This is a genomic window from Streptomyces sp. DSM 40868, from assembly GCF_011820545.1.
Lineage (GTDB): Bacteria > Actinomycetota > Actinomycetes > Streptomycetales > Streptomycetaceae > Streptomyces > Streptomyces eurythermus.
Genome location: NZ_CP050504.1, coordinates 7,212,209 through 7,269,342 on the forward strand (window position 1 = coordinate 7,212,209; position 57,134 = coordinate 7,269,342).

Here is a 57,134-nt window from a genome sequence, read left to right on the forward strand (position 1 = left end):
CGAGAAGATCACGGCCCGGCAGGCCCTGGAATGGGGCATGGTCAACCGGGTCGTACCGCGCGACCAGCTCGACGCGGCGGTCGCGGAGATGGCGGCGAACCTCGCCGACAAGTTCCCGGAGGCCCTGCGCTACGCGAAGGTCCAGATGAACTCCGCCAAGGAGATGATCTGGGCGCTCACCGCCCCGCACGCCGGCGAATGGCTCGGCATCCACAGCGGCTCGCCCGAGGCGTACGAGGGCATGCGCTCCTTCCTCGAGAAGCGCGAGCCCGACCGGTTGGCCCTGCGTGCCGCCGCGGTGGACGACCGTTCGCCCGAGTTCGCCGACGGCCCCCCCGTAGTGACCTGTGGCAGCTGCGACGCCACCGGCCTGCCGACCGGCCATCGGTTCTGCGGCCACTGCGGAGCGGCCCTGGAACAGCAGGCCGGTCAGCCGGACCTCCCACAACAGTGACGGACACGAAGGGCCGCTCCCATGAATGTGACGGAGACCCCGGACCAGACCCGGTTCCGGCACGAGCTTCGAACCTGGCTCGACGCACACGTACGCCCGCAATGGCGCGAGCCCGGCTTCGAGGAGCAGGCCTCGGTGGCACTGCGCTTCGCCGTCCGCCGCAAGTGGCACCGCACCCTGGCCACCGGGGGCTGGATCGGCGTCGAATGGCCCGTCGAGTACGGTGGCCGCGGACTCACCCCGGTGCACGGCCTGATCCTGAGCGAGGAACTGGCCCGCGCCCGCGCCCTGCCGATCGCCGACTGGGTCGGCGTCGAACTGGTCGCACCCACCCTGCTGCGGTGCGGCAGCCACGAGCAGCGGGCGCGCTACCTGCCGGGCATCATGGACGGCTCTGAGGTGTGGTGCCAGGGGTTCTCCGAGCCGGCAGCCGGATCCGACCTGGCCGCCGTGACCACCGTCGCCACCCGGACCGCCGACGGCTACCGCATCAGCGGCCACAAGCGCTGGACCAGCTGGGCCCAGTTCGCCGACTTCGCGCTGGTCCTGGCCCGCACCGGAGACCCCGCCGCACGCCATCGCACGCTGAGCTGCTTCATCGTGCCGCTCGGCTCCCCGGGGGTCACCATCGAGCCGATCCCCATGCTCTACGGCGACGCCGAGGAGTGCGACCTCCACCTCGACGACGTCGAGGTCCCCGCCGACGCCCTGGTCGGCGAGGAGAACAAGGGCTGGCGCACCGTCATGACCAGTCTCACGCTGGCCCGCGGCAGCGCGACGCTCATCCGCATCGCGGCCCTCAAGCGGACCTTCGACGGGCTTACCCGGGACATGTTCGCTCCGGGCGTGCCGGCCGCGGGGCTGCCGGACGACAGCGTGCTCAGATCCTTCGCCTTGCTCCACGCCCGCCTCGAGGCGCTCGGCCACCTCGCCCGGCGCAAAATGGGGGAGATGGAGGACGACGGCCTGCCGGGCCAGATCGCCTCCACCGAGAAGCTCCTGTGGGCCCGCCTCTCCAGCGACATCGCCCGCTTCGGGATGGAGACCCAGGACCTGGACGGCATCGTCGAACCCGACCCCAGCGGGGTCTCCACCGGTTGGCGACGCGAGATGTACCGCGCCATGGCGAACGAGATCGAGGGCGGCACCAACGCCATCCAGCGCACCACCATCGCCCGGCACGTCCTCAAACTCCCTTGCTGACGCCAGGAGTCCGCCATGCACTTCACCCTGGGGTCCGACCTCGTGGCCCTGCGCGAGCACGCTCTCAAGACCTTCCGCGATGCCGCCCCCTCGGCCGAGCACTCGCTCTACGACGACCTGTGGGCCGCGCCGCCCGTCCCCGACGACGACAGCCTGCTGCGTGCCGCCCTGATCGCCGAGGCGGCCGGAGCCTCCTCCGGCCCGTTCCACCCCGGCGAACGCATCGCCCTCGCCTGGATCGCGGCTCGCCACCCCGGGCTCCGTCCCGTCCTGGAGTCCGCTCCCCACGTACTGGCAGCGGTCTGCCAGGGCACTGACGGCGCCCTGGAGATCCGGCGCGGCGCCGCCACGTTCGCCGTCGACGGCACCTTCCGCGTGCTCGCCCCGGACACCGCCACCGCCGGCAACGCCCTCGTCCTCGCGGCCCACCGCCGGCGGCGCTTCCTGGTGTCGGTGCCGCTGGCCGGTCGCGGCGTGCAGGTCACGGCGTCCCGTACCGTCCAACCGGACCGCCAGCTGCTCACCGTCACCCTCGACCAGGTGGGGATCCCGGAACAGCAGGCGTTGTCCTGGGACGCGGAACGCGCCCTGGTGTCACTGGGCCAGGTCCTCGCCGCGGCGGAACTCCTCGGCATCATGCAGTGGACCCTGGACGCCTGCGTCGACCGGGCCCGCAGCCGTGAACAGTTCGGCCGTCCCATCGGCGCCTTCCAGTCCGTTGCCCACACGTGCGCCGACATGCTCTGCGCGGTGGAGCTCAGCCGTTCCATGGTGTATGCCGCGGCCGCCCGGCACGACGGTTCCGGCGCCCCGGAGGCACACACCGCCGCGGTCACCCGGATCCTCCTGCGCCACGAGTCGCTCCCCGTCCTCACCGAGGCGGTCCAGCTGTTCGGCGCGGACGGCCTGCGCTGGTCCGGCGACCTGCATCGTCAGCTGCGCAGGTGTCAGGTCCTGCGCAGTCTCTGGGGCACGCCCGCATCCACCACCGACGACGTCATCGAGTACCTCAGAGGCCAGGCGGCCGCCGCCGCGGCGCAGTAGGAGAACGAGCACGATCCACGGAATGGAGAGGTACACCCCATGCTGGATGTCAATGAGCCGGACCGGGCCGCGCTGCGCACCAGGCGCGTCGCCGTTCTCGGATACGGCTCGCAGGGCAGGGCGCAGGCACTGAACCTTCGGGACTCGGGCATCGACGTCGTCATCGGGTTACGCCCGGGGTCGGCCGGAGCGTCCCGCGCCGCCGAGGACGGACTGCGGGTACGCACGGTGGCGGAGGCCGTCGCGGGCGCGGACCTCGTCGCCGTGCTCGTCCCCGACACCGCGCAACCCGCCCTGTACGAGGAGCAGATACGGCCTGCCCTCGCGCCGGGTGCCTTGCTGCTCTTCGCGCACGGCTTCAACGTGCACTACCGGCGCATCACCGCTCCCGAAGGGGTGGACGTGGCCATGGTCGCACCCAAGGCTCCCGGGCACGCCGTGCGATCCACCTACACGGAGGGCCACGGTGTTCCCTGCCTCGTCGCGGTGGAACAGGACGCCACCGGTGACGCGTGGTCGCTCGCCCGCGCCTACGGCGACGCGATCGGCGGGGGCAAGGCCGGTCTGCTGCCCACCACCTTCGCGGAGGAGACCGAGACGGACCTCTTCGGCGAGCAGGCCGTGCTCGTGGGCGGGGTCACCGGTCTGGTCAAGACCGCTTACGAAACCCTGGTCGACGCCGGCTACCAGCCCGAGTCCGCCTACTTCGAATGCGTCCAGGAACTCAAACTGGTCGTGGACCTGATCCACGACCACGGGATCGCGGGCATGCGTACGTTCATCTCCGACACCGCCGAGTACGGGGACTACTGGACGGCCGACCGGCCCGTCTGGGCGGCCGTCCGCAAGCACATGAACGAGTTGCTGGCCGACATCCGGAGCGGCGCCTTCGCCGCACAGTGGGTGTCCGAGGACGAGCGGGGCCGCCCGGCGTTCGCCGCGGCCCGGGCCGAGGCGGCGGCTCACCCCGCCGAGGCTGTGGGGAGTCGGCTGCGGAAGCTCGCGGGCTGAGAGCGGACCGTCCCTACCGCACCAGGGAGTCGGTCGGCACCGCCCTGTGGTGCCGCGGGCCGTGCACCTTGTCGTAGCGCTTCTGGACCACGGCGACCTCGAGTCGCCCGGACAACTGTCCTTGGGGGCGGCCGTCGTCCAGAAGCCGCGTCACGTCGGACCGGATCTCGCAGGATCCGCTGATCCGGATGACGGTGTTGCACCGCCCGGCCACCGTGTGCACGGTCAGGCTGTCGCCGTGCCCCAGGCTCTGGACAGCCTCGGTGAACTCGGCGGACCGCACCGCGGTCACGGCGAGGAACGTCCCGGTCCCACCGGCGCGGGCACCCGGGTCCACATCGGAGATCGCGGAGGAGACCACGGCCCGACAGCCGCGAAGGGCACCGATCCGCTCCAGCCGGGCGATGCTCGTGTCGACTTGACGAGGTGTCATATTGAGCGCGCGGCTGAGGGATTCGGAGCTGAGCCTGGGATTGCGGAGAAGCAGGGAGACGATCGAACGGTCCTGCGCGTCCACGCGATCACGCGAGGGGGCGCACCGCGCCGCGGGCCCTGATGCGTGCCGGCCGGCCGGCACGGTCCCGCCCTGCGGCGGTGCCGGTAAGTTGATCGTTTCTGACAGGGGACGTACCATGGTGAACTCCTTACATATGCTTGCAGACGCCTGGTGAGGCCTCGCTGCTGTGGTCGCTGCCGTCCCGGCCGCGGAAGACCGCGACGAAAGCGGAATGCCCGGAGATGTTCCTGGCGTGAGCTGATGCCCGTAGTCTGGGCAGGATCTGACGGCCAAGTGGGCCTTTGCCAGGCACCAAGACAGCCCTTAGGGTGGATCAGCAGAATGCCTCGCTCCGACAAGGTCGAAACAGCTGGAACCGCGAAGATCGCAAGCGTCAGGACCCGTGCGTCGCGCGTGGTCGTCGTGGAGATCGAACGAGCTTTGGCCAGCGGGGAACTGAAGGTGAACGATCGCCTTCCGTCGGAGCGGGAACTCTCCAAACGGCTCGGCGTCAGCCGTGCGACCGTACGAGAGGCGATACAGGAACTCGTCGGCGACGGGCTGCTCGTCTCGCACCCCAACGACCCCACCGGCGGTTGGCGCATCCAGGAGCCCAGTGAGGCTCCGTTCCGTCGTGCCCTGCTCTCGACCTCCCGGTTTCACAACGCGGTCGACGACCTGGTGCAGTTCAGGGTGTTCCTGGAGAGCACGGCGGCCTCGCTCGCGGCGGCCCACCGCACGGAGGAGCATCTGGCCGAGATGCGCAAACGGCAGGATGCCCTCAGGGAGTTGATCGACGGAGACCCCGTCGCCTTTGGCGAGGCCGACGCCGCCTTCCATCACGCGGTCGCGGAGGCGTCCGGGAACCGCCTGATCGCGATGTGCTCCAGTGGCTGCAGGTCGGCGGTGAAGCAGCTGATCGGAGACCTCCTGACGAAGTCCGAGGACCGCGGCACCGTGATGCGGGACTACGTCAGCCGCCACCAGAAGATTCTCGATGCGATCGCGGAGGGGGACTCCCGTCGGGCCGGCGACCGCGCGGCGGGCGACATACTCGAGTGCTATCCACTCGGCCAGGGTCGCAAGCATCCGCCCCTCCCCCTGTTCACTGCGGACCTGCTGTCCTGATGCTGGTCTGACCAGCATCACGTGTCAAGTGGGTGCCAGGGGGCGGCCGGTCATCCTCTCGCCCCGCTCGTGCAACGAAAACGCAAAGCCCACCGCTTCCGGTCGCTCCCGCGCCCGGCCGCGTCGGCTACCCGGCCGGGCCGGCTCCGCCGGTGACCTCCCGTCGATTCTCCAGATGCCTAAAAATTAGCACTTCAACTGGACAGGTGTTCAGTAGGAGTGTAGTAATGTGAGCGATTGGCTACCACGGGGGTCCATGCCGCGCATAGGGCCGCGTCCGCTCCGAGCATGGAGAGAGAATGGCCGTTCAGAGCACCGAGAGAACCGGCACGGGCCCGCAACGGAGCCCGGCAGACCGCGCCGTCATCCGGAAAGTGACGGTCCGACTCGTCCCGATCCTCATCCTGCTGAACTTCGTCAACTACGTGGACCGCGTGAACGTGGGATTCGCGGCCACGCCGCTGAGCAACGACCTGGCACTGACCTCGGCCGCCTACGGTCTGGGTGCCGGCATCTTCTTCATCGGCTACTTCCTGTTCGAAGTACCGAGCAATGTGATGATGCATCGCTTGGGTGCCCGTGTATGGCTGACCCGCATCATCCTCAGCTGGGGCCTGGTGGTCATCGGCACGGCCTTTGTGCAGGGCGAGCGGAGCTTCATAGCCGTCCGGTTCCTGCTCGGCGTGGCCGAAGCGGGTTTCTTCCCCGGCATCCTGCTCTACCTCACCTACTGGTTCCCGGCCCGTGAACGCGCCCGGGTCTTCTCTCTCTTCTTCCTCTCCGTTCCGCTGGCGACCGTCCTGGGTGCGCCGCTCTCCGCGCTGATACTCCAGTACGTGCGGATCGGCGATATCGAACCGTGGCGTGTGATGTTCTTCGTCGAAGGGCTCCCCGCGGTCACCCTCGCGTTCGTCGTGATCAAGTATCTTCCCAGCCGGCCCGCCGGTGCGCACTGGCTCACCCCGGACGAGGCGGACCGGCTGGCCCTCATCATCGAGAAGGACAGGGCCGCCACGCGCGCGAGCAAGGCTCACGTACGAGGTCGCGATGTCCTCAAGAACCCGCGTGTCCTGGGCCTCATCGCGGTCTTCTTCGGCATCATCTACGGCTTCTACGCCATCAGCTTCTTCCTCACGAAAGTCATCGAAGGTCTCCAGCAGCGCTTCGGCACGCACTATTCGCCGTTCGAGGTCGGACTGATCACGGCGATTCCCTGCGCCTTCGCCACCATCGCCATGCTGCTGTGGAGCCGGCACTCCGACCGCACCGGCGAGCGTGCCTGGCACGTGGCCCTGCCCTGCCTGGTCGGCGCGCTCGGTGTCGGCGTCGCCCTTCACCTCGGCTCGGTCTTCCTGATCGTGGGTGCCCTCAGTGTGGCCGCTGTCGGCATCTACTCCGCCATTCCACCGTTCTGGCAGATCCCGACTCTCTGGCTGACGGAGGCGGCGGCCGCCGTGGGCCTCGCACTGGTGAACAGCATCGGCAATCTCGCCGGATTCGCGGCTCCGTACCTGACGGGCTGGATCCATGACGCGACAGGCGGATTCGAGACAGCCATGTTCGTCATCTCGGGCGCCCTCGTCGGCGCAGCGGTCCTGGTCGTGGCCATAGCCCCCCGCCGGAGAGCCGAGCCGACGCCACCCGAAGTTCTGGCCCTGTCCGTCCCTTCGTCGTAAAGAGACCGCGCTCTCATGCCTCTCGCACTCATCGCATTAGCCATCGCCGCGTTCGCCGTGGGCGTCTCCGAGTTCGCCATCATGGGCCTGCTCCCGGACGTGGCCACCGGTGTCGACGTGTCGATCCCGACCGCCGGCAACCTGATCACCGGCTACGCCATCGGCGTCATCGTCGGGGCGCCTCTGATGACCGCGCTGTCCACCCGCTGGGCCCGCAAGGTCACCTTGCTCACCATCATCGGCCTGCTCATCGCCGGCAACGTGGCCTCGGCCGTGGCCCCCGACTACACGACACTCATGATCGCCCGACTGGTCTCCGGCGTCCCTCAGGGTGTCTTCTTCGGCGTCGGCACCGTCGTCGCCGCCGACCTGGTACCCGCGGAGAAGCGGGCCAAAGCCATGTCCATCATGTTCGGAGGGTTCACCCTCGCGAATGTCATCGGTGTGCCGCTCGGCACCCTCCTCGGGCAGCAGGCCGGCTGGCGGGTCACTTTCTGGGCGATCGCCGGCATCGGCCTCGTCGCGCTGGCGGGCGTGTTCCTCCTCGTCCGCTACGAGGGCCGACCGGACGAGGTGGGCCTGCGTCAGGAACTGGCCTCGTTCAAGAGCCCGCAGGTCTGGATCGCGATGGGCATGACCATGCTCGGATTCGGCGGAGTCTTCGCCTCGTTCACCTACATCACTCCCATGATGACCAAGGTCGCCGGCTTCGACGAGGGCTCCATGACCCCCATCATGGTCGTCTTCGGCCTCGGCATGACGGCGGGCAACCTGCTCAGCGGCCGCTTCGCCGGCCGTCACCTCATGCGCAGCATCTACGTCTTCCTCAGCTCGATGGCCGTGGTGCTGGTCCTGTTCGTCTTCACCGCCCACGACAAGGTCCTCGCCCTTGTCACCCTGTTCCTCCTCGGCATGTTCGGCTTCGCGAACGTCCCGGCTCTCCAGATGCGCATCCTGGACAAGGCTTCCGGGGCTCCCACCCTCGCCGCCGCCGCGAACCTCTCCGCCTTCAACGTGGCCAATGCCCTCGGCGCCTTCCTCGGCGGCCTCGCCATCGACCAGGGCTACGGCTACGCGTCACCCAACGGGGTCGGAGCCGCCCTCGCGACCGGTGGTCTCGTGCTCGCCCTCATCTCGGGCGCCGCCGACCGCAAGCAGGCCGCTCCCGGCCCGCAGCCCCGGCAAGCCACGAGCACCGCTCCGTAAGCCGCGGCCGACGCGGACCGCCCGGGCGGGCACCGAGGGTTCGATGCCTGCCTGCCGGCCTCCAACCCGCCCGGGCCCTTGCGGGCCGCCGTCTTGCCGACCTGGCCCGCCCGGGTACCGCCGTGTCCTGAGGCCCGGGCCCCGGCCCCCGCCTCCCGGTCAAGGTGTCTCGCTCAGGGGGCCGGAGGCCGCGCCCCGTGATCATGACCTCGCACTTAATGCATATGATGTGCAAGTGCGTATGTATAGCGTGAGGCCCGCGACCGCCGACGACCTCGACAGCGCGAGGTCCGTCATGCTCGACACCGTCTACCACGACTTCGGCACCGGATACGTGCCCCGGTGGCACGCCGACATCGTGGACCCGGCCGCCTACTACCTCGCGCCCGCCCGGCACACCCTGCTCGTCGCCGTGGACGGGGACGGGCAGGTCGTCGGCACCGGCGCCCTGGACTCGCGCGGCCCGCAGTCGCCGCCGAACCCGCCCCGGCTGGCCGAGCGGTACCCCTCCGGTACGACCGCGCAACTGCGCCGCGTGTACGTGCGCCCCGGTCACCGGCGCCGGGGCATCGCGCGCGAACTCGTGGCCCGGCTGCTGGAGTTCGCCGCCGCGGACGGCGGCTACCGGTCCGTGTACCTGCACACCGACCCCGCCGTGCCCGGCGCCGAACCCTTCTGGCGCTCGCTCGGCACGGTCGTGCACGACGAACGCGAGGATGCCGGGGGAGGCCAGAGCGTCGTGCACTTCGAGATCCCCCTGAAGCGGACCGGAGGCGCGGTGGGCGCCCCCGGGCACGCGGCGGCTTGATGGAAATGATTTCCATGTAACCTGTCGTCCGTCCGGAACCAGCCGTACGCCACCCCCCACCCCAGCACGAACCGAGGACCATGCCTGCCCCGCGCCCTTCCCGCCTGCTCGCCGCCCTGCTCGCCACGCCCCTCCTGGCCGGCTGCTTCGCCTCCTCCGGTGAGGCCGACGGCAAGCCCGCCGACGGCTCGCGGCTCCGTGTCGCCCTCGCCTTCCCGCCCGCCGAACGGCTCTCCCCGTACGGCGCCGACGCCACCATCCTGAGCCGGCTCGGCATCACCGAGAGCCTCACCGCGCTCGACGGCAACGGCGCCGCCGCCCCCGCCCTCGCCTCCTCCTGGCGCCGGCAGGACGCCCGCACGTGGCAGTTCACCCTGCGCGAGGCCACCTTCCACGACGGCTCCGAGGTCACCGCCGACGCCGTGGCCGCCTCCCTCGACCGGGCCGCCCATGCCCGGCCCGCCCCGGCCGCCCTGTCCGGAGTGACCCTCACCGCCCAGGCCCTGGACCGGCACCGGATACGCGTCAGCACCGGCCGGCCCGACCCCATCCTGCCGCTGAGGCTGTCCAGTCCCGGCCTCGCCGTGCTCTCCGCCAAGGCCTACCGGGACAAGGACCACGTCGACCCGGCCGGCGCCGGCACCGGCCCCTTCGTCCTGAAGAAGGTCACCGGCGCCACCTCCGCGACCCTCGACCGCTACGACGGCTACTGGGGCGGCCGCGCCCAGGCCGCCGGCATCGACGTCCGCTTCGTCCCCGACGGCACCGCCCGCACCAACGCCCTGCGCAGCGGGGACACGGACATCGCCGAAGCCGTCCCCGTCGCCCAGGCCGCCACGCTCCAGCCGGACACCCGCCGGGAGACCGCCACCACCCGCACCACCAGCCTGCTGCTCAACCACCGCTCGGGACCGTTCGAGGACGCGCGGCTGCGTGCCGCCGCCCGCGCCGCCGTCGACACCTCCGCCCTCGCCGAGGACGTCTACGAGGGCCACGCCGACCGCGGCACCGGCATCTACGGCCCCGCCGTCGGCTGGGCCGAGGGCCGCCACCCCGTGCCGGTCGGCAGGGCCGTGCCGAAGCGGCCCGACGGCACCCGGATCACCCTGGCCACCTACGACAACCGGCCCGAACTCCCCGAGGTCGCCCAGGTGCTGAAGCAGCAGCTGGAGAAGGCCGGCTTCCGCGTCGAACTCGTCGTCCGCGAGTACGCGCGACTGGAGAGCGACGCCCTCGCCGGGAAGTTCGACGCCTTCGTCCTCGCCCGCAACAGCCTCGTCGACACCGGCGACCCGGTCGCCATCCTCGCCGGCGACTACACCTGCGCCGGCAACTACAACCTGGCCCTGCTGTGCGACAAGGACGTCGACCGGGCCGTGGCCGAGGCCGAGCGCACCGCCGACACCGTCAAGCGGCAGGACGCGGCACTGCGCGCCGAGGCCCGTATCCTCGGCACCGACTCCGTCGTACCGCTGGTCCACCAGCGCGTCATCACCGGCGTCGGCCGCTCCGTCAAGGGCGTGCTGCTCGACCCCTACGAGCGCACCCTCATCGGCACCGGCACCCGGCGCTGACCCGTGCGGACCGTGCTGTGGCGGGCCTCGCTCGCCTCCGCCCTGGTGTGCGGGATCGGCCTGCTGCCCTGGCTCAGCCGCACCGACCCCGCGCTCACCGTCCTCAAGGCCCGCGCCCAGGACCGCGACCCGGACCCCGCCGTACTCGCCGCCATCCGCGACCAGCTCGGCCTCGACGCCGGGCCGTTGACGCTGCTCGGGCGGTGGCTCGGCGGGCTGCCGCGCGGCGACGCGGGCCGGTCCTGGATCTCCGGGGCCGAGGCCGGACCCGTCGTCGCACAGGCGCTCGGCGCCTCCCTGCTGCTGATGGCGGTCGCCCTCCTGGTGGCCGCCTGCACCGCCGCCGCGGTCTGCGCCCGCACCCTGTACCGGGGCGGCCGGACCCGGCCCGGCGGCACCGGCTCCGCGATGCTCGCCACCCTGCCGGAGTTCCTCACCGCCTCCGTCCTCGCCACCGTCGTCGGCGTCCAGCTCGGCTGGCTGCCCGCCCTCGGCTGGTACGGGCCCCGGTACACCGTGCTGCCCGCGCTCGCCCTCGGCCTGCCCGCCGGAGCCGTCCTCGGCCGGCTCCTCGACGACCAGCTGCCCGGCGCCTTCGCCGAACCCTGGGCGCGCGCCGCCGCCGCGCGCGGACTGCCCCGGGCGCGCATCGCCCGCCAGGCGGTACGCCGCTGCCTGCCCGGACTGCTGCCCAACACCGCCCTGTTCGTCGTCGGCATGACCGGCGGCGCCGTCGCCGTCGAACAGCTCTACGACATCCCCGGCCTCGGCCGCACCACCCTCCAGGCCGCCCTCGCCCAGGACCTGCCCGTCCTCCAGGCCGGCACCCTCGCCCTGCTGCTGCTCGCCGCGCTCGCCACCGGCGCGGCCCGGCTCGCCGTCCGGCTGCTCACCGGCCCCGCCCTGCGCGACGGCGCCCTGCCCGCCCCGCCCCGGCTCACCCCGGCCGTCCGCCGCACCCCGCCGCTGCTGCTCGGCGGGGCGCTGCTCGCGGTCCTCGCGGCCGGCCTGCCCCGCGACCCGCTCGCCCTGACCACCACCGCCCGCCTCCGGCCCCCGTCCTGGGAGCACCCGTTCGGCACCGACGCGCTCGGCCGCGACCTGCTCGCCCGGGTCGCCCACGGCGCCCTGGACACCCTGCTGCTCGCACTCGCGATCAGCGCCGGCACCCTGCTCGCCGGACTGCTGCTCGGCCTGCTGCCCCGGCTGTCCGGACCGCTCGCCGACACCGTCAACGCCGTGCCGCCCGTGCTCGCCGCGCTGCTGGTCACCGCCGTCACCGGGGGCGGCCCGGCCACCCCCGCGCTCGCCGTCGCCGCCGTCGCCTGGGCACCGCTGGCCACCCACACCTCCGCCCTGCTCCGCCAGGAACGCGCCACCCTCCACCTCACCGCCACCCGGGCCCTCGGCGCCGGCCGCTGGTACCTGCTGCGCCACGAACTCCTGCCCGCCGTCGTCCCGTCCGTCACCCGGCACGCCCTGCTGCGGCTGCCCGGCACCGCGCTCGCCCTCGCCGCGCTCGGCTTCCTCGGCCTCGGCGCCCAGCCGCCGTCCCCCGAATGGGGCCGCCTGCTCGCCGAGAACCAGCCCTACGCCGAACGCGCCCCCTGGGCCGTCCTCGCCCCCGCCGCCGTCCTCGCCGTCCTCGGCGCGCTGGCGGTGACCTCCGCGGGCGCCCTGCGCCGCCACCGTGCCCAACCAGCCCCGACCGCACGGGAGTCGACCGCATGATGAGCGCCCCGCGCACCGACCGGGCCCCGCTGTCACCGCTGCTGCGGCTGCTGATCCTCACCCAACTCGCCTTCAACGTCGGCTTCTTCGCCGTGCTGCCGTTCCTCGCCGAACACCTCGGCACGGCGATCGGCATGGCCGGCTGGCTGGTCGGGGTCGTCCTCGGGCTGCGCACCTTCAGCCAGCAGGGGCTGTTCGTGGTGGGCGGCGCCCTCGCCGACCGGTACGGCGTCCGGCCCGTCGTCCTCACCGGCTGCGCGCTGCGCATCGCCGGGTTCGCCTGGCTCGGCTACGCCGAACGGACCTGGTCGGTGATCGGCTCCGTCCTGCTGATCGGCTGCGCCGCCGCACTGTTCTCCCCGGCGGTGGAGTCGGAGGTCGCCCGGCAGGCCGTCCTGCGGGAGGAGGCCGGCGGCGGGCCGCGCGCCCGGGTGCTGGCCCTGTTCACCGTCGCCGGGCAGGCGGGCGCCTTCACCGGCCCGCTGCTGGGCGCCCTGCTGCTGACGGCCGACTTCCGCACCGTCTGCCTGGCCGGCGCGGCCGTCTTCACCGCCGTACTCGCCGGGCACGCCGTCCTGCTGCCCCGGCACATCCCCGGCCGCGAACCCGTCGCCGTGCGCGGCGGACTCGGGCCGCTGCTGCGCAACCGCCGCTTCCTCGCCCTGTGTTGCGGCTACGGCGCCCAACTGCTCGCCTACAACCAGCTCTACCTCGCCCTGCCCGCCGAAGTACGGCGCGCCTACGGCTCCCAGGCGCCGGTCGCCTGGCTGTTCGCGCTGTCCTCCCTGCTGGTGGTGGGCGCCCAACTGCCCGTCACCCGCTGGGCGGGCCGCCGGCTCACCCCGCGCCGCTCGCTGGCGGCCGGGCTGCTGCTGACCGGCGCCGGATTCGCCGCCGTCGCCGCGGCCCGCCCGGCCGGCCTCACCGGCATGGCCGGTCTGGCCCCGCTCGCCGTCCTGGTCGTCCTGCTCACCGCCGGGCAGATGCTGGTCGCGCCGGTCGCCCGTGCCTGGCTGCCCGACCTCGCCGAACCCGGCCGCATCGGCCTCTACACCGGTGCCCTGTCCTCCGTCTCCGGCCTGCTGGTCCTGCTCGGCAGCACGGCCTCCGGCGCGCTCCTCGACCTCGGGCTGCCCCCGGCACTGCCCTGGGCGGCCCTGGCGGCGGTGCCCCTGGCGGCGATCCTGGTCCTGCCCGGCCAACGCCCCACCCACGACACGGCACCCGAACCGGCCTGAGTCGGGCCGCGGTCGGCCGCGGGCTCAAGCCCCGCACGGGAACCGGGACCAGGCTGGTCCGGGGCCGTATCCGAACCGGTCCGAGTCCGGCTCCGGGTTCGTATCCCAACAGTTTCGAGTCCGGCTCGACACTGGCACTCGGACCGGCCTGACCCCCGCTCAGCGCCCCGCCGGCTCCGGCAGGCGCGCCCCGTCGGCCCCTACCCCGCTCGCCGCCCGCGCGGTGCACCACAGCCACCGCACATCCCGTCCGAACGACCACACCAGCGCACCCAGTGCGAGCAGCACGATCGCGAGGTCCGCCGGATACGGCAGCAGTCCGGCGCCCGCCACCAGCAGGCACACGCCCTGCGCGGCGGCGACGGTCTTGCGGGCGAAGGACGGCGGCAGCGGCGCGCTCAGCCACGGCGCGCACCGGGCCGCCGCGACGAACGCGTAGCGCATCGCGCCGATCAGCAGCACCCACGGCCCCAGCCGCGCCGACACGTACACGCTGAGCACCAGGATCAGGACCGCGTCCACCTCCATGTCGAAGCGCGCGCCCAGCGCCGAGGAGGTGCCGGTGCGCCGGGCCACCCGGCCGTCCACGCCGTCCAGCAGCAGCGCCACCGCGGTCAGGGCGACCAGCACCGTCACCGGCGGCGCGCTCGCGAAGGAGTCCGCGACCAGCGCCGTCACCCCGCCGACCAGACCGGCCCGGCCCAGCGTGACCCGGTTCGCCGGCCCGAGGCACCGCAGCCGGGAGCGGTGCCCGGCACGGCGGAGCACCGCCCAGGTGGCGAACGCGAAGGCGAGTCCGGTCAGCCAGCCGGCCGGACCCATACCGGTCACCGGGCCGAGCGACGCCAGCAGCAGCACCTGCGCACCCGCCCCCACGGCCGTCTCCTGCCGCAGCCTCGCGTCGTACATGTCGTTCAGGGCCACCGCACACCCTCCGGCCGAGTGACAGAGTCGATCAGCGCCGCGTACTGTGCGCGGCCTGTGCACCACCCGGTACGTGAACAGCTTCCCGATCGTTCAGGAGGACGCCGATGCACCGCGCCGCCCGCGCGTTCTGGCTCCGCTCGCCCGGCCACGGGGAACTCCGCGACGTCACCCTCCCCGAACCCGCCCCCGACGAGGTCGTGGTGCGTGCCCTGTACTCCGGGGTGAGCCGGGGCACCGAGACGCTCGTCTTCCGCGGCGGGGTGCCCCGGAGCCAGCACACCGTGATGCGCGCGCCGTTCCAGGAGGGCGACTTCCCGGGCCCGGTGAAGTACGGCTACCTCAGTGTCGGCGTGGTGGAACACGGCCCGGCCGCGCTGACCGGCCGTACGGTGTTCTGCCTGTACCCGCACCAGAGCCGCTACGTCGTCCCGGCGAGCGCCGTCACCGTGGTGCCCGAACGGGTGCCCGCAGAACGGGCCGTCCTCGCCGGGACCGTGGAGACCGCCGTCAACGCCCTGTGGGACGCGGCACCGCTGATCGGCGACCGGATCACGGTGGTCGGCGGCGGCATGGTCGGCTGCGCGGTCGCCGCACTGCTCGCCCGGTTCCCCGGCGTCCGGCTCCAGCTGGTCGACGCCGACCCGGCCCGCGAGGCGACCGCGCGGGCACTCGGCGTGGACTTCGCCCGCCCCGCCGACGCCCTCGGCGACCGTGACCTCGTCGTGCACGCCAGCGCCACCGAGGCCGGCCTCACCCGCTCCCTGGCCCTGCTCGCCCCCGAGGGCACGGTCGTGGAACTGAGCTGGTACGGCGACCGGACCGTGGCCCTGCCGCTCGGCGAGGCCTTCCACTCCCGCCGGCTCACCCTGCGCGGCAGCCAGGTCGGCACCGTCTCCCCGGCCGCCCGGCCCGGCCGCACCTACGCCGACCGGATGGCACTCGCCCTGGACCTGCTCGCCGACCCCGCGCTGGACGCCCTCGTCACCGGCGAGAGCCCCTTCGAGGAACTCCCGTCCGTCCTGCCGAAGCTGGCGTCCGGCGAGCTGCCCGCCCTGTGCCACCGCATCCGCTACACCGGGACCGGCCCGACCTGAGAACGGAGTGAGAGAGGGCTGAACACGGGGAAGCGACAAGCCGTACTACACGGCATCCCCCGCCGGGCAAGCGCGGGGGACCAGACGCGCCGCACCGGGAGGGTCGTCCGTTGTTCAGCATCACCGTCCGCGATCACCTCATGATCGCCCACAGCTTCCGCGGCGAGGTCTTCGGACCCGCGCAGCGCCTGCACGGCGCCACGTTCCTCGTGGACGCCACGTTCCGCCGCGCACAGCTGGACGAGGACGGCATCGTGGTCGACATCGGCCTGGCCACCCGCGAACTGCACGCGGTCGTCGACGAGTTGAACTATCGCAACCTCGACGACGAACCCGACTTCCAGGGCGTCAACACCTCCACCGAGTACCTCGCCAAGGTCATCGCCGACCGGCTCGCCGAACGGATCGCCAAGGGCGGGCTGGGGGAGGGCGCCAAGGACCTCGCGGGGATCACCGTCACCCTGCACGAGTCGCACATCGCCTGGGCGAGTTACGAGCGCGCCCTGTGACCGGCCTGACCGCGCGCCGCGGCCGCCGCCCCCGCCCGGCCGCCGCCCCGGACACCACCCGGACCGTTCCCATGTCCCTGCGCACCGCGCACTTCGTGATGCCGGGCGGCGTCGACGACCCGGCCGCGCCCAGCGGCGGCAACGCCTACGACCGCCGGATCCGCCTGGACCTGCCCGGCTTCGGCTGGCTGGTCACCCCGCACGCCGTCCCGGGCGGCTGGCCCCGCCCGGACGGCCCCGCCCGCGACCGCCTCGCCCGCACGCTGCGGGACCTGCCGGACGACGCCGTCGTCCTGCTGGACGGCCTCGTCGCGTGCGGTGTCCCCGAGATCGTCGTGCCCGAGGCCGGGCGGCTGCGCCTCGCCGTCCTCGTCCATCTGCCGCTCGGCGACGAGACCGGCCTCGACCCGGCCGTCGCCGCCGCCCTCGACACCCGTGAGCGGGCGGTGCTGCGGGCGGCGGGCGCGGTGATCGCCACCAGCGACTGGGCGGGCCGCCGGCTCGTCTCCCACCACGGGCTCGCGCCCGACCGGGTGCACGTGGCCGCGCCCGGCGCCGACATCGCGCCCCTCGCGCCCGGCACCGACGGCGTCTCCCGGCTGCTGTGCGTGGCCGCCGTGACCCCGCGCAAGGGACAGCACCGGCTGGTGGAGGCGCTCGCGGAGGTCCGGGACCTGCCGTGGACCTGCGAGTGCGTCGGCGGCCTCGGCCAGGACCCCGGATACGCGGACCGGGTACGGCAGTCGACCGCCCGCCACAGCCTCACCGACCGCCTGCGGCTGACCGGCCCCCGCACCGGCGCCGACCTGGACGCGTCCTACGCCGCCGCCGACCTGGTGGTCCTGCCCTCCCGCGCCGAGACCTACGGCATGGCGGTCACCGAGGCCCTCGCCCGGGGCGTCCCGGTCCTCGTCACCGATGTCGGCGGCCTGCCCGAGGCGGTCGGCCGCGCCCCCGACGGCCGGGTGCCCGGCATCCTCGTCCCGCCGGAGGACCCCACCGCGCTCGCCGCCGCGCTGCGCCGCTGGTTCGCCGACCCCGACGTACGGCACCGCCTCAAGGCCGCGGCCCGCGGCCGCCGCACCACGCTCGCCGGCTGGCCCACCACGGCCCGCACCCTGGCCACCGTCCTCCACCACCTCCCGCACCCACCGAGGAGGCCGGCATGAACACCCCCGCAACCCCGCCCGGCAGCACACCCACGCCCCGATCAGCCCCGAAGCCACCGACGGCGCCGGCCGACGGGTCGGGGAGCGCGGAGGTGCGAGAGGCGGGCGCGGGCGGAGAGAGACGGGACTGTGCGCCGGGAGGCGGGGCGGGCCGGGTTGCGAGCGCGCGTGACGCGGGGGCGGAAGAGCGAGCCGGCGCCTCGAGGAGCGGCGCGGGAGGCGTGCGGGGGTGTGGCCGGGGTGTGACCGCCGGGCAGCACGGCGGTGTGCCGGGCGGTGGTGCCGGGCCCGTGGGGCAGTCCGGGGAGCAGGGCACGGTACGGCTGCGGGGCGCGGTCGCGGGGGAGAGGGGCGGCGTGCCGGATGGTGGTGCCGGCAGCGAGACTCCGCCGGTCCCTGGGGATGGTTCCGCCCAAGTCGTCGCCGGCGTCGGGCCCTTGGGGCAGTTCGGCGAGCGGGACACCGTACGGCTGCGGGGCGCGGCCGTGGGGGAGGAGGACGGTGGTGCCGGGAGGGGGATGGCCGTCGATGGGGTCGTCGCCGGTGCCGGGCCCGTGGGGCGGTCGGCGGACCGGGGCGTCGTAGGGCCGCGGGGTGCGGGTGGTGAGGAGCCGCCGCGGTACGCGCCCGAGTGGCTGCGGCTGCGGGAGGGCGCCGACGCGGCGGCCCGCGCGCGGGAGTTGCTCGGCCCGCTGCGGATCCGGCCGGCCGACCGGACCGGTGGCCCCCTGGTCGTGCACGACCTGGGCTGCGGTACCGGCTCGATGGGCCGCTGGCTCGCGCCCCGCCTGCCCGGCGCCCAGCACTGGATCCTGCACGACCGTGACCCCGGCCTGCTGCGCTTCGCCGCCATGGCCGCCCCGCGCGCCGCCGCCGACGGCGGCCCCGTCACCGTGGAGACCCGGCGCGGTGACGTCGCCCGGCTCACCCCGGAGGTGCTCACCGGCGCCTCACTGGTGACCGCGTCCGCGCTGCTGGACGTCCTCACCCGGGCCGAGGTCGAGACCCTCGCGGACGCCTGCGCGGGCGCCGGCTGCCCGGCCCTGCTCACCCTCTCCGTCGCCGGGCGCGTCGAACTCACCCCGGCCGACCCGCTGGACACCGTGATCACCGAGGCGTTCAACGCCCACCAGCGGCGCGCCGGGCTGCTCGGCCCGGACGCGGTCACCGTGGCCCGCGAGGCGTTCGCCGAGCGTGGCGCGACCGTCCGCCCGCACCCGAGCCCGTGGCGGCTCGGCCCCGAGGAGGCCGCGCTGACCGGGCAGTGGCTGCGCGGCTGGGTCGGCGCGGCGGTCGAGCAGCGGCCGGAACTGCGCGGCCCCGCCGAGCGCTACCTGACCACCCGGCTCGCGGCCTGTGCCGCCGGCACCCTGCGCGTCACCGTCCACCACACCGACCTGCTGGCCCTGCCCCGACCGAAGGGCGGCGGCCCCGCATGACCACGAGACCGACGGCACCCCACCCCATGGACACCGGCGAGCAATCGGCCACCGTGGCCCGCCCGCACGGTCGCGTCGGCCTGCGCAGGCGTCTCGGTGGGCTCGTCGGTGCCGGTCTTCTCGGTGTTCTGCTGTGGCGGCTCGGTACCGGTCCGCTGCTCGACGGGCTGGGGCGGATCGACGGCCGGACGGTGCTGCTCGCGGTGGGGATCGGCGTGGTCACCACCGTGTGCAGCGCGTGGCGCTGGCAGTCGGTGGCGGCCGGGCTGGGGCTGCGGCTGCCGCTCGGTCCCGCGGTCGCCGACTACTACCGCGCGCTGTTCCTGAACGCGGTCCTGCCGGGCGGCGTCCTGGGCGATGCGCACCGGGCGGTACGGCACGGGCGCAGTGCCGGCGACGTCCGGCGCGCGGTGACGGCGGTCGTACTGGAGCGGGTCGCCGGCCAGCTGGCGCTGGCCGTGACCGGCGCGCTGCTGCTGGCGACCCTGCCGTCCCCGGTGCGCGCCGGGGTCCGGGCCGGTGCGCCGGCGGCCGGGCTCGCCGCCGCCGGGGTGCTCGCCGTCGTACTCGCCGTCCGGCTGAACCGCCCGCCGGCCCGCCGGGACGGTGCACCGTCCCGGCGCCTCGGCGAGGTCCGCCGGGGGCTGGCGTCGCGGCGGGGCGGACCCGGCATCGCGCTGTCCTCCGTGGTCGTCCTGGCCGGGCACCTGGCCCTGTTCGCCGTGGCGGCCCGGGTCGCCGGGGTGACCGCCCCGGTGACGGTGCTGCTGCCGCTCGCCGTGCTCGCCCTGCTGGCCATGGGACTGCCGCTGAACGTCGGCGGTTTCGGCCCCCGCGAGGGCGTCACCGCGTGGGCGTTCGGCGCGGCGGGGCTCGGCGCGGACCGCGGGATGGCGGTCGCCGTCGTCTACGGCGTCCTCGGCCTCGTGGCGAGCCTGCCCGGTGCCGCCGTCCTCCTTCCCCTCCCACGACGACTCCCCCTCCCGCTGCGGCGCCGGACCGCGACCGTACGCACCAGGACCACGGTCCCCGACGACTCCCCGACGGCCGGGGCCGCCCCCATGGGTCCCGGCCGCCGGGGCCCCGCCGGCTATTCCGCGGCGGTAAGCAGTCCGAAATACGGGCCGAAGGATTCCGCCAGGCTCGCCAGCAGTTTCTTTCCCTTGTCCGCCGAACCCAGGGAAGGACGGCCGATGACACCCGATTCGGTATAGGCGGACATTCCCAGGGTGAGCAGATGACGGCGGTCGTCGGCGGTGAAATCGGCGGACTCGTGGCCAGGACGGACGAATTCGGGGTGAGCGTGCAGCAGAATGGACGTCTCGATTTCCCCCGCGTGCATGTCGGTGAGCAGCGAGGTGACCACCCCGGCCCGCTCCCGCGCCGTCTCCCAGTCCTCCGCGGCCGGGAACAGCGCCATCCGCTCGCCCCGCGCGGAGGCCTCCTGGACGACGTTGCCCAGTACGTAGTTGCCGCCGTGCCCGTTGACGACGACCAGCGCGGCCACGCCCGAACGGCGCAGCGACGCCGCGATGTCCGAGACCACCGCGTGCAGCGTCACCGCGGAGATGCTGACGGTCCCCGGCCAGGAAGCGTGCTCGTGCGAGCAGGAGACCGTCACCGGAGGGAGGAGGCGCACCGGGTACGCGGCGGCGATCTCCCGCGCCACGGCGCAGGCGACCAGCGTGTCCGTGGCCAGCGGAAGATACGGACCGTGCTGCTCGAAGCTTCCCACGGGCAGGACGGCGACGCGGGCGCCCCGTGCCCGCACGTCCTCGGTGGTGTCGGCCGGCAGCACGCCGGTCTCCGCCGCCGGGCCCCGGCCGTTCCCCCGCGCACCCGAACCACTCATCTTTTCACGGCCTTTCGTCTCTGCTGAGGAATCAGATCATGACAGAAAACACCGGCGTCGGCATCGGCGTGCTCGGCAAGAACTCCCCCCTGTTTTCCGGGCGTTCCGGCGTCGAACGGGTGGCGAACGCGCCGCTGCCCACCGGGTACGGGAAATTCCAGGCCATCGGTTACCTGGACCACGACCGCGGCGACGAACAAGTGGCCCTGGTGTACGGCGAGATCGGCACCGACGACGTACTGACCCGGCTGCACTCGGAGTGCCTGACCGGGGACGCGTTCGGCTCCCGGCACTGCGAGTGCGGCGACCAGCTCGCGGCGGCGCTGCGCGCGGTCGTCGCCGAAGGCAGCGGTGTCGTCGTCTACCTGCGCGGCCACGAGGGCCGCGGCATCGGGCTGCTCGCCAAGCTGCGCGCGATGGCCCTCCAGGCCGAGGGACTGGACACGGTGGAGGCGAACCTCGCGCTGGGCCTGCCGGTCGACGCCCGCGACTACGGCGTGGCCGCCGGTATCCTGCGCGACCTCGGGGTGCGCTCGGTACGGCTGCTGTCCAACAACCCGCGCAAGCGGGAGGCGCTGGTGCGGCACGGCGTCCGGGTGGCCGAGCAGGTGCCGTTGCTGATCGAGCCGTGCGAGAGCAACATCAGGTATCTGCGCACCAAGCGGGAGCGGATGGACCACCACCTGCCCCATCTGGACGCCGCCGCCCACGGTTCCTGACCAGGTGACGGGGAGGAGGGTGACAGCGATGAAGCTCCGGGCCCGGGTGGTCGTCGTCGGCGGCGGGGTGATCGGCACGAGCGTCGCCTGGCATCTCGCCCGCGCCGGAGTACGGGACGTCGTCCTGGTGGAACGCGACGAACTCGCTGCCGGCTCCACCTCCAAGGCGGCCGGCGGGGTGCGCGCGCAGTTCTCCGACGAGCTGAACATCCGGCTCGGCGCGCGCAGCCTGGAGGCGTTCGGCCGCTTCGAACGGGAGGTCGGGCAGGACATCGGGCTGCACCGGGTCGGCTATCTGTTCCTGCTCTCCACCCCGGAGCAGCTGGCCTCCTTCGAGGCGGGCGTCCGGCTGCAGAACTCCCTCGGGGTGCCCAGCCGCCTGATCACCCCGCGGGAGGCCCGCCGCCTCTCCCCGCTGATCACCACCGACGGCCTGCTGGCCGCCGCGTACTCCCCGGACGACGGCCACTGCACCCCCGAGGCAGTCGTCCACGGCTACGCGCGCGCCGCCCGCGCCCTCGGCGTGCGGGTCCTGCGCCACACCGAGGTCACCGGCATCGACCTGCGCGGCGACACCGTCACCGGGGTCCGTACCACTCTCGGCCCGATCGCCACGGACACGGTGGTCTGCGCGGCCGGCGCCTGGTCGCGGGCGGTCGGCGCGATGGCCGGCGTGGACCTCCCGGTGCGGCCGCTGCGCCGGCAGATCGCCGTCACCGGGCCGGTGCCCGAGCCGCCGGCCACCCTGCCGATGACCATCGACTTCACCACCAGCCTCTACTTCCACCGGGAGGGCCCCGGCCTGCTGCTCGGCATGTCCGACCCGGACGAGCGGCCCGGGTTCGCCACCGGCACCCACGACCGCTGGCTCCCCCGGCTCACCGAGGCGATGGCCCGGCGCGCGCCCGCCCTGCTGGACCTGCCCCACACCGGCGGCTGGGCGGGCCTGTACGAGAACACCCCCGACCACAACGCCCTGATCGGCGAGGCCCCGACGGTGTCCAGGTTCCTGTACGCCACCGGTTTCTCCGGACACGGCTTCCTCCAGGGGCCCGCCGTCGGCGAGGTGATCCGCGACCTCTACCTCGGGCGCGCCCCCTTCCTGGACGTCGGCCCCCTGAGCGCCGGGCGGTTCGCGGCCGACGCCCCGCGCCCGGAGGCCAATCTGGTGTGACCCCGGGACGCCTTGAGGTTCAGCGGCGCGTTCAGCCGGTCACCGCCTCGTGCACCAGGCGGCGCAGCTCGGGGAAGATCTTCAGGTTCTTCGGGCGTACCTGGGTCAGGAACTGCACGGTCAGGTCGTGGGACGGGTCGACCCAGAACGCGGTGCCGGCCACGCCGGTCCAGCCGTAGGTGCCGAGGTGGGACGGGGCCAGGGTGCGGGCGGGATCGGTGACGACGGAGACGTTGAAGCCGAAACCGAGCCCGTCCATGCCCGGTTCCCGGTGGACCGGGGCGCCGAAGGAGCGGAGGGTGGCCCCGCCGGGCAACTGGTTGCGGGTCATCAGGGCGAGCAGGTCCGGGTCCAGCAGCCGTACGCCGTCCAGCTCGCCGCCCCGGCGCAGCATCTCCATGAACCGGTGGTAGTCGTGGGCGGAGGAGACCAGGCCGCCGCTGCCGGACAGGAAGCGCGGCCGGCCGTGCACCGGCAGTCCCGGCACCGGCTCGATCCCGCCCTCGTCGGTCTCGCCGTACAGCTCGGCCAGCCGGCCGGCCTGTTCGGGACCGATGTGGAAGCCGGTGTCGGTCATGCCGAGCGGGCTCAGGATCCGTCCGGCGAAGAACGCGTCCAGCGGCTGCCCGGAGACCACCTCGATCACCCGGCCGAGCACATTGGAGGCGACCGAGTAGTTCCACTGCGTGCCCGGATCGGACTGCAACGGCAGCCGGGCGTACAGTCCGACGGTCTCCGCGAGGTCCTTGCCCGGCGGCACCGAGTACTCCAGGCCCGCCGCGCGGTAGAGCGCGTCCACGGGGTGACGGTGGTAGAAGCCGAAGGTCATGCCGGCGGTGTGGGTGAGCAGATGCCGGATCAGGAGGGGGCCGGCGGCCGGGCGGGTACGTACGTCGTCGCCCGAGCCGCCCGTGTACACCCGGGGCTCGGCGAAGTCGGGCAGATGGCGGTCCAGCGGGTCGTCCAGGGACAGCAGGCCGTCCTGGACCAGCAGCAGCACCGCCACGGCGGTGACGGGCTTGGTCATCGAGTAGATCCGCCACAGCGTGTCCGGCTCCACCGGTCGCCCGGCCGCCACGTCCCGCAGTCCGTACGTGGTCAGATGGGCGACGCGGCCGCCACGGGCCACCGCCACCAGGAAGCCGGGCAGCCGCCCCTCGTCGACGTACCGGGCGAAGTGCCCGTCCAGCCGGCCGAGGGCCCCGGGGTCCAGTCCCGCCTCCGCCGGGTCGACGTCCTGTTCCAGCCGTCCCATCGCTCTCCTCCGGTCGCGTCCGCCCGTCCCGACTCGTCGTCCCGTCCCGTCCGTCCCGCCTCTCATCGTCGCTCAGGATCACCGGCCGGGACAGGGGCGTGCGGGGCGGGGGTGCGCGACGCGGCGGCGGCCGGTCCCGGCAGCAGGCGGGCCCCGGGCACGGCGAGCGCGGCCACCGCCGCCAGGACGAGCAGCGCGGCCCCGGTGCCCGTGCCGAGCAGCGCGGCCGCCGCCGCCACGCCCACGGCGGGGCCCACGTTCAGCGCGGTCTGCTGCACTCCGCCCGCCACCCCGGCCGTCCGCACCTCCGCCGCACGCACGACCACCTGCGTGGCCGCCACCATCACCGTGCCGAAACCCGCGCCGAGCAGCGCGAAGGCGAGGCCGAGCCCGGCCGGGGCGGTGGTCCGGGACAGCAGCACGACACCGAGCGCGAAAGCCGCCGCGGCCGCCGCCGTCACCCGGCGCGCACCCCACCGGCGCAGCGCCGCGGGGCACAGCGCCGCCGACAGCACCATCAGCACCGCCAGCGGCAGACTGCGCAGCGCGCTGTGGAACGCGTCCAGACCGAGCCGGCGCTGGAGCACGTACGTGGCGATGAACAGGGTGCCGAACAGGGACGCGGAGACGGCCACCAGGATGCCGAGCGCCGCCCCGGCCGTCCGCGCGCCGAGCAGCTCCGGCGGCAGCAGCGGGCTCGCCGCGCGCCGCTCGTGCCGGACCCAGACGACGGCCGTCAGCGCGGCCGCGGCGAGCCCCGCGCCGGAGACCGGCCGGGCCGTGACCGCGTACACAAGACAGGCCAGCGTCACCGCGAGCAGCGCGGCCCCGGGCAGGTCCAGCGGGGTCCGCGCGGGCGCCGGGCGCCGGTCCCGGCGAGCCAGGGCGGGCAGGCCGAAGACGAGCGCGGGCACCACGTTGACCAGGAACACCGCCCGCCAGCCCGGTCCGGTCACCAGCGCCCCGCCCACCAGGGGCCCCGCGGCCGCCGCCAGCCCGATCGCGGCCGTCCGCACCGCCAGCGGCGATGCCAGCCGGTCCGGCGGATACGCGGCCCGCAGCACGCCCAGCGTGGCCGGCTGCGCCAGCGCCCCGAACACCCCCTGCACCGCCCGCAGTACGATCACCCAGCCCACCCCGGGCGCGGCGGCGATGCCCGCCGACGCGGCCCCGAAGCCGAGCATCCCGAGCCCGAAGACGCGCCACTGCCCGTACCGGTCGCCGAGCCGCCCCGCGAACACCAGCAGGCTCGCCACCGTGACGAGATAGGCGGTGCTGGTCCACTGCACCTCGGTGAACGAGGCGCTCAAGTCCCGTTGCAGGCTGGGCTGGGCGACCGTGAGGGCCGTACCGTCCAGCGCGACGATCACCGCGCCCGCGACGCTGCTCGCCAGCGTCCAGGGCCGGTTCACCGGCCGCCGCCGGGACCGAGGTGCGCGACCAGGACCGTCTCCAGCAGCGCGGCCAGGTCCTGTTCGCCGGTGGCGAGTTGCAGGCTCCGCCAGCGCCACAGCTGGGCCAGTCCGTGCAGGTTGGCCCACAGGGCACCCGCCACGCGCGGGGCGTCGGCGCCCGGGTCGGCCGCGGCGATCAGACCGGTGAGCAGCGAGAACAGCGGCAGGCTCGTCTCCCGCAGGCCCAGCCGACCGCTCTCCAGCAGATCGTGACGGAACATCAGCTCGTACATGCCGGGCTGCTCCAGCGCGAACTCCAGGTACGCCCCGGCCAGCGCGGCCACCCGGGCGCGGGCCCCGCCGGTCTCCCGGTCCAGCGCCCGCCGCGTCCGCTCGGCCAGGTCGGCGAAGCCCCGCCGGGCGATGGCGGACAGCAGTTCCAGGTGGGTGGGGAAGTAGCGGCGCGGCGCGCCGTGCGAGACACCGGTGCGCCGGGCGATCTCCCGCAGGGTCAGCGCCTGGAGGCCCTCGGCGGCCAGCAGTTCCACCCCGGCGTCCACGAGACGGTCGCGCAGGCTGGTGTCGGACTCGGTCATGGACACTGTCTACCAGCCGTCCGTAGACAGTGTCTACTCACACTCTGTGATCGGGGAATGCGCGGGGCGCCGGGGCGGGTTGACGGGGGTATGACTCAAGAGCCCACGCAAGAGGCGCTGCTCGGACTGCTCTCCGAAGGCCACGGCGGCGTACTGGTCACCCTCCGGCGCGACGGCCGCCCCCAGCTGTCCAACGTCAGCCACGCCTACTACCCCGACGAGCGGATCATCCGGGTCTCGATCACCGACGACCGCGCCAAGACCCGCAACCTGCGCCGCGACCCACGCGCCTCGTACCACGTCACCAGTGCCGACCGCTGGGCGTACACCGTCGCCGAGGGCACCGCCGAGCTGACCCCGGTCGCCGCCGACCCGGGCGACGACACCGTGGCGGAACTGGAACGGCTCTACCGCGACGTGCTCGGCGAGCACCCGGACTGGGACGACTTCCGGTCCGCCATGGTCCGCGACCGCCGCCTGGTGCTGCGGCTGCACGTCGAGCGCGCGTACGGGATCCCGCGCAAGAGCTGAGCCGGGGCGGGCGCGCGTGGGTGTGACGGGGCGTGCGGTGGGGTACGGCCGTGCGGTCACGGCGTCCCGGTGGTCCGACTACGGCGCCTCGGTGGTTCGTGCCTCGGCCGTCCGCGCCTCGATCGCGCGCAGTACGGCCACCATGTCCTCCCCGCCGTGACCCCGGGCCACCGTCTCCCGGAACAGGGCGTGACACACGTCCAGGAGCGGTGAGGCGAGGCGGGCGTCCCGGGCCGCCTCGGCGATCAGCCGGTTGTTCTTCAGCACGTCCAGTGCCGCCGCCTGCACCGAGAAGTCGCGCTCGCGCAGCTTGGGCGCCTTCATCCGGGACACCGCGCTGGCCATCGGGCCCGCGTCCAGGACCTCCAGGAACAGCCGGCGGTCCAGCCCCTGCCGCTCGGCGAAGTGGAACGCCTCGGCCAGCCCGGTCACCTGGGTGATCAGGAACAGGTTCACCGACAGCTTCATCAGCAGCGCGCCCGGCACCGCGCCGCACCCGAACGTCTCCCGGCACATCGGCGCGAGCAGCGGCCGTACGGCGGCCACGGCGTCCTCCTCGCCGGCGAGCATCGCGACCAGCTGCCCCTGCTCCGCCGGCACCCGGGACCCGGAGACCGGCGCCTCGGCGTACCGGCCGCCCGCCGCGCGGATGTCCGTCTCCAGCGCGCGGGAGTACTCCGGGGCGGTGGTGCCCATGTGCACGATGACGCGGCCCGCGACGCGCGCGGCCAGCTCCGGTGTGCCCCGGCCGAGGACCGCGTCCACCGCGGCCTCGTCGGCGAGCATCAGCAGGACCACCTCGGCCCGCGCGAACACCTCGGCGGCGTCCGCCGCGACCTCGGCACCGGCCGCGCGCAGCGGCTCCGCCCGGTGCGGGGTGCGGTTCCAGACCACGAGCGGGGTGCCGGCGTGCGCCAGGCGCAGGGCCATGGGCCCGCCCATCACTCCGAGACCGATGAATCCGACGTTCACGACCGGCCGCCCTTCGCGCCGCGCGCGGCTTATGACACTGGTCATAGTAGCGCCGGTTATGACGGCGGTCATAGGCTGGGGACGGAGGAAGCCGAGGGGGAAGGCCGAGGGGGAGGAGAGGGAGGCGACGCATGGCCGAGGCGCGGCCCGGACCGCGGGAGCGGATGGTCTTCAGCGCGGCCCAGCTCATCCGGCGGCAGGGGGTCGCCGCGACCGGCATGCGCGAGGTCGCCGCCCACGCCGACGCCCCGCGCGGCTCCCTCCAGCACTACTTCCCGGGCGGCAAGGAGCAGTTGGTCAACGAGGCGGTCCAGTGGGCCGGGAGATACGCGGGCAAGCGGATCGCCCGCTTCCTCGCGGGGCTGGACGAACCGACGCCGAGCGGACTGTTCGCGGCGATGGCGGCGCAGTGGACCGACGAGTACGCGGCGGACGGCTTCGCGGCGGGCTGCCCGGTCGCCGCCGCCACGGTCGACTGCGCGACCTCGGCCGACGCGACCCGCCGGGCGGCGGCCGCCGCGTTCACGGCCTGGCGCGCGCCGCTCGCCGCGGCCCTGACCGACCTGGGCGTGCCCGCCGGCCGCGCGGAGTCGCTGGCCACCTTGATGATCAGCACCCTGGAGGGCGCGATCCTCCTGGCCCGCGCCGAACAGGACACCGCCCCCCTCACCACCGCCGTACGAGAACTCGGCCCCCTACTGGACGCCGCACGCTCCTGACCGGGTTCGCCGCCACACGTCTCCGGCGGTGCCGCGCCCGACTGCGCAGGGCTGCGTCCCCTGACCGGCTTCATCGCTCGACGCGTGACCGTACGTTTTCGACCGGGCCCGCCGTTTCGGCGTGGCGCCGCACGCCCCTGGCGGGGCCGGCTCGCTGTGCAGGGCTGCGCCCTCGACCGGGCTTGCTGTTCGGCACGCGGCCGGAAGTCCTCGACCGGGCCGCAGTTCGGCGTGCCACCGCGTACCTTGGCCGCCCACGTTCCCGACCGGGCTTGCTTGTGCGGCGTGCCGCTGTGCGTCCTCGGCCGGGCCTGCCGTTCGACGCGCCGCCCCGCGCCTCGACCGGGCCCGCCTGTCGCTCGACGCCCAGTCGTAGCCGCCCGGCCCGGCCGGCTGCTCGGCGCGCGGCCGTATGCCCCCGGCCGGTGCTGTCACCGGACCCGCCGCCCGGCCGCCGCCACCGCATCCCCCCGGCGGCCCGCTCGGGCCGTGCCCGCCCCTGCCGTCTCCTCCTTGGCCCACAGTTCCAGGAGGTCCACGAAGTCGGCTGCCCGGGGGTGCCAGTCGAGTTCGGATACGGCGGCCTGTCGGCCCTGCCGGGCGGCGCGCAGTCGTAGGCCGGTGTCGGCGGCCAGGCGTCGTATCGCGGTCGCCGCCGCCGTCGGGTCCCGGTAGGGGACCACCAGCCCGCAGCCGTGCCGTTCGACCAGCTCCGCCGCCAGCGGGGTCGGGGTGGTGACCACGGGCACGCCGTGGGCCATGTACTCCACGACCTTGGTGGGCCGGGAGTGCCGGTAGTTGGGCTGGTCGTGCAGCAGGGACAGGCCGGCCAGGGCGCCGGACAGCCGGGCCAGCGCGCGGTCGTTGGGCAGGAAGCCGTACCAGCGCAGCACCCCCTCCCGGTCGGCGGCCGCGAGCGCGTCCCGCACGTCGGGATCCGCCGTGCCGATCGCCTCGACCCGCACGGCCGGGGCCAGCAGCCGCGCCAGGGCGATCAGTTCGAGTGCGCCACGGGCCCGGGACAGCTGGCCCAGGTAGACCACCCGGTCGTCACCCGGCGGCGGGGGCGTGCCGGGCGGCGGACTGGCGAGGTTGGGGACGACGGGGTGGTGGCGCCGGAACCGGTCCTGGTAGGCGTCCTCGGCGAGCAGCAGCCGCACCCGGCGCTCGGCCAGCCGCTCGGCCGCCCGCACCGCCGCGCGCAGCGGGGGACGCAGCGGCCGGGGCACCCAGCCCTTCACCGCCAGGGCCGCCGCCGTGTCCTCGTGCACGTCCCACACGGTGACCGGCGCCGCCCCGGCCCGGCGCAGCCGGCGGAGGGTGCCGGGCAGGGCGAGCAGCAGCTCCGGGTCGTGCAGCAGTATCACGTCCGCCGCCGGGCCGCGTTCGGCCAGCAGCGCCCGGGCCGCGCGCAGCGCCGTGCCACGGTCCCGGCCGGCCGCCCGGGGCAGGTCCACGCCCTCGACGTACGGCCGGGGCCGGGCGCCGCGGGCCGCGTAGGGCGCCGCGTACACCACCTCGTGGCCGCGCTCGCGCAGCGCGGCGATCTGCCGGTGCAGTATGCGCGCGTCCTCGGGGTGGTGGACGACGGTGACGACGAGTATCCGCATGGCAGTGCCTTCCGACTCCCCGAGAACGCACGGAGGTTGAGACGGACCTAGAGCACTTCGACGCCGGGCCTGCTGATCCGCCCGCGGGTGTCGAACAGCAGCCGCGCGGTGTCCGCGAGGGCCGGCAGGTCGTAGGCGGAGTGGTCCTGGAGCAGGATCGTCAGGTCGTACTCGCGCAGCGCGGCCGTCAGATCGTCCACGCGGGGCACCTCCACCCCGTCCACCGACCACGCCGGCACCTGCGGGTCGTGGAAGGCGACGTCGGCCTGACGTTCCCGCAGCAGCCGGGCCACCGGCTCGGCCGGGGTCTCGCGCAGGTCGGCCACGTCCGGCTTGTAGGTGACGCCGAGCAGCAGCACCCGTGAGCCGTGCAGCGGGCGGCCGGCGGAGTTGAGCAGGTCCTGGGCGCGGCGCACCACGTACTCCGGCATCCGCCGGTTGATCTCCTGGGCCAGCCCGACGAACCGGAAGTCGTACCCCAGTGACGAACGCACCTTGTACGACAGGTAGTTGGGGTCGATCGGGATGCAGTGCCCGCCCACCCCGGGGCTCGGCCTGAAGGCCTGGAAGCCGAAGGGCTTGGTGCCCGCGCAGCGGATCGCGTCCCACACGTCCACGTGCAACTCACGGCTGATGATCGCCAGTTCGTTGACCAGCGCGATGTTCACGTGCCGGTAGGTGTTCTCCAGCAGCTTGGCCATCTCGGCCTCGCGGGTGCCCTTCGCCTGGACCACCATGTTCACGAACTTGGCGTAGAAGGCGACCGCGCGCACCGCGCACGCCGGAGTGCAGCCGCCGACCACCTTCGGGGTGTCGCGCAGTCCGTGCTGGGTGTTGCCGGGATCGATCCGTTCGGGCGAGAAGGCGAGGGCGAAGTCCTCGCCGGCCCGCAGCCCGGACTCCTCCAGCAGTGGCCGTACGACCTCCTCGGTGGTGCCCGGGTACGTGGTCGACTCCAGCACCACCAGCTGTCCGGGGCGCAGCCGGCCGGCCACCGCGCGGGTGGCCGAGACGACCGCGCCCAGATCGGGCCCGCCGTCCTCGCCGAGCGGGGTCGGCACGCAGATCACCACGGTCTGCGCGCCCGCCAGACAGGCGTCGTCACAGGTGGCGGTGAAACCGGCCGCCCGCATCCGGCGCACCTCGTCGTCGGAGACGTCACCGACGTGCGAGCGGCCGGAGTTGAGCCCGGCGACGACCCGTGGGTCACGGTCCAGGCCGACCACGCGCAGGCCGACCGAGGCCGCCTCGCGGGCCAGCGGCAGTCCGACGTAGCCGAGCCCGATGACGGCGAGTTCCACCTCTCCGTACGGCGGCGGCGCTTCCATGTCCCCGAGCGAGGGGGTCCGTTCGACCTGCATAGGGATTCACCCGGCCTTCGCGGCTGCACTGGTGGGGGGTTCGCGGGGCCTTCAGAGACAGCCCAGCGAGCGGTACGCCTCGCGGGTCGTCGCGGCGACCCGGTCCCAGGTGCGTTCCCGCGCGACCTTCGCGCGGGCGGCGGCTCCCCATTCGAGCCGTCGCTTATGACTGTAAAGCACCCTTTCGAGTTCATCCGCCCAAGCCTGTGGTGATTCAGCGGGAATCAGCCGTCCGTTCACCTCGTGTTCGACCAGTTCCCGCAGCGCGGGGAGATCACTGGCGAGCACGGGAAGTCCGCCCGCCATCGCCTCGACCGGCTTGAGCGGGGTCACCAGACGGCACACCCGGGCGTCCGTGCGCGGCACCGCGAACACGTCCAACACAGCGTAAAAATCCCGGACTTGGCCGTGCGGTACCCGGCCGGTGAACACGGCGGTGCCGTCGCCGGCCAGGCCCAGCCGGGCGGCCAGCCGCTCCAGCCGCGCCCGCTCCGGGCCGTCCCCGACGATCAGCAGCCGCAGCGGCACCCCGCGCCGCCGCAGCAGTACACCCGCATGGAGCAATGTGCCGATCCCCTCGTGCGGGGTGAGGCTGCCGACCGTGCCCACCACGAACGCGTCCGGGGCGATCCCGAGCCGGGCCCGCACCGCTGCCCCGTCCGGCGGCGGCCCCAGGAACGCCGCGTCCACGGCGTTCGGCACGATCAGCACCCGCTCCCCGGGCACCCCGCGCGCCACGATCTCGGCCTTCATCGCGGCCCCCAGCGTCAGCACCAGGTCGGCCCGGCGCATGCAGTCCGTCTCCAGCTCCCGCCGCCCCCGGTAGACCGGGTCCGCGGGCGTGCGCGCCGGGTCCTGGCTCAGCCAGGTCTCCTCCAGGAAGCCTCGCACCTCGTAGACCACCGGCAGGCCGTAGACCTCGCGCAGGGCCAGGGCCACCCGCCCGTTGCCGTGGTCGGTGGCCGCGTGCAGCACGGCCGGCCGCAGCCGCTCCACCAGCCGCCCCGCCAGCTCGGCGTTGCGGGTCAGCGCCGGGCCCTGCCCGTACGGCAGCCACCAGGGCAGCAGCCGGTGCTGCGGCACCCCGTCCACCAGCTGGAGCGCACCGGCGTCCAGCACCCCCCGCGCCACCGGGAACCCGATCCGGGTCACCACATGCGGATCGAGGCCGGCGGCCCGCTGCGCCTCGGCGAGCTTCTGGGTGCGCAGGGTGTAACCGGCGTGGGCGTACGGCAGCGAGTTGGTCACCAGATGCAGCACCCGGCCCGGCACCGGACGCACCGGCCGCCCGGCGGGCGCGCTCACCCGAACGGCGGACGGCAGCGCGCCCGGTCCGGCCGGCCGGGCCCGGCCGCCCAGCCACCGCTCCACCGGCCGCACCCGGCGCCGCAGCCGCGCCGGCAGCAGCCGCAGCCCCAGCAGCGCGGCCCGCGCGGGGTCCTGGCGCAACTCGCCCCAGGCCACGGATGCGGCCAGACTGACAGCGCGGGGGACACGACGGGACATGCCGCCACGGTAGGCCGACGCGGCGCGCGGCGCCTCGGACACGACCACGCGCCGGCGCCGGGCAGGGCACGACGCTCCCCTCGTCTCCCCGTGTGCTGCCCCTTGTTCGACCGCCCGCGGAAGGCGAGGACATGAACGGCGTCATGAACGGCCCAGTACTCCATGTGGTCGGCACCCGGCCCAACTTCGTGAAGGCGGCCCCGGTCGTCGCCGCGCTCCGGTCGGCCGGCTGCGACCAGACCCTGGTGCACACCGGACAGCACTACGACGCCCGGATGTCGGAGGTGTTCTTCCGGCAACTGGGACTGCCCCGGCCGGACACCGACCTCGGCGTGGGCTCCGGCAGCCACGCCGGGCAGACCGCCGACCTGCTGGTGGCCCTGGAGGCCGAGCTGACCGCCCGCGCCCCGGCCCTCGTCGTGGTCTACGGCGACGTCAACTCCACGCTGGCCGCCGCCCTGGCCGCCGCCAAGCTGGGCGTGCCGGTCGCCCATGTCGAGGCCGGGCTGCGCAGCTTCGACATGGCGATGCCGGAGGAGGTCAACCGGCGCCTGGTCGACCAGCTCGCCGGGCTGCTGTTCGCCACCAGCCCGGAGGCCGTCGGCCACCTCGCCCGCGAGGGCGCCGACCCGGCCCGGGTGCACTTCGTCGGCAACCCGATGATCGACACCCTGCTCACCCACCTGGACCTGTTCGACCCGGCCGCCGCCCGCGCCGCGCACGCACTGCCCGAGCGCTACGGCGTCGTCACCCTGCACCGCCCCGCCAACGTCGACGACCCCGCCGCCGCCCGCGCCGCCGCCGGCGCGCTCACCGAGGCGGCCCGCCACCTCGACCTCGCCGTCCCGCTGCACCCGCGCGGCCGGGACGCCCTGCGCGCGGCCGGCCTGGACGGCGCGCCCGGCGTGCACCTCCTCGAACCCCTCGGCTACGTCGAGTTCATGAGCCTGGTGCGCGGCGCAGCCGCCGTGATCACCGACTCCGGCGGGGTGCAGGAGGAGACCACCGTGCTCGGTGTGCCCTGCCTGACACTGCGCACCACCACCGAACGCCCCGTCACCGTCACCCACGGCACCAACCGCCTCGTCGGCCCCGGCGAACTGGTCCCCGCCCTGTGCAAGGCACTCGACGGCGCCCCGGCCGCGCCCGCGGAGGGACCACCGCTGTGGGACGGCAAGGCCGGCCCCCGGATAGCCCGCCTGATCACCCAGTGGCTGGAGCACCATGACTGACGCCGCCCTCGACCCCGACGCCCCCCTCGGCCACTGGGACGCCCGCCACCGCGAGCAGGACGAACTGGCCGCCGGCGGCCACCCGGACCTCGACCGGCCCGGCAACGAACTGTTCTACGCCCTCCGGCTCGGCACCCTGCTCACCCTCGTCGGCGACCTGCACTCCCCGGCCGCCCCGCTGTTCGTGCTCGACGCCGGCTGCGGCAGCGGGTACTTCGCCCGCGCCCTGGACCGCTGCGGCCACCGCGTGGACGCCATCGACGCCAGCCAGGAGGCGATCGACCGGGCCCGCGCGGCCGGCGACGGCCCCCGCTACACCCGGGCCCGGCTCGACGAGTGGCGCAGCCCGTGGCAGTACGACATCGTGCTCTGCGTCGACGTCCTCTTCCACCTGCCGGACGACACCGAGTGGGCGGCGGCCCTGCGCAACCTGGCCTCCCTGGTGCGCCTCACCGGCCGGCTGATCGTCACCGACGCGGACACGCCCGTACCCCGCGCCCGCGACGGCCGGATCCGGCACCGGCCCACGGACGGCTACCGCGCCGCCCTCGAACCCCTCGGCCTGCGCCACACCGAGTTCCGGCCCTACGGCTTCCGCGAGACCGAGACCGGCTTCCACGTCTTCACGAGGATCCGCTGATGCGCCTGACCGATCTGCTCCACCCGCACCTGGACGGCGTCACCACGGTCGTCGACGCCACCGGCCGGGGCCTGCGCCTCGCCCCCTACCTCCACCTCCCCGACGGCGTCACCCTGCGCCGCGACGACGGACGACGCGCCCTGCGCGAAGGCGACCTGGTACTCCTGTCGTACGGGCCCGACCCCGCCGTGCACGGCACCGAGGACGCCCTGCTCGCCGCACTGCGCCGGCTGCGGCCCGGCGCCCGCGGCCTGCTGCTGTTCGGCCACCCCGGACCCGAACCCCCCTACCACCGGCTGCTGGACGACCTGGTGACCCAGCGCTGCCAGGTGCTGCGCGCCGCCCCGCTCGACTACGTCCACCTGCACGCGGGCGCGGTGTTCGCCCGGCTGACCACCGACGAACTCCTGCCCCCGCACGACTGGTTCGGCCGCCCGGTGCCCTCCGACGGCTTCGCCACCACCCTGCGGACGGCCGACGAGTACGTCCTCGCCGACCTCGCCGCCCGCACCCTGCGCGCCCGCCACCAGGACCTGGAACGCCGGGCCGAGGAGGCCGAACGCGCCCGGGACGCCGTCCGCGAGGACGGACTCGCCGACCGGCTGGCCGCCACCGTACGGGAGAAGGAGCAGCTGGCCTCCGCCCTGCGCCAGGCCCGCGACCGGGTCCAGGTGCTCCAGGCCCGGGTGCACATGCTGGAGGGCTCCACCTCCCTGAAGGTGGGCCGGGCCCTCGTGTCGGCGGCCCGCTCGCCCCGGCGCGAGATGCCCGGACTGCCCCGCGAGCTGTACGGGCTGTGGCGGACGCGCTCCGCGCGCAAGGCCGCCCCCGCCGCCCGGCCCGCCGCCGCCCGCACCGCGCCGGCGGCCGCCGACGACCGCCTCCACCTCGTCCACCGGGCGTTCGCCGCCACCCCCCGCGACCGGCTGGTCATCACCGGCGTGCTCACCGACGAGACCGCCGAGGACTTCGCGGCGGACGCCGTGGTGAACCGGCCGCTCCCGCACGACGGCCCCCTGCTCGTCCGGCGCACCGACCCCGACGCGGTCGTGGTCCAGCTCAGCGCCTGCACCGGACACGGCCCCTGGGCGCTCACCGGCACCGGCGCGGCCCCCGACCTCGACCGGCGACTGGCCGGGCTGCTCACCGAGGCACGCGCCCTGGGCCGGCCGGCCGTGCTGTGGCGGGACGCCCCGGCGTCCGCCGCGCCCGGACTCGCCCAACTGGCCTGGGACGCCGTGCTGGACGCCGACACCGGGGTACGGCTGTCCCGGCTGGACGCGGGCGCGGACGCCCGGGAGCGGCTGCGGGAGGCGTTCCTGTGGGACAGCACCCGGGTCCGGCTGGCCGAGCTGGCCCGGCTGGTCGGCGCGCCCGACCCGCTGACCGAACGCCGGGTCGCGGTCCTCGCCGCCCCCCGCGACCGGCACGAGGTGGCCCGGCTCGTCGCCCAGGTGCTCGGCCAGCAGCACCGCCCCGCCGAGGTCGTCGTGCCCGACCCGGCCGGCCTGGACGAACTCGACGCCGCGGGCGTGGAGGTGCGCACCGGGCCGCCCACCGCGGCCTGGGTCGCCGACTGGAGAGACCTCACCGGGGACCGCCCGGACACCCTGCTGCTGGACCTGATGTGCGCCCAGGAGTACTCGGGCGCCGACGCGCTCGGCCACGCGGCGGGCGGCGCCGACTACACCTTCGTCCCCGAGCTGCGCCGGCCGCTGCTGGTCCGCCGCTCCCTGCACCTGTCGGGCGCCCCGCCCGCGAGCTGGTGCGGCCGGGGCCACCGACTGTTCGCCGTGCGCGGGAAGGAACCGTCATGAGCCGAGTGATCCGGGCCCTGGTCTACGGCGACGTGGACCTCAACCTCATCGACGGCTCCGCCGTCTGGGCCCAGTCGACCGTGCAGGCGCTGTCCCTGGCCGGGTGCGAGACCCGGCTGGTGCTCAAGTCGCCGGTGCACACCGGCCGGCTGACCGATCCGCTGGCCGCCCTGCCCGGGGTGCGCGTGATCAGGCCCGCCGAGGAACGCCTCGTCCCCGGACAGGCCGGCCGGCCGCTGTCCCCGGTGCAGGCCTCGCGGCTGCTCACCCGGCTCGACCAGGACGAGCCCTGCGACCTGATCGTGCTGCGCGGACGCCGCATCGTCGGCCAGGTCGTCGCCGACGGCCACTTCGGCGGGCGGATCTGGGCCTACCTCACCGACATCCCGCAGTCCGCCGCCGCGATGACCGAGCGGGCCCGCACCGAACTCGGCCGCATCGCCGCCGCCTCCCGGCTGCTGCTGTGCCAGACCGAGGAACTGCGCTGCTTCCTGGAGACCTGGGTGCCCCAGGCCTGCGGCCGCAGCGTGCTCTGCCCGCCCGCCGTGCCGGAACCCGGCTTCCCGGTGCCGGACCACGAGCGGCCGCACGATCCGCTGCGGCTCGTCTACACCGGCAAGTTCGCCCCGCTGTGGAACACCCTGCCCATGACCCGGCTGCCCGCCCTGCTGGCCGAGCGGGGCATCCGGGCCGAACTCCACACCGTCGGCGACAAGATCCACGAGGACCCCGGCCACCCCGAGTTCCACGAGGCCATGTACCGGGCCCTGCACGGCTCGGCCCCCGGCGTCCGGCACCACGGCGGCCGGCCCCGCGAGGAGGCCATGCGCATCGCCGCCGGCTGCGACCTCGGCCTCGGCTGGCGCGACCCCCGGCTCGACGCCAGCCTCGAACTGTCCACGAAGGTCCTGGAGTTCGGTGCCCTCGGCCTGCCTGTCGTGCTCAACCGCACACCCGCGCACGAGGCGCTGCTGGGCCCCGACTACCCCCTCTACGTGCCCGGCCGGGCCGAGACCGAGGACGCCGCCGAGGCCGTGGCCCGCGCCGCCCGCGACCCCGAGGCCCGCCGGCTCGCCGCCGACCGCTGCCGCGCCGCCGCGAGCCGGTACACCCTGACGGCCGCCGCCGGGCGCTGGCGCGCCCACCTCGACCGGGTCTTCCCGCCCGCGCCCCCCGCCGTCGCCCACCGCTCCCGCCCGCTGCGGGTCGGCGTCGCCGGCCACGACCTGAAGTTCCTCACCCGGCTGCTGGACCACTTCCGCGCCCTGCCCGGACTCGAGGTCCGCGTGGACGCCTGGCCCGCGCTGGCCCGGCACGACCAGGCCGCGAGCCGCGACCTCGCCGACTGGGCCGACGTGGTGGTGGTCGAGTGGTGCGGCCCGGCGGCCGTCTGGTACAGCCGTCACAAACGGCGCGGCAGCCGGCTGGTGATCCGCCTGCACCGCTTCGAACTCGACGCCGAATGGCCGCACCAGGTCGACATCGACGCCGTCGACCGGGTCGTCTGCGTCAGCCCCTACTACGCCCGCCGCACCCTGGAACACACTGGCTGGCCCGCGGACAAGGTCGTCACCGTGCCCAACTGGGTGGACGCCGAGCAGCTCGACCGGCCCAAGGCCCCCGGCGCCCGGTTCCGGCTCGGCATGATCGGCATCGCACCCAGTCGCAAACGCCTCGACCTCGGCCTGGACGTCCTGGAACTGCTGCGGGCCGAGGACCGGCGCTGGCGGCTGTCGGTCAAGTCCAAGCCGCCGTGGGAGTACTGGTGGATCTGGAACAAGCCGGAGGAACGCGCGCACTACGAGGCGATCCTGCGCCGCGTCCAGACCTCCCCGCTGCTCGAAGGGGCCGTCGTCTTCGACGACTTCGGCGCCGATGTGCCCACCTGGCTGCGCCGCGTCGGGCATGTGCTGTCCACCAGCGACGACGAGTCCTTCCACCTCGCCCCGGCCGAGGGCATGGCCTCCGGCGCCGTGCCCGCGCTGCTGCCGTGGCCCGGCGCCGACGAGATCTACGACCGGCGGTGGATCCACGCCGGCCCGCGGGCGATGGCCGAGGCGATCGCCGGGCTCGGCGCCGACGGGGAGACCTGGCGGGAGGCCGGCGAGACGGCCCGTTCCCAGGTGCGCCGCACCTACGCGCTGGACCGGGTGGCGGCGGCCTGGACGGACCTGCTGGTCACCGGCCGGGTCACGGACGGCTGACCGCGGGCGGGCCTCACTGGCGGCTGACCGTGCGGGTGACACCGGCGATCACGGTCGTCGCCAGGATCCACCCGGTGAGCACCAGGACGTAGGCCAGCACCTGGTACCCGCCGCGCGGCGCGAACGCGGAGTCCTGCCCGAAGGAGATCACCGGCAGCAGCAGGTCGAGCGTGTAGAACACCGGGTGGAACGGCGGCGCCTCGCCCGCCTTCAGCGGACGCGGAGGGTGCAGTGCGAAGGCCAGCGAGCCGAGCGCGAGCAGCGACAGCAGCCAGCCGGCGGCGCGCAGCGGACGGAAGCCGTAGCCGACGGTGACGTCCTGGACCAGGCCCCACAGCCGCCCGTACCAGGGCAGCGTGTGGCGGTGCCGGCGCTGCTTGGCGAGCTGCACCAGCCGGGCCGCGTGATCGTCGCCGATCCGCCGGTAGGCGGCCGTCAACTGCTCGTAGGTGTGCGGGACATACCCGTCGCGCTCGCGCCGGAGCATCGGCAGCCGCCGTTCGGCCGGTTCGTGCGGGACGAGCGAGGTGTACGTCAGGTCGCCGAGCAGTACGGTCTCCGGCACCGACTCCGGTTCCAGCAGCAGGACGTCCAGCTGGGCGCGGCGCAGGTTCAGGGCGCCCTCCATGGGCGGGGCCTTGCGCAGCCACAGCTCCCCGATGGTGGAGCTGGCCGCCCGCAGCGCCGTACCGCCCGGATACGCGAGCCGGGTGTACGACAGGTCGAGCCGCCCCGCGATCCGGGCGCCGCGCAGGCCCGTCCAGCCGTGCACCTCGGCGTCCCGGACCAGCATGTCCCCTTCGACGGTGAGCGTCTCCGCGTCGAGCGCGGCGTGCCCGGGGTTGCCGAGCCGGGCCTCGTTGAGGTTCAACGACCCGGCGACACTCGCGCCGTTGAGGCGTATCTGCCCCTGGGTGCGCAGTCCCGGCGCCCACAGGTCGGCGCCGAGCACCGCCTGGTTGAGCTGGAGCACCGGCTCCTCGGCGCCGGGCGCGGCCACCTCGGCGCCCTCCAGGTACAGGCTGCCGCTGATCCGGGCGCCGCCGAGGCGGACCGTGCCGTGGCAGCGGGCGCGGGTCAGCCGCACCACCCCGTCCACGTGCACGGCGTGGGCGACCAGACCGGGCAGCACGGACTCGCTGAGGTTCAGCTCCCGCAGCCGGGCGGCGTAGCAGCGCGGGGCCTCCTCGAAGTGGCAGTGGCGCAGCCGCACCGGGTGGTCGATCGTCGCGTACTGCAGATCGAGCCGCCCGGTGATCCGGGCGCCCGCCACGCTCAGCGACGGTATCTCCCCGTCCCGGCGCTCCCCGTCGAGCAGCAGTGCCCGCAACACCCCGGCGCGTACGGTCCGTTCGGGCCCCCACCCGGCCGCGTCGGCGGGGTCCTCGTCGGCCGTCTCCCGGAAGTCCACGAACTCCCCGCGCGGGAACGCCCGCCACACCCGCTCCTCGGCCGCCGTCAGATTGTCGATCTCCACCAGCCGGACTGTGACCCGGCACCGGACCGGCTGTCAATCTCCGTCCCCGACGGCGGCCGTCACGCTACGGCCGGACGTTCCACTCCGCGATCACCGGGTGGCCGTGTTCCGTGGACAGGCGGCTGACCGTGGCCGTGGCCAGCTGGAACAGCCGGCCGTCGGCGGGCGGCAGGCCCAGCCGGCGGGCGGTGAGGACGCGCAGGAAGTGGGCGTGGGCGACGAGGACCACGTCCCCCTCGGCCAGCGCGGGCGCCACGCGGGCCAGGACCCGGTCGGCGCGGGCGCCGATCCGCGCCGGGGACTCGCCCGGGTGCCCCTCGGGACCGGGCGGGACGCCGTCGGTCCACAGGTCCCAGTCCGGGCGGGTGCGGTGGATCTCGACGGTGGTGACGCCCTCGTAACCGCCGTAGTCCCACTCGTGCAGGTCGGGATCGGGCTCGACCCCGGGTATGCCGGCCAGTTCGGCGGTGCGCAGCGCACGGCTCAGCGGGCTGGACAGCGCGCGGGCGTAGGTCCGGCCGGTGAGGAGCGGGGCGAGGGACTTGGCCTGTTCCTCGCCCCGTCCGGTCAGCGGCAGGTCGGTCCAGCTGGTGTGCTGTCCCGACCTGCTCCACTCCGTCTCACCGTGGCGGACCAGCAGCAGGTCCCCCACGGCGGGTCAGCCCTTCTTCTCGACCGCGTGGCCGCCGAACTGGTTGCGCAGCGCGGCGATCATCTTCATCTGCGGGGAGTCGTCCTGGCGCGAGGCGAACCGCGCGAAGAGGGACGCGGTGATCGCGGGCAGCGGGACGGCGTTGTCGATGGCCGCCTCCACCGTCCAGCGTCCCTCGCCGGAGTCCTCCGCGTAGCCGCGCAGGCCCTGGAGGTGCTCGTCCTCGTCGAGGGCGTTGACCGCGAGGTCCAGCAGCCAGGACCGGATGACCGTGCCTTCCTGCCAGGAGCGGAACACCTCGCGGACGTTCTCCACGGAGTGCACCTTCTCCAGCAGCTCCCAGCCCTCGGCGTAGGCCTGCATCATGGCGTACTCGATGCCGTTGTGGACCATCTTGGAGAAGTGCCCGGCGCCGACCCGGCCCGCGTGCACATAGCCGTACGGGCCCTCCGGCTTGAGCGCGTCGAAGATCGGCTGGAGCCGGTCCACGTACTCCTTCTCGCCGCCGACCATGAGCGCGTAGCCGTTCTTCAGGCCCCACACGCCGCCGGAGACACCGGCGTCGACGAAGCCGATGCCCTTGATGCCGAGCGCGGCGGCGTGCTTCTCGTCGTCCGTCCAGCGGGAGTTGCCGCCGTCGATGACGGTGTCGCCGGGGGAGAGCAGGTCGCCGAGTTCGTCGATGACGGTCTGGGTGGCGGTGCCGGCCGGGACCATCACCCACACATGGCGGGGCGCGTCGAGCTTCTCGACCAGTTCGGCGAGGCTCTTGACGTCGGAGACCTCCGGGTTGCGGTCGTAGCCGATGACGGTGTGGCCGGCGCGGCGGATCCGCTCGCGCATGTTGCCGCCCATCTTGCCGAGGCCGATGAGACCGAGCTGCATGATCAGTTCTCCGATGCGTTCTTGAGGGTGCGGTAGGCGGCGACGAGGGCCGTGCTGGACGGGTCGAGACCGGGGACGTCGGCGCCCTCGGTGAGGGCGGGTTCGACGCGCTTGGCGAGGACCTTGCCGAGCTCCACGCCCCACTGGTCGAAGGAGTCGATGTTCCACACCGCGCCCTGGACGAACACCTTGTGCTCGTAGAGCGCGATCAGCTGGCCGAGCACGGACGGGGTCAGCTCGGTGGCCAGGATGGTGGTGGTGGGGTGGTCGCCGCGGAAGGTGCGGTGCGCCACCTGCTCCTCGACGACGCCCTCCGCGCGGACCTCCTCGGCGGTCTTGCCGAAGGCCAGCGCCTGGGTCTGGGCGAAGAAGTTGGCCATCAACAGGTCGTGCTGGGCCTTGAGTTCCTCGCTGAGTTCGCCGACGGGCCGGGCGAAGCCGATGAAGTCCGCCGGGATCAGCCTGGTGCCCTGGTGGATCAACTGGTAGTAGGCGTGCTGCCCGTTGGTGCCGGGCGTGCCCCAGACCACCGGCCCGGTCCCCCAGTCCACCGGCTTGCCGTCGCGCTGCACCGACTTGCCGTTGGACTCCATGTCCAGCTGCTGGAGGTAGGCGGTGAACTTGGACAGGTAGTGCGAGTACGGCAGCACCGCGTGCGACTGGGCGTCGTGGAAGTTGCCGTACCAGATGCCCAGCAGGCCCAGCAGCAGCGGGGCGTTGGCCTCGGCGGGCGCGGTGCGGAAGTGCTCGTCCATCAGACGGAAGCCGTCGAGCATCTCCCGGAACCGGTCCGGGCCGATCGCGATCATCAGGGACAGGCCGATCGCGGAGTCGTAGGAGTAGCGCCCGCCGACCCAGTCCCAGAACTCGAACATGTTGTCCGTGTCGATGCCGAAGTCGGCGACCTTCCCGGCGTTCGTCGACAGCGCCACGAAGTGCTTCGCCACGGCCTTCTCGTCGCCGTCGAAGGCGTCCAGCAGCCAGGTACGCGCCGAGGTGGCGTTCGTGATCGTCTCGATCGTCGTGAACGTCTTGGACGCGACGATGAACAGCGTCTCCGCCGGGTCCAGGTCCCGGACCGCCTCGTGCAGGTCGGCGCCGTCCACGTTCGACACGAACCGGAAGGTCAGGTCGCGCGCGGTGTAGGGGCGCAGCGCCTCGTAGGCCATCGCGGGGCCGAGGTCGGAGCCGCCGATGCCGATGTTGACGACGTTGCGGATCGGCCGGCCGGTGTGTCCGGTCCACTCGCCGGAGCGGACCCGCTCGGCGAAGCCGGCCATCTTGTCCAGCACCGCGTGCACCTTCGGCACGACGTTCTCGCCGTCGACCTCGATCACGGCGTTGCGCGGGGCGCGCAGCGCCGTGTGCAGCACCGCCCGGTCCTCGGTGATGTTGATCCGCTCGCCGCGGAACATGGCGTCGCGCAGCGCGAACACGCCGGTGGCGGTGGCGAGTTCCTGGAGCAGGGCCAGGGTCTCGTCGGTGATCAGATGCTTGCTGTAGTCGATGTACAGGTCACCGACCCGTACGACGTACCGCTCCGCGCGGCCGGGGTCCGCCGCGAACAGCTCCCGCAGATGCGGGCGGCCCTGGGCGCGGTGGTCGGCGAGGGCCGTCCACTCGGGGCGGTGGGTGAGCTTCGGGAACTCTGCCATCTCAGGCATTCTCCTTGGGGGCCTCGCCCTGGAGGGCGATGGCGTACATCTCGTCGGCGTCGAGGCGGCGCAGCTCCTCGGCGATGAGTTCGGAGGTGGCGCGGACCTTCAGGGCGAGGGTGCGCGGCGGCTGGCCGGGCAGGGTCAGCGTGGCCAGCGGGCCCTCGGGCCGGTCCACGACGATGTCGCCGTTCGCGGTGCCGAGCCGGACGGCCGTCACGAACGGGCCGGCGCTGTGCACCCGGTCCACGGACACCTTCAGGCGGGCCTCCAGCCAGCGGGCGAGCAGCTCGGCGCTGGGGTTGTCGGCCTCCGCCTCCACGGCCGCCGAGGTCACCGGCACCCGGGCCTGGTCCAGGGCGGCGGCCAGCATCGACCGCCACAGGGTCAGCCGGGTCCAGGCCAGGTCGGTGTCGCCGGGCGCGTAGCAGCGGGCGCGGGTGTTCAGGACCTCCAGCGGCCGTTCGACGGCGTACAGGTCGGTGATCCGGCGCTGCGCGAGCGCGCCCAGCGGGTCCTTCGCCGGGGCCTCGGGGGCGTCCACCGGCCACCACACGACGACCGGGGCGTCCGGCAGCAGCAGCGGCAGCACCACCGAGTCGGCGTGGTCGGACACCTCGCCGTAGGTGCGCAGCACCACCGTCTCGCCGGTGCCGGCCTCGGAGCCGACCCGTACCTCGGCGTCCAGCCGGGAGTGGGTGCGGTCGCGCAGGGTGCGGGCGTGCCGCTTGATGACGACCAGGGTCCGCGAGGGGTGTTCGCGCGAGGCGTCCTCGGCGGCCTTGATCGAGTCGTAGGCGTTCTCCTCGTCCGTGACGATGACCATCGTCAGGACCATGCCCACGGCCGGCGTACCGATGGCGCGGCGGCCCCGCACCAACGCCTTGTTGATCTTGCTTGCCGTGGTGTCGGTCAGGTCGATCTTCATGGCCTGCGCCAGCTCCGTCCGTCTCGTGCGAGCATCTCGTCGGCTTCCCTCGGTCCCCAGCTGCCCGACGCGTACTGCGCCGGCCTGCCGTGCGCCGCCCAGTACTCCTCGATCGGGTCGAGGATCTTCCAGGACTCCTCCACTTCCTGGTGACGCGGGAAGAGGTTGGCGTCGCCGAGCAGCACGTCCAGGATGAGCCGCTCGTACGCCTCCGGGCTCGACTCGGTGAACGACTCGCCGTAGGCGAAGTCCATCGACACGTCCCGGATCTCCATCGAGGTGCCCGGCACCTTCGACCCGAACCGGACGGTCATGCCCTCGTCGGGCTGGACCCGGATGACGATGGCGTTCTGGCCCAGCTCCTCGGTGGCGGTGGAGTCGAACGGGGAGTGGGGGGCCCGCTTGAAGACCACCGCGATCTCGGTGACCCGGCGGCCCAGCCGCTTGCCGGTGCGCAGGTAGAAGGGGACGCCCGCCCAGCGGCGGTTGTCGATGCCCAGCTTGATCGCGGCGAAGGTGTCGGTCTTCGACTTGGGGTCGATGCCGTCCTCCTGGAGGTAGCCGACGACCTTCTCGCCGCCCTGCCAGCCGGCCGCGTACTGACCGCGCACGGTGTGCCGGCCCAGGTCCTCCGGCAGCCGCACCGACTTCAGCACCTTCAGCTTCTCGGTGAGCAGCGCCTCGGCGTCGAACGCGATCGGCTCCTCCATGGCGGTGAGCGCCATCAGCTGGAGCAGGTGGTTCTGGATGACGTCGCGGGCGGCGCCGATGCCGTCGTAGTAGCCGGCCCGGCCGCCGATGCCGATGTCCTCGGCCATGGTGATCTGCACGTGGTCGACGTAGGACCGGTTCCAGATCGGCTCGTACATCTGGTTGGCGAAGCGCAGCGCCAGGATGTTCTGGACGGTCTCCTTGCCGAGGTAGTGGTCGATGCGGAACACCTGGTCCGGCTCGAACACCTCGTGCACGATCGCGTTCAGCTCGCGCGCGCTGGCCAGGTCGTGGCCGAACGGCTTCTCGATGACCGCGCGGCGCCAGGAGCCCTCGGGCGGGTTCGCCAGGCCGTGCTTCTTCAGCTGCTGCACGACCTTCGGGAAGAACTTCGGCGGCACCGACAGGTAGAAGGCGAAGTTGCCGCCGGTGCCCCGGGAGGCGTCCAGCTCCTCGACGGCGTCCTTCAGCTGCTTGAAGGCGGTGTCGTCGTCGAAGTCGCCGGGGATGAACCGCATGCCCTCGGCGAGCTGCTGCCACACCTCCTCGCGGAACGGGGTACGGGCGTGCTCGCGCACCGAGTCGTGGACGACCTGCGCGAAGTCCTGGTCCTCCCACTCCCGGCGGGCGAACCCGACGAGGGAGAAGCCCGGCGGCAGCAGTCCGCGGTTGGCCAGGTCGTAGACGGCCGGCATCAGCTTCTTGCGGGACAGGTCGCCGGTCACCCCGAAGATGACCAGGCCCGACGGCCCGGCGATACGCGGCAAGCGGCGGTCGCGGGCGTCCCGCAGCGGGTTCGCCCAGTCGGCGGCCGGGATCACCGGCACGCGCACCTCTTCGGATGCCTGGGCGGCGGGGGCGTTGTCGGTCATCGGGCGTCAGCTCCCTTGCTCTTCAGGGACGTGGCGACGGCGTCCAGCAGCTCCTGCCAGGCCGCCTCGAACTTCGCGACGCCCTCGTCCTCCAGCTGCTGGACGACCTCGTCGTAGGAGATGCCGAGCCGCTCCGCGGCGGCCAGGTCGGCGCGCGCCTGTTCGTAGCCGCCGGTCACCGTGTCGCCGGTGATCTCGCCGTGGTCGGCGACGGCGTTCAGGGTGGCCTCGGGCATGGTGTTGACCGTGCCGGGCGCGACCAGCTCGTCCACGTACAGGGTGTCCTTGTACGCGGGGTCCTTCACACCGGTGGAGGCCCACAGCGGGCGCTGCTTGTTGGCGCCCGCCTCGGCGAGGGCCTGCCAGCGGCCGGAGGCGAAGACCTCCTCGTACGCCTCGTAGGCCAGCCGGGCGTTGGCGAGGGCCGCGCGGCCCTTGAGGGCCACGGCCTCGTCGGTGCCGAGGGCGGTCAGCCGCTTGTCGATCTCGCTGTCCACGCGGGAGACGAAGAAGGACGCCACCGAGTGGATGCCGGACAGGTCGATGCCGCGCTCGCGGGCCTTCTCCAGGCCGGCCAGGTAGGCGGCCATGACCTCGCGGTAGCGCTCCAGGGAGAAGATCAGGGTCACGTTGACGCTGATGCCGAGGCCGATCACCTCGGTGATCGCGGGCAGGCCGGCCTTGGTCGCCGGGATCTTGATCATCACGTTGGGCCGGTCGACCAGCCAGGCCAGCTGCTTGGCCTCGGCGACGGTGGCCTCGGTGTGGTGGGCCAGGCGGGGGTCGACCTCGATGGAGACCCGGCCGTCCCGGCCGTCGGTGGCGTCGTACACGTCCCGCAGGATGTCGGCGGCGGCGCGCACGTCGGCGGTGGTCATCATCCGCACGGCCTCGTCCACCGTGACCCCGCGCACGGCGAGGTCGGCGAGCTGCTCCTCGTAGCCCTCCCCGGAGCCGATGGCGGCCTGGAAGATCGAGGGGTTCGTGGTGACACCGACGGCGCTCCCGCTCGCCACCAGCTCGGCGAGGCTGCCCGAGGTGATCCGCTTGCGCGACAGGTCGTCCAGCCAGATGGACACGCCCTCGTCGGCGAGGCGCTTGAGGGCTCCCGGGGTCGCGATTGCTTCGGTCACTGTGCTCATCTTTCTACTTCTGCGTCGGTATCGGGCGCGGTGTGCGCCGGTTTCGGTGGTGGTCGGTGTCAGGCGCGCGCGGCGGCGAGCGACTCGCGGGCCTTCGCGGCGACGTTCTCGGGGGTGAAGCCGTACTCGGCGAACAGGGTCTTGGCGTCCGCGGAGGCACCGAAGTGCTCCAGCGAGACGACGCGTCCGGCGTCGCCCACATAGCGGTACCAGGTCAGGCCGATCCCGGCCTCGACGGCGACCCGGGCCTTCACGGTGGGCGGCAGCACCCGCTCGCGGTACTCGCGCGGCTGCTCCTCGAACCACTCCACGGACGGCATCGACACCACGCGGGTGCCGGTGCCGGCGGCCTCCAGCAGCTCCCGCGCGGCCACGGCGAGGTGCACCTCGGAGCCCGTCGCGATGATGATCACCTCCGGGACCTCCGTCGAGGACTCGCGCAGTACGTAGCCGCCCTTGGCCGCGTCCTCGTTCGGCGCGTAGACCGGCACGCCCTGGCGGGTCAGCGCGAGCCCGTGCGGGGCCGGGTGCGTGGCGTGCCTCTTCAGGATCTCGGCCCAGACGATCGCGGTCTCGTTGGCGTCGGCCGGGCGGACGACGTTCAGCCCGGGGATGGCGCGCAGCGAGGCCAGGTGCTCGACCGGCTGGTGGGTGGGGCCGTCCTCGCCGAGGCCGATGGAGTCGTGCGTCCACACGTACGTCACCGGCAGCTGCATCAGCGCCGACATCCGCACGGCGTTGCGCATGTAGTCGGAGAAGACGAGGAAGGTGCCGCCGTAGATCCGGGTGTTGCCGTGCAGGGCGATGCCGTTCATCTCCGCGGCCATGGAGAACTCGCGGATGCCGAAGTGCACGGTACGGCCGTACGGGTCGGCCTCGGGCAGCGGGTTGCCCGCGGGGAGGAAGGAGCTGGTCTTGTCGATGGTGGTGTTGTTCGAGCCGGCCAGGTCGGCGGAGCCGCCCCACAGCTCGGGGACGACGGGGCCGAGCGCCTGGAGCACCTTGCCGGAGGCGGCGCGGGTGGCGACCGACTTGCCCTCCTCGAAGACGGGCAGGGCGTCCTCCCAGCCCGCGGGCAGCTCGCCCTTGCTCACCCGGTCGAACAGCTCGGCCCGCTCCGGCTGGGCGGCGCGCCACTCGGCGATCCGCTTGTCCCAGGCCGCGTGCGCCTCGGCACCGCGGTCCAGGGCCCGGCGGGTGTGCTTCAGGACCTCGCCGGACACCTCGAAGCTCTGCTCCGGGTCGAAGCCCAGCAGGCGCTTGGTGGCGGCGATCTCCTCCTCGCCGAGCGCGGAGCCGTGGGAGGCCTCGGTGTTCCGCGCGTTCGGGGCGGGCCAGGCGATGATCGTGCGCATCGCGATGATCGAGGGCCGGCCGGTCTCGGCCTGCGCGGCCTTCAGCGCCCGGTACAGGGCGGGGGCGTCGATGTCGCCCTCGGCGGTGGGCTCGATCCGCTGGGTGTGCCAGCCGTAGGCCTCGTACCGCTTCAGCACGTCCTCGGAGAAGGCGGTCGCGGTGTCGCCCTCGATGGAGATGTGGTTGTCGTCGTAGAGGAAGACCAGGTTGCCGAGCTTCTGGTGGCCGGCCAGCGAGGACGCCTCGGCGGAGACGCCCTCCTGGAGGTCGCCGTCGGAGACGATCGCCCAGATGGTGTGGTCGAAGGGGGAGGTGCCGGCCGGGGCGTCCGGGTCGAACAGGCCGCGCTCGTAGCGGGCGGCCATCGCCATGCCGACGGCGTTGGCCACGCCCTGGCCGAGCGGGCCGGTGGTGGTCTCCACCCCGGCGGTGTGGCCGTACTCGGGGTGGCCCGGCGTCTTCGAGCCGTGCGTGCGGAACGCCTTCAGGTCGTCCAGCTCCAGCTCGTACCCGGCGAGGAACAGCTGGGTGTAGAGGGTCAGCGAGGTGTGGCCGGGGGAGAGGACGAAGCGGTCACGGCCGGTCCACTCGGGGTCCGCCGGGTCGTGACGCATCACCTTCTGAAAGATCGTGTACGCGGCAGGTGCCAGGCTCATCGCGGTGCCGGGGTGCCCGTTGCCCACCTTCTGCACGGCATCGGCCGCCAGAAGGCGAGCGGTGTCCACGGCACGCCGGTCGAGGTCGGTCCACTCGAAGTCGTCGGAGGTCTGCGTCGTCATCTTCAAGAAGTCCTCGGTGAGTGCGGGATGGCTGGCCTGACGTGTTCAAACTTAAAAGTCTGACTTTTTCGAGGAAAGGTCGGGGTGTGTCAGCCTGTGGTGAATCTGGGACAGTGATCGAACGACGGGAACGGTACGAAAAGGGCATGGCGGTCATGATGGGGCAGGATGGCGGCGGCGGAGCCGGGGACGGCGGCGGGACTGCCGGTGGCGACGGCACCGCCGGTGGCGACGGCACCGCCGGTGGCGACGACACCTCTGCTGGCGACGGGATCAGAACCTTCCCCTTCCCGGCCGAGCTGGCCGTCGGCGGCGTCGGCATGCAGATCGGCCCCATGGGCACCGACCGCACCTGGCATGCCGACGCCCCCCTGCACCGCGTCCACCGCATCGACTTCCACGTGGTCATGCTCTTCACCGGCGGCCCCGTACGGCACATGATCGACTTCGCCGAGTACGAGGCCGGCGCCGGCGACCTGCTGTGGATCCGCCCCGGACAGGTCCACCGCTTCTCCCGGGAGAGCGAGTACCGCGGAACCGTGCTGACCATGCAGCCCGGCTTTCTGCCCCGCTCCACCGTCGAGGCCACGGGCCTGTACCGCTACGACCTGCCGCCGCTGCTGCGTCCCGGCCCGGCCCAGCTCAGCGCGCTCCAGGCCGCCCTCGACCAGCTCCGCCGCGAGTACGAGGACACCGCCACGCTCCCGCTCAGCCTGCACACGGCCGTCCTGCGGCACACCCTGACCGCGTGCCTGCTGCGGCTGGCCCATCTCGCCGCCAGCTCCGCGGAAACGTCCCCGCAGCACGCCGACAGCACCTTCATCCGCTTCCGGGACGCCGTCGAGCAGGGCTTCGCCGTCAACCACAGCGTCAGCGCCTACGCCGACGCCCTCGGCTACTCCCGCCGCACCCTGGTCCGCGCCGTCCGCGCGGCCACCGGCGAGACCCCCAAGGGCTTCATCGACAAGCGCGTGATCCTGGAGGCCAAGCGCCTCCTCGCGCACACGGAGATGCCGATCGGCCGCGTCGGGGCGGCCGTGGGCTTTCCCGACGCGGCCAACTTCTCCAAGTTCTTCCATCTGCACACCGGGCAGACGCCGGTGGCCTTCCGGGCGGAGATGCGGTAGGCCGGGCGTGTCGGCCGTCGCGCGGGAGCGGGGGTCCGGTGTGCGGTGCGGGGGTTTGGGGCGCGAACGTGTGTTTCCGGCCAACCCCCCTACTCTCTATTGACTACTGATTGACCATCTCTTTACCTTCGGTGGCGATGGGTGAGCGTCAACGCCCTGGGTTGTCTGTGTGTGCAGAAACGTTACGTCTCCTACTTTCCGGAGGTTCCCCATGGACCAGCTCATCAAGCGCATGACCGAGGAATCCGTGTGGCAGCGGTGGGTCGCCCTCAACTCCGCCGAGGCGGCGAAGGACGGCTGCATCAGCGCCGCGCCCAAGAGCGGCTGCATCAGCGTCACGGCGAAGAGCGGCTGTATCTCCCGCTGATCTCCGGGCCGTTGTGCTGACACCCCGGGCTGCCGGCGTGGCCGTCGCCGCGCCGGCAGCCCTCCGCTGCCACCGCCGACACCGCCCGGAGAGCCCCCTGTGAACCGCATGCCGAGTGCCGACGTCCTGGACAAGGTGCGCGACATCCCGATCTACCGCGCCTCCGTGGAGCGGGGCCACTTCCCGATCCTGGAGAAGCCGGAGATCGCCCGGGGCTTCCCCGACAACTGGATGACCCCTCGACTGGCCCGCGCGCTGGAGACGGGAGAGGCCGAGTTCGTCCTGTCCACGGGCACCAACCACGCCCGTATGCAGATCATCCGGCCGCCCTACTTCCTGCTCCGCTCCTACTACCGCCTGTGGCAGGAACACCCCGAGCTCGGCGCCTCCTGGCACGCCGGGGCCCGGCGGGTCTCGCTGACCACCGTGCTGGCCACCGAGCACGTGGCCCGTGTCAACGCCCGCAGGCCCGGCGCGACCCCCGGTGAACGCTGGCTCGACGACCGCACGCTGTACCTCAACCGCCGCCTGGACCCGGCCGACTGGGAGCGCGAGGACGTCGAGCGCATGCTCGGCGAGATCCGGGAGGTGGCCGGCGCCCACCCCGACGGCGCCTACCTCCTGGACTGCTCCGGCTACCACCTGGCCCACCTGGTCCGCAAAGTCTCCGCCTGGGGCCTGTGGGACCGCTTCCCCCGCCCGGCGGGCATCGTCCACGCCTACGAGTACACACCGCTCAACGTCCGCGCCTATCTGCGGTCCCACTTCGACTGCCCCGTGGTCGACCTCTTCGGCAGCACCGAACTCGGCTACCTCTTCTACAGCGACGCCGAGGGCCGCTACCGGCCGTACCTCACGGACATGAGCGTCGAGCTGATCCCGGTGGCGCCGGGCAGCGGCATCCACAGCCTCATCGTCACCAGCGTCCGCAACCCGTACATGCCGCTGGTCCGCTACCGCTCCGGCGACTGCGTGCGCACCCGCGACGGCAGCACCGACCCGGAGCGGATCGTCTCCTTCTGCGGCCGGGAGAAGGAACTCCTGCCCACCCCCCAAGGGCCCGTCGCCCAGGCCGACCTCGACAGCCTCATCACCGGCGTCAGCGACCGCGTCTTCCTGCACCACCTGAGGCTGACCGGCGACGACACCTGCCTGCTGGCCTACACCACCTTCGACGACGTACCGCTCACGCCCGACGAGACCGCCCGGCTCGCCGCCGACGTCACGGCCCTGACCGGGCGCTCCTGCCAGGTGGAGCACCGCGCCCGCCTGCCGATCGGGCGCTCCGGCAAGTACGCCTGGCTGTCCGCGCCCGACCCGTCCTGACCCGCCCTCACGGCGGCGCCCCCCTTACCCGGCCCGGCCACGACCCCGACAGGAATCCCATGCCCACGTCCGCAGCGCCCGCCCTCTCCGGCGGCGCCACCGAACAGGCCCCCACTGCCGAGGAGTTGCTCGGCCCCGCCCTGCACGAGGAGGTGGTCCGGCACTTCCTGGCCAAGCCCGGCAGCCCCACCGAGGACGTCGTCCGGCACCAGGTCCGCGAGTGCCTGCGCTACCTGTACCTGGTCTCCCGCCACCCCGACCGGCTCGGCGGCCTCTTCCTCCCCGTCGAGCAGGACATCGACGAGATCTGGCACTACCTCATCCTGCAGACCCGCGAGTACCGGGAACTGTGCGAACAGCGGCTGCCCGGCGCCCGCTTCATCCACCACCGCAGCATCTCCTACGACGCCTACCAGGAAGCGCCCGGGCGGGCCACGGCCGCCGAGGAGGCGCTGCGCTGGATCCCCCTCTACACGGCCGCGTTCGGCCCCTTCGACGAGGACGCCGTGCCGCACTGGACGATCGTGCGGTTCCTGCGCGACGAACTCGGCCTGTCCCTGGCGGAGATCGCGACCCTGGCCGAGGACGCGGCGGCCTCAGGGGAGTCCGCCGGGTCAGGGGGGCCGGGTGGTGTGGTGGTCTCCGGGGGTCCGGCCGGGACGCGGGGCTCGGACGGCGTGGCGGTCTCCGGGGGTTCGGCGGGGTCACGGGGGTCCGACGGTGCGGCGGTCTCCGGGGAGTCCGCCGGGACACCGGGGCGGGACGGCGTGGCGGCCCCGGTGCGGTCGGGCGCATGACCCGGACGGCCCCGGTGCCCGCGACGGCGGACGCCTCCCGGGCGCCGGGCCGCGCGCTGACGGTGCTCGTCGTCTCCCAGGTGCTCGGCGGTGCCGGCACGGCGGCCGGCATCACGGTCGGCGCCCTGCTCGCCCAGGACCTGTTCGATTCCACGAGCCTGTCGGGGCTGCCGGTCGCGCTGTTCACCATCGGCGCGGCCCTCGGCGCCGCGGCCCTCGGGCGGGTCTGCCAGCACCACGGGCGCCGCGTCGGGCTGGCGCTCGGCAACGGCGTGGCCGCCGCCGGCAGCGCGGGAGTGGTCGCGGGGGCCGCGGCCCACCGGCCCGCCCTGCTGCTGGCCGCGCTCTTCGTGTACGGGGCGGGTACGGCCACGGGGCTGCTCGCGCGCTACGCCGGCGCCGAGCTGGCCCCGCCCGGTCAAGGCGGCCGGGCCACCGGCACCGTACTGGTCGCCATGACCCTGGGCGCGGTGGCGGGCCCGAACCTCGTGGGCCCCACCGGCGCGCTCGCCCACGCCTGGGGCATCCCCCGGCTGGCCGGACCGTTCCTGCTGGCGACGGCCGCCTACACCGCGGCGGCCGTGGTGCTGCTGGTGTGGCTGCGCCCCCTGCCGGCCCGGCCGGAACCGGCCGCGAAAAGTCCCGGCGGGGAGCCGGCGTCCGGTGCCGGGCCGCACGGGCCGGTGCGCGGCGCCTCCGGGGTCGTCACCGGTGCCACCGTGATGGTCACCGCCCAGCTCGTGATGATCTCCGTGATGACCATGACGCCGGTGCACCTGACCGGCCACGGACACGGAACGCAGACCGCAGGTCTGGTCATCGCCCTGCACGTGGGCGCGATGCTCCTGCCGTCACCGCTCAGCGGCCTGCTCGCGGACCGGGTGGGCGGCGGGCCCCTGGCGGCCGCGTCCGGTGGCGTCCTGCTGTGCGGCGGCCTGCTCGCGGGCCTCGCCCCGCCGGCCTCCGTCGCCCTGTCGGCCTGTGCGCTCGTCCTCCTCGGCATCGGCTGGAACCTCGCTCTGATCGGCGGCACCGCCCTGCTCACGCACGCCGCCCCCGTTGAGATCCGGGCCACGGTGCAGGGCCTGGCGGACGTGGGCATGTCCGTGGCGGGCGCGACGGGCGGCATGGTGTCGGGCCTGGTGGTGACGGGCAGCGGTTACCCGACCCTGGCGGTGGCGGCCGGAGTCCTCGCCCTGGCGGTGATCCCCGCGGTGGCGCTGCGCGGCTCACCCCGGTGACGACCAGCGAGCCCGTACCGCTCGGACCCCGCCCGGAGGCGCGCCGGGCCGACCGCCCCCGAAGAGCCGACCGGCCAACCCGGTGGGTCGGCCGGCCAGCCGGGTGGCGTCGGTCGGCCAAGCGGGGCAGGCCGGGACTGGCGGAACCGGGAAGCCAGGGTCGGCGGGCCGGGAAGCCGCCGTCCGGTGGTGCCCCGTTGTCACCGGAGCCGTCGCGCCGTCCGGTGCGGCGGTGGGGGGTGTCGTGGCAGGTGCCGGCGCAGCCACCGCAGAGGGTGGCGGGCGAGGACCCGGACCGCCGGGCGCGGGGCCGAAGGGCCGGGCGAGGCGCGGGGGATGACGGTGCAGGTGCCCTTCGCCTCCATGACGCAGACGGGACCGCTCCCGGCCCCGGTCCGCCAGTCGACGCGGACGGTCACGGGCCGTGGCGGGTCGCCGGGCAGTTCCGCGGTCAGCTCGATCACGCGCTCACGGTGACCGCGCCGGTGCCGGGCGGCCACCACCTTGCCGTCGACCAGGACCTCCGTGGGTTCCCGCGCGGTGCCGGTCCGCACGGTGACCGAATGCCCCTCCCGGTCGAGGTGGAAGCGGTGGTCACGGGTCATGGGCCACCTCCTCGGACCCGGCTCGCGCCTCAGTGGCGTATGCGCCCGGCCCTTCTGTCCCGGGCGCCGCGCAGTCGGCCGATGAGCTCAGCCTCCGAGACGTACTCCGGGCATCGGGGGTTGTGGCAGGGACCGGCCGTCCAGACCGGTATGAAGACGCCGAAGCTCTTGTGGCGCTCCACGACGGTGTCCACCGGCTGTTTGCACGAGCCGCAGACGAATTCCGACGTGCGCGTCCGGTGTTTCTGTTCGCCCCTCATGCCCGCCATTTTACTGTCTCTTGGTGATACTTTGCCATCACTTTAAAGAGTGACTTCGCTGGGCGCGCCCGGTGCGCACGGCTCTGCGGCGCCGCAGGTGTCCTCGGCCGTCCCTCAGGCGCCCTCGGTCGTTCCTCATGTGTCGTGGGGCGGGTCCGGCCCGGGAGTGTGCGAGCCGCCGTCGGCCGAGCCGCCCCCGTCGGCGGCGGACGCGGATTCCGCAGGCGCCTCCGGGTGCGCCGGAGGAGGGGCTCCGGGCGGCGGCGGGCGCAGCAGGCTGAGGCCGACGGACACGGCCAGGACGATGGCGATGACGGCGAGGCTGAGCAGCGAGGGGATTTCGGGCACGGCGCTGCTGATCGTCTTGTGCGAGGCCTGGAGGACGAGTTTGACGCCGATGAAGGCGAGGATGAGAGCCAGGCCCTTGCTGAGGTAGTGGAAGCGGTCGAGCAGGCCGGCGAGCATGAAGTACAGCGCGCGCAGGCCGAGGATGGCGAAGGCGTTGCTGGTGTAGACGATGAACGCGTCGTTGCTGACGGCCAGCACGGCGGGCACGCTGTCGACGGCGAAGACGATGTCGGCGGCCTCGATCGCGGCGACGACGGCCAGCAGCGGGGTGGCGACGTGCTTGCCGGCCTCCTTCACGAAGAAGTGCGTGCCTGCGTACTCGTCCCGGACGGGGACCACCTTGCGCAGCAGGCGTACGGCGATGCTCTTGCCGGGATCGAAACTGTCGTCCTCCTCCCGGAGGATCTTGTACGTGCTGTAGAAGAGGACGGCCGCGAAGACGAACAGGACTGCCGTGAAGCGGCTCACCACGGCCACGCCCGCGGCGAGGAAGATGCCGCGGAAGACCAGGGCGCCGAGGACGCCGAGGAACAGCACCCGGTGCTGATAGGCCCGCGGCACCCTGAAGTACCCGAAGATCAGCGCGAAGACGAACAGGTTGTCGACCGACAGGCTCTTCTCCAGCAGCCACGCGGTCGTGTACTCCACGCCGGCGGTCGTCCCGACCACGAGGAAGACGACCGCGCCGAAGACGATGGCCAGGCCGACCCAGACCACGCTCCAGGCGGCGGCCTCGCGGAAATGGATGACATGGGCGTGGCGGTGCGCGAGCAGGTCCACGGCCAGCGACACCAGTACGGTGACGGCGAAGACCAGCCAGAGCCACAGCGGCACACTGTGCACGGTTCCGCCCCTTCCGGCGCGACGGACCGGTCATCTCTCGGGAGGCCGGTCATTTCTCGGGAGACCGGTCATCTCTTCCGAGTCTGAGGGATGCGGCAACGGCTGTCCTCTCGGCGGGTCGCGTGCGGCCGTCACCGGCGGCCGGCCGGTGGCCCGCCCGTCCGGCCGCCGGTCTGCTACAAGGGTGCGGCAGGGAAGCAGGGTGCCGGAGCGGAGAAGGGTGCGGGCGTGAAGCTGACGATTCTGGGCGGTGGCGGGTTCCGGGTGCCGCTGGTGTACGGCGCGCTGCTGGCCGACCACGGCGAGGGGCGGGTCACCGAGGTGGTGCTGCACGATCTGGACGACCGTCGGCTGCGGGCGGTGTCCCGGGTGCTGGCGGAGCAGGCCGAGGGGGTTCCCGACGCGCCCGTGGTGTCCGCCACCACCGACCTCGACGAGGCCCTGCGCGGCGCCGGTTTCGTCTTCTCCGCGATCCGCGTCGGCGGTCTTCGGGGCCGGGCGGAGGACGAGCGGATCGCGCTCGCGGCGGGGGTGCTGGGCCAGGAGACCGTCGGCGCGGGCGGCATCGCCTACGGACTGCGCACGGTTCCCGTCGCCGTGGACATCGCCCGGCGGGTGGCCCGGCTCGCCCCGGACGCCTGGGTCATCAACTTCACCAACCCGGCCGGCCTGGTCACCGAGGCCATGGCCCGCCATCTCGGTGACCGGGTCATCGGCATCTGCGACTCGCCGGTGGGCCTCGGCCGTCGCATCGCCCGGGTCCTCGGCGCCGACCCGAAGCACGCCTTCGTCGACTACGTCGGCCTCAACCACCTCGGCTGGGTGCGCGCCCTGCGCGTCGCCGGACGCGACGAACTGCCCCGGCTGCTCGGCGATCCCGCGCTGCTCGGCTCCTTCGAGGAAGGCCGGCTGTTCGGCGCCGACTGGCTGCGCTCGCTCGGCGCGATTCCCAACGAGTACCTGCACTACTACTACTTCAACCGGGAGACCGTCCGCGCCTACCAGCGGGCCGAGCGGACCCGCGGCGCCTTCCTGCGCGACCAGCAGGCCCGCTTCTACGCCGAGGCGGCCGACCCGGGCGTCTCCGCCCTGCGCGCCTGGGACCGTACCCGCGCCGAGCGGGAGGCGACCTACATGGCGGAGAACCGGGAGAGCGCCGGCGCCGGCGAACGCGAGGAGGAGGACCTGTCCGGCGGCTACGAGAAGGTCGCGCTCGCCCTGATGCGGGCCATCGCCCGGGACGAACGGGCCACGCTGATCCTCAACGTCCGCAACCGCTCGACCCTCCACGTCCTCGACGCGGACGCCGTCGTCGAGGTCCCGTGCCTGGTGGACGCGGGCGGCGCGCACCCCCTGGCCGCGGATCCGCTGCCCGGTCACGCCACCGGTCTGGTGTGCGCGGTGAAGGACGTCGAGCGGCAGGTGCTGTCCGCGGCGGAGTCGGGCTCCCGCGCCACCGCCGTCAAGGCGTTCG

The 57,134-nt window shown here is 73.7% G+C and carries 49 protein-coding genes and 2 pseudogenes (2 of these 51 running past the window's edge); 30 read left to right on the forward strand and 21 right to left on the reverse strand.

The genetic code is table 11. The features are described 5' to 3' along the window. The 4 genes in view from HB370_RS32665 to ilvC are tightly spaced (at most 39 nt apart) and all read left to right on the forward strand, a layout consistent with a single transcriptional unit that may run on beyond the window. On the forward strand, window positions 1-454 hold the end of the coding sequence (locus tag HB370_RS32665; protein WP_051816041.1) for an enoyl-CoA hydratase/isomerase family protein. The gene continues 542 nt to the left of window position 1, outside the view; only the last 454 of its 996 coding nucleotides appear in the window; the start codon falls outside the window, past its left edge; its stop codon occupies window positions 452-454. 21 nt (window positions 455-475) lie between these two features. Next, the gene (locus HB370_RS32670; RefSeq protein ID WP_030788990.1) at window positions 476-1,657 is read left to right on the forward strand and encodes an acyl-CoA dehydrogenase family protein; all 1,182 of its coding nucleotides are present in this window, start codon (window positions 476-478) and stop codon (window positions 1,655-1,657) included. 15 nt (window positions 1,658-1,672) lie between these two features. Next, entirely contained in the window at window positions 1,673-2,701 is a 1,029-nt protein-coding gene (locus tag HB370_RS32675) for an acyl-CoA dehydrogenase family protein (RefSeq protein ID WP_030788987.1), read from the forward strand. 39 nt (window positions 2,702-2,740) lie between these two features. Further along, entirely contained in the window at window positions 2,741-3,712 is a 972-nt protein-coding gene (gene ilvC / locus HB370_RS32680) for a ketol-acid reductoisomerase (protein WP_030788984.1), read from the forward strand. 13 nt (window positions 3,713-3,725) lie between these two features. On the opposite strand, the gene HB370_RS32685 is transcribed toward ilvC, so the two are convergent. Further along, window positions 3,726-4,229 (reverse strand): AsnC family transcriptional regulator, encoded by a 504-nt coding sequence (locus HB370_RS32685; RefSeq protein ID WP_157855632.1) that lies wholly within the window; start codon window positions 4,227-4,229, stop codon window positions 3,726-3,728. 321 nt (window positions 4,230-4,550) lie between these two features. On the opposite strand from HB370_RS32685, the gene HB370_RS32690 reads away from it, so the two are divergent. From HB370_RS32690 to HB370_RS32720, 7 genes are all read left to right on the forward strand, one after another. Continuing rightward, on the forward strand, window positions 4,551-5,336 hold the full coding sequence (locus HB370_RS32690) for a FadR/GntR family transcriptional regulator (RefSeq protein WP_167345764.1): 786 nt from the start codon (window positions 4,551-4,553) through the stop codon (window positions 5,334-5,336). Window positions 5,337-5,635: 299 nt separating this feature from the next. Then, window positions 5,636-7,012, forward strand: coding sequence for an MFS transporter (locus tag HB370_RS32695; RefSeq protein ID WP_037702660.1), 1,377 nt, complete (start codon window positions 5,636-5,638; stop codon window positions 7,010-7,012). A gap of 15 nt (window positions 7,013-7,027) precedes the next feature. Next, window positions 7,028-8,218: an MFS transporter gene (locus HB370_RS32700; protein WP_030788976.1), complete on the forward strand. Its 1,191-nt coding sequence runs from the start codon at window positions 7,028-7,030 to the stop codon at window positions 8,216-8,218. Window positions 8,219-8,447: 229 nt separating this feature from the next. Beyond that, entirely contained in the window at window positions 8,448-9,026 is a 579-nt protein-coding gene (locus HB370_RS32705; RefSeq protein ID WP_051816039.1) for a GNAT family N-acetyltransferase, read from the forward strand. An 80-nt stretch (window positions 9,027-9,106) separates the two neighbouring features. Next, the gene (locus HB370_RS32710; protein WP_030788973.1) at window positions 9,107-10,600 is read left to right on the forward strand and encodes an ABC transporter substrate-binding protein; all 1,494 of its coding nucleotides are present in this window, start codon (window positions 9,107-9,109) and stop codon (window positions 10,598-10,600) included. Window positions 10,601-10,603: 3 nt separating this feature from the next. Continuing rightward, the gene (locus tag HB370_RS32715) at window positions 10,604-12,331 is read left to right on the forward strand and encodes an ABC transporter permease subunit (protein ID WP_030788971.1); all 1,728 of its coding nucleotides are present in this window, start codon (window positions 10,604-10,606) and stop codon (window positions 12,329-12,331) included. Beyond that, window positions 12,328-13,569, forward strand: a complete 1,242-nt coding sequence (locus tag HB370_RS32720) for an MFS transporter (RefSeq protein ID WP_030788969.1) — start codon at window positions 12,328-12,330, stop codon at window positions 13,567-13,569. Before HB370_RS32715 ends, HB370_RS32720 begins: the two co-directional genes overlap by 4 nt. 159 nt (window positions 13,570-13,728) lie before the next feature. Here HB370_RS32720 and HB370_RS32725 read toward each other — a convergent pair whose 3' ends face one another. After that, a complete protein-coding gene (locus HB370_RS32725) occupies window positions 13,729-14,493 on the reverse strand; it encodes a CDP-alcohol phosphatidyltransferase family protein (RefSeq protein ID WP_030788967.1) in 765 nt (254 codons plus the stop codon). Window positions 14,494-14,600: 107 nt separating this feature from the next. Between HB370_RS32725 and HB370_RS32730 the strand changes: the two genes are divergently transcribed. The 5 genes and pseudogenes from HB370_RS32730 to HB370_RS32750 form a co-directional block, all read left to right on the forward strand. Continuing rightward, the gene (locus tag HB370_RS32730) at window positions 14,601-15,590 is read left to right on the forward strand and encodes a zinc-binding alcohol dehydrogenase (RefSeq protein ID WP_030788964.1); all 990 of its coding nucleotides are present in this window, start codon (window positions 14,601-14,603) and stop codon (window positions 15,588-15,590) included. A 110-nt stretch (window positions 15,591-15,700) separates the two neighbouring features. Then, window positions 15,701-16,099, forward strand: a complete 399-nt coding sequence (locus HB370_RS32735) for a 6-carboxytetrahydropterin synthase (RefSeq protein ID WP_030788961.1) — start codon at window positions 15,701-15,703, stop codon at window positions 16,097-16,099. 5 nt (window positions 16,100-16,104) lie between these two features. Then, complete coding sequence (locus HB370_RS32740) at window positions 16,105-17,268, forward strand: glycosyltransferase family 4 protein (RefSeq protein ID WP_030788958.1); 1,164 nt, start codon at window positions 16,105-16,107, stop codon at window positions 17,266-17,268. 485 nt (window positions 17,269-17,753) lie between these two features. Beyond that, on the forward strand, window positions 17,754-18,707 hold the full coding sequence (locus tag HB370_RS32745) for a methyltransferase domain-containing protein (RefSeq protein ID WP_051816053.1): 954 nt from the start codon (window positions 17,754-17,756) through the stop codon (window positions 18,705-18,707). Window positions 18,708-18,733: 26 nt separating this feature from the next. Continuing rightward, a pseudogene (locus tag HB370_RS32750) lies at window positions 18,734-19,636 on the forward strand (lysylphosphatidylglycerol synthase transmembrane domain-containing protein); the annotation flags it as partial. 161 nt (window positions 19,637-19,797) lie between these two features. Here HB370_RS32750 and HB370_RS32755 read toward each other — a convergent pair. Next, window positions 19,798-20,559: a creatininase family protein gene (locus HB370_RS32755; protein ID WP_030788951.1), complete on the reverse strand. Its 762-nt coding sequence runs from the start codon at window positions 20,557-20,559 to the stop codon at window positions 19,798-19,800. Between the two features lie 38 nt (window positions 20,560-20,597). On the opposite strand from HB370_RS32755, the gene ribA reads away from it, so the two are divergent. Next, the gene (gene ribA / locus HB370_RS32760; protein ID WP_030788948.1) at window positions 20,598-21,278 is read left to right on the forward strand and encodes a GTP cyclohydrolase II; all 681 of its coding nucleotides are present in this window, start codon (window positions 20,598-20,600) and stop codon (window positions 21,276-21,278) included. Window positions 21,279-21,306: 28 nt separating this feature from the next. Beyond that, window positions 21,307-22,452, forward strand: a complete 1,146-nt coding sequence (locus HB370_RS32765) for an FAD-binding oxidoreductase (RefSeq protein WP_030788945.1) — start codon at window positions 21,307-21,309, stop codon at window positions 22,450-22,452. 31 nt (window positions 22,453-22,483) lie between these two features. Here HB370_RS32765 and HB370_RS32770 read toward each other — a convergent pair whose 3' ends face one another. From HB370_RS32770 to HB370_RS32780, 3 genes are all read right to left on the reverse strand, one after another. Continuing rightward, window positions 22,484-23,707, reverse strand: a complete 1,224-nt coding sequence (locus HB370_RS32770; RefSeq protein ID WP_030788942.1) for a serine hydrolase domain-containing protein — start codon at window positions 23,705-23,707, stop codon at window positions 22,484-22,486. A 62-nt stretch (window positions 23,708-23,769) separates the two neighbouring features. Then, complete coding sequence (locus tag HB370_RS32775) at window positions 23,770-25,119, reverse strand: MFS transporter (RefSeq protein WP_167513054.1); 1,350 nt, start codon at window positions 25,117-25,119, stop codon at window positions 23,770-23,772. After that, on the reverse strand, window positions 25,116-25,697 hold the full coding sequence (locus HB370_RS32780) for a TetR/AcrR family transcriptional regulator (RefSeq protein WP_030788937.1): 582 nt from the start codon (window positions 25,695-25,697) through the stop codon (window positions 25,116-25,118). Before HB370_RS32780 ends, HB370_RS32775 begins: the two co-directional genes overlap by 4 nt. A 90-nt stretch (window positions 25,698-25,787) precedes the next feature. Between HB370_RS32780 and HB370_RS32785 the strand changes: the two genes are divergently transcribed. Beyond that, window positions 25,788-26,228, forward strand: coding sequence for a PPOX class F420-dependent oxidoreductase (locus HB370_RS32785; RefSeq protein ID WP_030788934.1), 441 nt, complete (start codon window positions 25,788-25,790; stop codon window positions 26,226-26,228). Window positions 26,229-26,306: 78 nt separating this feature from the next. On the opposite strand, the gene HB370_RS32790 is transcribed toward HB370_RS32785, so the two are convergent. After that, complete coding sequence (locus HB370_RS32790; RefSeq protein WP_030788930.1) at window positions 26,307-27,200, reverse strand: NAD(P)-dependent oxidoreductase; 894 nt, start codon at window positions 27,198-27,200, stop codon at window positions 26,307-26,309. Between the two features lie 131 nt (window positions 27,201-27,331). On the opposite strand from HB370_RS32790, the gene HB370_RS32795 reads away from it, so the two are divergent. Beyond that, entirely contained in the window at window positions 27,332-27,919 is a 588-nt protein-coding gene (locus tag HB370_RS32795; protein WP_030788927.1) for a TetR/AcrR family transcriptional regulator, read from the forward strand. Between the two features lie 431 nt (window positions 27,920-28,350). Here HB370_RS32795 and HB370_RS32800 read toward each other — a convergent pair whose 3' ends face one another. The 3 genes from HB370_RS32800 to HB370_RS32810 all read right to left on the reverse strand — a co-directional run bounded on the left by HB370_RS32800 (window position 28,351) and on the right by HB370_RS32810 (window position 32,396). After that, on the reverse strand, window positions 28,351-29,529 hold the full coding sequence (locus HB370_RS32800) for a glycosyltransferase (protein ID WP_030788924.1): 1,179 nt from the start codon (window positions 29,527-29,529) through the stop codon (window positions 28,351-28,353). Between the two features lie 47 nt (window positions 29,530-29,576). Further along, complete coding sequence (locus tag HB370_RS32805; RefSeq protein ID WP_030788921.1) at window positions 29,577-30,857, reverse strand: nucleotide sugar dehydrogenase; 1,281 nt, start codon at window positions 30,855-30,857, stop codon at window positions 29,577-29,579. An 84-nt stretch (window positions 30,858-30,941) separates the two neighbouring features. Next, a complete protein-coding gene (locus tag HB370_RS32810; protein WP_030788918.1) occupies window positions 30,942-32,396 on the reverse strand; it encodes a glycosyltransferase in 1,455 nt (484 codons plus the stop codon). A gap of 143 nt (window positions 32,397-32,539) precedes the next feature. Here HB370_RS32810 and wecB point away from each other — a divergent pair, with 143 nt between their 5' ends. Genes wecB through HB370_RS32830 form a run of 4 tightly spaced genes read left to right on the forward strand, consistent with a single transcriptional unit; the run spans window position 32,540 to window position 38,289 of the window. Continuing rightward, window positions 32,540-33,628 carry a UDP-N-acetylglucosamine 2-epimerase (non-hydrolyzing) gene (wecB, locus tag HB370_RS32815; protein ID WP_030788915.1) on the forward strand — a complete coding sequence of 363 codons (1,089 nt, stop codon included), beginning with the start codon at window positions 32,540-32,542 and terminating at the stop codon, window positions 33,626-33,628. Then, entirely contained in the window at window positions 33,621-34,268 is a 648-nt protein-coding gene (locus HB370_RS32820; RefSeq protein ID WP_030788912.1) for a class I SAM-dependent methyltransferase, read from the forward strand. The genes wecB and HB370_RS32820 overlap by 8 nt, the downstream gene beginning before the upstream one ends. Further along, a complete protein-coding gene (locus HB370_RS42520) occupies window positions 34,268-36,085 on the forward strand; it encodes a hypothetical protein (protein ID WP_030788909.1) in 1,818 nt (605 codons plus the stop codon). Before HB370_RS32820 ends, HB370_RS42520 begins: the two co-directional genes overlap by 1 nt. Next, complete coding sequence (locus HB370_RS32830) at window positions 36,082-38,289, forward strand: glycosyltransferase (RefSeq protein WP_030788907.1); 2,208 nt, start codon at window positions 36,082-36,084, stop codon at window positions 38,287-38,289. The genes HB370_RS42520 and HB370_RS32830 overlap by 4 nt, the downstream gene beginning before the upstream one ends. A 13-nt stretch (window positions 38,290-38,302) precedes the next feature. Here HB370_RS32830 and HB370_RS32835 read toward each other — a convergent pair whose 3' ends face one another. The 8 genes from HB370_RS32835 to tkt form a co-directional block, all read right to left on the reverse strand. Continuing rightward, window positions 38,303-39,766 carry a hypothetical protein gene (locus HB370_RS32835; protein ID WP_030788904.1) on the reverse strand — a complete coding sequence of 488 codons (1,464 nt, stop codon included), beginning with the start codon at window positions 39,764-39,766 and terminating at the stop codon, window positions 38,303-38,305. Between the two features lie 64 nt (window positions 39,767-39,830). Continuing rightward, window positions 39,831-40,418, reverse strand: a complete 588-nt coding sequence (locus HB370_RS32840) for a histidine phosphatase family protein (protein ID WP_030788901.1) — start codon at window positions 40,416-40,418, stop codon at window positions 39,831-39,833. A 6-nt stretch (window positions 40,419-40,424) separates the two neighbouring features. Beyond that, window positions 40,425-41,303, reverse strand: coding sequence for a phosphogluconate dehydrogenase (NAD(+)-dependent, decarboxylating) (gene gnd / locus HB370_RS32845; protein WP_030788898.1), 879 nt, complete (start codon window positions 41,301-41,303; stop codon window positions 40,425-40,427). Window positions 41,304-41,305: 2 nt separating this feature from the next. Next, window positions 41,306-42,958: a glucose-6-phosphate isomerase gene (gene pgi, locus HB370_RS32850; RefSeq protein ID WP_167513055.1), complete on the reverse strand. Its 1,653-nt coding sequence runs from the start codon at window positions 42,956-42,958 to the stop codon at window positions 41,306-41,308. A gap of 1 nt (window position 42,959) precedes the next feature. Then, complete coding sequence (gene opcA / locus HB370_RS32855; RefSeq protein WP_030788895.1) at window positions 42,960-43,886, reverse strand: glucose-6-phosphate dehydrogenase assembly protein OpcA; 927 nt, start codon at window positions 43,884-43,886, stop codon at window positions 42,960-42,962. After that, window positions 43,883-45,469, reverse strand: a complete 1,587-nt coding sequence (zwf, locus tag HB370_RS32860; protein ID WP_167513056.1) for a glucose-6-phosphate dehydrogenase — start codon at window positions 45,467-45,469, stop codon at window positions 43,883-43,885. The genes opcA and zwf overlap by 4 nt, the downstream gene beginning before the upstream one ends. Further along, window positions 45,466-46,611: a transaldolase gene (tal, locus tag HB370_RS32865; RefSeq protein WP_030788889.1), complete on the reverse strand. Its 1,146-nt coding sequence runs from the start codon at window positions 46,609-46,611 to the stop codon at window positions 45,466-45,468. The genes zwf and tal overlap by 4 nt, the downstream gene beginning before the upstream one ends. A gap of 59 nt (window positions 46,612-46,670) precedes the next feature. Then, window positions 46,671-48,746 carry a transketolase gene (tkt, locus tag HB370_RS32870; RefSeq protein WP_167513057.1) on the reverse strand — a complete coding sequence of 692 codons (2,076 nt, stop codon included), beginning with the start codon at window positions 48,744-48,746 and terminating at the stop codon, window positions 46,671-46,673. A 146-nt stretch (window positions 48,747-48,892) separates the two neighbouring features. On the opposite strand from tkt, the gene HB370_RS32875 reads away from it, so the two are divergent. The 5 genes and pseudogenes from HB370_RS32875 (at window position 48,893) to HB370_RS32895 (ending at window position 53,604) form a co-directional block, all read left to right on the forward strand. After that, complete coding sequence (locus HB370_RS32875) at window positions 48,893-49,873, forward strand: AraC family transcriptional regulator (RefSeq protein ID WP_030788887.1); 981 nt, start codon at window positions 48,893-48,895, stop codon at window positions 49,871-49,873. Between the two features lie 211 nt (window positions 49,874-50,084). Continuing rightward, complete coding sequence (locus HB370_RS32880) at window positions 50,085-50,240, forward strand: hypothetical protein (protein ID WP_167345763.1); 156 nt, start codon at window positions 50,085-50,087, stop codon at window positions 50,238-50,240. 99 nt (window positions 50,241-50,339) lie between these two features. Further along, window positions 50,340-51,566 (forward strand): hypothetical protein, encoded by a 1,227-nt coding sequence (locus HB370_RS32885; RefSeq protein ID WP_106980755.1) that lies wholly within the window; start codon window positions 50,340-50,342, stop codon window positions 51,564-51,566. A 59-nt stretch (window positions 51,567-51,625) separates the two neighbouring features. Continuing rightward, window positions 51,626-52,144 (forward strand): annotated as a pseudogene (locus HB370_RS32890) (hypothetical protein); the annotation flags it as partial. Window positions 52,145-52,359: 215 nt separating this feature from the next. After that, entirely contained in the window at window positions 52,360-53,604 is a 1,245-nt protein-coding gene (locus HB370_RS32895; RefSeq protein WP_030788880.1) for an MFS transporter, read from the forward strand. A gap of 200 nt (window positions 53,605-53,804) precedes the next feature. Here the strand turns inward: HB370_RS32895 and HB370_RS32900 are convergent, their stop codons facing one another. From HB370_RS32900 to HB370_RS32910, 3 genes are all read right to left on the reverse strand, one after another. Next, window positions 53,805-54,209 (reverse strand): hypothetical protein, encoded by a 405-nt coding sequence (locus HB370_RS32900; protein ID WP_037702650.1) that lies wholly within the window; start codon window positions 54,207-54,209, stop codon window positions 53,805-53,807. A 29-nt stretch (window positions 54,210-54,238) separates the two neighbouring features. Then, entirely contained in the window at window positions 54,239-54,469 is a 231-nt protein-coding gene (locus HB370_RS32905; protein WP_063766440.1) for a hypothetical protein, read from the reverse strand. Between the two features lie 135 nt (window positions 54,470-54,604). Further along, window positions 54,605-55,660: a TerC family protein gene (locus tag HB370_RS32910; RefSeq protein ID WP_037702646.1), complete on the reverse strand. Its 1,056-nt coding sequence runs from the start codon at window positions 55,658-55,660 to the stop codon at window positions 54,605-54,607. A gap of 228 nt (window positions 55,661-55,888) precedes the next feature. On the opposite strand from HB370_RS32910, the gene HB370_RS32915 reads away from it, so the two are divergent. After that, on the forward strand, window positions 55,889-57,134 hold the 5' portion of the coding sequence (locus tag HB370_RS32915; protein ID WP_030788872.1) for a 6-phospho-beta-glucosidase. The gene runs 92 nt beyond the window's last position; the window shows 1,246 of its 1,338 coding nt (coding positions 1-1,246); it begins with the start codon at window positions 55,889-55,891; the stop codon falls past the right edge of the window.

Bases quoted from the DNA above. Each gene is read 5' to 3' on its own strand.
- zwf (WP_167513056.1), bottom strand. From the start codon at position 45,469: ATGACCGACAACGCCCCCGCCGCCCAGGCATCCGAAGAGGTGCGCGTG.
- HB370_RS32675 (WP_030788987.1), top strand. From the start codon at position 1,673: ATGCACTTCACCCTGGGGTCCGACCTCGTGGCCCTGCGCGAGCACGCT.
- HB370_RS32730 (WP_030788964.1), top strand. From the start codon at position 14,601: ATGCACCGCGCCGCCCGCGCGTTCTGGCTCCGCTCGCCCGGCCACGGG.
- HB370_RS32670 (WP_030788990.1), top strand. From the start codon at position 476: ATGAATGTGACGGAGACCCCGGACCAGACCCGGTTCCGGCACGAGCTT.
- HB370_RS32765 (WP_030788945.1), top strand. From the start codon at position 21,307: ATGAAGCTCCGGGCCCGGGTGGTCGTCGTCGGCGGCGGGGTGATCGGC.
- HB370_RS32820 (WP_030788912.1), top strand. From the start codon at position 33,621: ATGACTGACGCCGCCCTCGACCCCGACGCCCCCCTCGGCCACTGGGAC.
- HB370_RS32785 (WP_030788934.1), top strand. From the start codon at position 25,788: ATGACTCAAGAGCCCACGCAAGAGGCGCTGCTCGGACTGCTCTCCGAA.
- wecB (WP_030788915.1), top strand. From the start codon at position 32,540: ATGAACGGCCCAGTACTCCATGTGGTCGGCACCCGGCCCAACTTCGTG.
- tal (WP_030788889.1), bottom strand. From the start codon at position 46,611: ATGAGCACAGTGACCGAAGCAATCGCGACCCCGGGAGCCCTCAAGCGC.
- HB370_RS32720 (WP_030788969.1), top strand. From the start codon at position 12,328: ATGATGAGCGCCCCGCGCACCGACCGGGCCCCGCTGTCACCGCTGCTG.
- HB370_RS32770 (WP_030788942.1), bottom strand. From the start codon at position 23,707: ATGGGACGGCTGGAACAGGACGTCGACCCGGCGGAGGCGGGACTGGAC.
- HB370_RS32805 (WP_030788921.1), bottom strand. From the start codon at position 30,857: ATGGAAGCGCCGCCGCCGTACGGAGAGGTGGAACTCGCCGTCATCGGG.
- gnd (WP_030788898.1), bottom strand. From the start codon at position 41,303: ATGCAGCTCGGTCTCATCGGCCTCGGCAAGATGGGCGGCAACATGCGC.
- HB370_RS32830 (WP_030788907.1), top strand. From the start codon at position 36,082: ATGAGCCGAGTGATCCGGGCCCTGGTCTACGGCGACGTGGACCTCAAC.
- HB370_RS32905 (WP_063766440.1), bottom strand. From the start codon at position 54,469: ATGAGGGGCGAACAGAAACACCGGACGCGCACGTCGGAATTCGTCTGC.
- HB370_RS32895 (WP_030788880.1), top strand. From the start codon at position 52,360: ATGACCCGGACGGCCCCGGTGCCCGCGACGGCGGACGCCTCCCGGGCG.
- HB370_RS42520 (WP_030788909.1), top strand. From the start codon at position 34,268: ATGCGCCTGACCGATCTGCTCCACCCGCACCTGGACGGCGTCACCACG.
- HB370_RS32710 (WP_030788973.1), top strand. From the start codon at position 9,107: ATGCCTGCCCCGCGCCCTTCCCGCCTGCTCGCCGCCCTGCTCGCCACG.
- ilvC (WP_030788984.1), top strand. From the start codon at position 2,741: ATGCTGGATGTCAATGAGCCGGACCGGGCCGCGCTGCGCACCAGGCGC.
- HB370_RS32690 (WP_167345764.1), top strand. From the start codon at position 4,551: ATGCCTCGCTCCGACAAGGTCGAAACAGCTGGAACCGCGAAGATCGCA.
- HB370_RS32800 (WP_030788924.1), bottom strand. From the start codon at position 29,529: ATGCGGATACTCGTCGTCACCGTCGTCCACCACCCCGAGGACGCGCGC.
- HB370_RS32880 (WP_167345763.1), top strand. From the start codon at position 50,085: ATGGACCAGCTCATCAAGCGCATGACCGAGGAATCCGTGTGGCAGCGG.
- HB370_RS32700 (WP_030788976.1), top strand. From the start codon at position 7,028: ATGCCTCTCGCACTCATCGCATTAGCCATCGCCGCGTTCGCCGTGGGC.
- ribA (WP_030788948.1), top strand. From the start codon at position 20,598: ATGACAGAAAACACCGGCGTCGGCATCGGCGTGCTCGGCAAGAACTCC.
- HB370_RS32795 (WP_030788927.1), top strand. From the start codon at position 27,332: ATGGCCGAGGCGCGGCCCGGACCGCGGGAGCGGATGGTCTTCAGCGCG.
- HB370_RS32810 (WP_030788918.1), bottom strand. From the start codon at position 32,396: ATGTCCCGTCGTGTCCCCCGCGCTGTCAGTCTGGCCGCATCCGTGGCC.
- HB370_RS32875 (WP_030788887.1), top strand. From the start codon at position 48,893: ATGGCGGTCATGATGGGGCAGGATGGCGGCGGCGGAGCCGGGGACGGC.
- pgi (WP_167513055.1), bottom strand. From the start codon at position 42,958: ATGGCAGAGTTCCCGAAGCTCACCCACCGCCCCGAGTGGACGGCCCTC.
- HB370_RS32900 (WP_037702650.1), bottom strand. From the start codon at position 54,209: ATGACCCGTGACCACCGCTTCCACCTCGACCGGGAGGGGCATTCGGTC.
- HB370_RS32780 (WP_030788937.1), bottom strand. From the start codon at position 25,697: ATGACCGAGTCCGACACCAGCCTGCGCGACCGTCTCGTGGACGCCGGG.
- HB370_RS32755 (WP_030788951.1), bottom strand. From the start codon at position 20,559: ATGAGTGGTTCGGGTGCGCGGGGGAACGGCCGGGGCCCGGCGGCGGAG.
- tkt (WP_167513057.1), bottom strand. From the start codon at position 48,746: ATGACGACGCAGACCTCCGACGACTTCGAGTGGACCGACCTCGACCGG.
- opcA (WP_030788895.1), bottom strand. From the start codon at position 43,886: ATGAAGATCGACCTGACCGACACCACGGCAAGCAAGATCAACAAGGCG.
- HB370_RS32695 (WP_037702660.1), top strand. From the start codon at position 5,636: ATGGCCGTTCAGAGCACCGAGAGAACCGGCACGGGCCCGCAACGGAGC.